Origin of the sequence: Pedococcus sp. 5OH_020, from assembly GCF_027812955.1 — a bacterium.
Lineage (GTDB): Bacteria > Actinomycetota > Actinomycetes > Actinomycetales > Dermatophilaceae > Pedococcus.
On sequence record NZ_JAPYZV010000016.1, the window covers coordinates 1 to 48,932 of the forward strand.

Annotated in this window: 39 protein-coding genes and 3 pseudogenes; 28 read left to right on the forward strand and 14 right to left on the reverse strand. The window is 69.4% G+C overall.

Translation table 11 applies throughout. The features are described from left to right. Positions 1-357: pseudogene (locus tag PHA84_RS19890) on the reverse strand (hypothetical protein); the annotation flags it as partial. Continuing rightward, positions 354-704 (reverse strand): winged helix-turn-helix domain-containing protein, encoded by a 351-nt coding sequence (locus PHA84_RS19895; RefSeq protein WP_442952948.1) that lies wholly within the window; start codon positions 702-704, stop codon positions 354-356. The pseudogene PHA84_RS19890 and the gene PHA84_RS19895, both read right to left, overlap by 4 nt. A gap of 147 nt (positions 705-851) precedes the next feature. Between PHA84_RS19895 and PHA84_RS19900 the strand changes: the two genes are divergently transcribed. Then, a complete protein-coding gene (locus tag PHA84_RS19900; RefSeq protein WP_270889923.1) occupies positions 852-1,091 on the forward strand; it encodes a hypothetical protein in 240 nt (79 codons plus the stop codon). Next, positions 1,081-1,578: a recombinase family protein gene (locus PHA84_RS19905; protein WP_442952949.1), complete on the forward strand. Its 498-nt coding sequence runs from the start codon at positions 1,081-1,083 to the stop codon at positions 1,576-1,578. The genes PHA84_RS19900 and PHA84_RS19905 overlap by 11 nt, the downstream gene beginning before the upstream one ends. 582 nt (positions 1,579-2,160) lie before the next feature. On the opposite strand, the gene PHA84_RS19910 is transcribed toward PHA84_RS19905, so the two are convergent. Together PHA84_RS19910 and PHA84_RS19915 are read right to left on the reverse strand one after the other, a co-directional pair. Next, entirely contained in the window at positions 2,161-2,811 is a 651-nt protein-coding gene (locus PHA84_RS19910; protein WP_270889885.1) for a class I SAM-dependent methyltransferase, read from the reverse strand. Positions 2,812-3,233: 422 nt separating this feature from the next. Beyond that, complete coding sequence (locus tag PHA84_RS19915) at positions 3,234-3,533, reverse strand: hypothetical protein (RefSeq protein ID WP_270889886.1); 300 nt, start codon at positions 3,531-3,533, stop codon at positions 3,234-3,236. Positions 3,534-3,982: 449 nt separating this feature from the next. Here PHA84_RS19915 and PHA84_RS19920 point away from each other — a divergent pair, with 449 nt between their 5' ends. Continuing rightward, positions 3,983-4,615, forward strand: a complete 633-nt coding sequence (locus tag PHA84_RS19920) for a hypothetical protein (RefSeq protein WP_270889887.1) — start codon at positions 3,983-3,985, stop codon at positions 4,613-4,615. A gap of 358 nt (positions 4,616-4,973) precedes the next feature. Here the strand turns inward: PHA84_RS19920 and PHA84_RS19925 are convergent, their stop codons facing one another. Further along, the gene (locus tag PHA84_RS19925) at positions 4,974-8,012 is read right to left on the reverse strand and encodes an AfsR/SARP family transcriptional regulator (protein ID WP_270889888.1); all 3,039 of its coding nucleotides are present in this window, start codon (positions 8,010-8,012) and stop codon (positions 4,974-4,976) included. 261 nt (positions 8,013-8,273) lie between these two features. Between PHA84_RS19925 and PHA84_RS19930 the strand changes: the two genes are divergently transcribed. Then, positions 8,274-8,867, forward strand: a complete 594-nt coding sequence (locus PHA84_RS19930; RefSeq protein WP_270889889.1) for a recombinase family protein — start codon at positions 8,274-8,276, stop codon at positions 8,865-8,867. Between the two features lie 82 nt (positions 8,868-8,949). Here the strand turns inward: PHA84_RS19930 and PHA84_RS19935 are convergent, their stop codons facing one another. Continuing rightward, entirely contained in the window at positions 8,950-9,453 is a 504-nt protein-coding gene (locus PHA84_RS19935) for a hypothetical protein (RefSeq protein ID WP_270889890.1), read from the reverse strand. A 564-nt stretch (positions 9,454-10,017) separates the two neighbouring features. Here PHA84_RS19935 and PHA84_RS19940 point away from each other — a divergent pair. Beyond that, positions 10,018-12,804, forward strand: a complete 2,787-nt coding sequence (locus PHA84_RS19940; protein ID WP_270889891.1) for a S8 family serine peptidase — start codon at positions 10,018-10,020, stop codon at positions 12,802-12,804. A 511-nt stretch (positions 12,805-13,315) separates the two neighbouring features. Here the strand turns inward: PHA84_RS19940 and PHA84_RS19945 are convergent. The 5 genes and pseudogenes from PHA84_RS19945 to PHA84_RS20905 form a co-directional block, all read right to left on the reverse strand. Next, positions 13,316-13,885, reverse strand: a complete 570-nt coding sequence (locus PHA84_RS19945; protein ID WP_270889892.1) for a toprim domain-containing protein — start codon at positions 13,883-13,885, stop codon at positions 13,316-13,318. A 514-nt stretch (positions 13,886-14,399) separates the two neighbouring features. Beyond that, entirely contained in the window at positions 14,400-15,965 is a 1,566-nt protein-coding gene (locus tag PHA84_RS19950; RefSeq protein ID WP_270889893.1) for a hypothetical protein, read from the reverse strand. Between the two features lie 345 nt (positions 15,966-16,310). After that, positions 16,311-16,706 carry a hypothetical protein gene (locus PHA84_RS19955; protein WP_270889894.1) on the reverse strand — a complete coding sequence of 132 codons (396 nt, stop codon included), beginning with the start codon at positions 16,704-16,706 and terminating at the stop codon, positions 16,311-16,313. Positions 16,707-16,762: 56 nt separating this feature from the next. Continuing rightward, positions 16,763-18,178: a recombinase family protein gene (locus PHA84_RS19960; protein WP_270889895.1), complete on the reverse strand. Its 1,416-nt coding sequence runs from the start codon at positions 18,176-18,178 to the stop codon at positions 16,763-16,765. A gap of 146 nt (positions 18,179-18,324) precedes the next feature. Then, positions 18,325-19,164: pseudogene (locus PHA84_RS20905) on the reverse strand (DUF222 domain-containing protein); the annotation flags it as partial. Between PHA84_RS20905 and PHA84_RS19970 the strand changes: the two are divergent. After that, on the forward strand, positions 19,066-19,272 hold the full coding sequence (locus tag PHA84_RS19970; RefSeq protein WP_270889897.1) for a hypothetical protein: 207 nt from the start codon (positions 19,066-19,068) through the stop codon (positions 19,270-19,272). The pseudogene PHA84_RS20905 and the gene PHA84_RS19970 sit on opposite strands and share 99 nt — an antisense overlap. A 311-nt stretch (positions 19,273-19,583) precedes the next feature. Here PHA84_RS19970 and PHA84_RS19975 read toward each other — a convergent pair whose 3' ends face one another. Together PHA84_RS19975 and PHA84_RS19980 are read right to left on the reverse strand one after the other, a co-directional pair. Then, positions 19,584-20,984 (reverse strand): aspartate aminotransferase family protein, encoded by a 1,401-nt coding sequence (locus PHA84_RS19975; protein ID WP_270889898.1) that lies wholly within the window; start codon positions 20,982-20,984, stop codon positions 19,584-19,586. After that, positions 20,981-21,454 (reverse strand): Lrp/AsnC family transcriptional regulator, encoded by a 474-nt coding sequence (locus PHA84_RS19980; RefSeq protein ID WP_270889899.1) that lies wholly within the window; start codon positions 21,452-21,454, stop codon positions 20,981-20,983. Before PHA84_RS19980 ends, PHA84_RS19975 begins: the two co-directional genes overlap by 4 nt. Positions 21,455-21,642: 188 nt before the next feature. On the opposite strand from PHA84_RS19980, the gene PHA84_RS19985 reads away from it, so the two are divergent. From PHA84_RS19985 to PHA84_RS20090, 22 genes and pseudogenes are all read left to right on the forward strand, one after another. After that, a complete protein-coding gene (locus PHA84_RS19985) occupies positions 21,643-23,100 on the forward strand; it encodes a gamma-aminobutyraldehyde dehydrogenase (RefSeq protein ID WP_270889900.1) in 1,458 nt (485 codons plus the stop codon). 32 nt (positions 23,101-23,132) lie between these two features. Next, on the forward strand, positions 23,133-24,356 hold the full coding sequence (locus PHA84_RS19990) for an ABC transporter substrate-binding protein (RefSeq protein ID WP_270889901.1): 1,224 nt from the start codon (positions 23,133-23,135) through the stop codon (positions 24,354-24,356). Continuing rightward, the gene (locus PHA84_RS19995) at positions 24,356-25,504 is read left to right on the forward strand and encodes an ABC transporter ATP-binding protein (protein ID WP_270889902.1); all 1,149 of its coding nucleotides are present in this window, start codon (positions 24,356-24,358) and stop codon (positions 25,502-25,504) included. Before PHA84_RS19990 ends, PHA84_RS19995 begins: the two co-directional genes overlap by 1 nt. After that, positions 25,501-26,418, forward strand: coding sequence for an ABC transporter permease (locus PHA84_RS20000; RefSeq protein WP_270889903.1), 918 nt, complete (start codon positions 25,501-25,503; stop codon positions 26,416-26,418). Before PHA84_RS19995 ends, PHA84_RS20000 begins: the two co-directional genes overlap by 4 nt. Before the next feature lie 125 nt (positions 26,419-26,543). After that, the gene (locus PHA84_RS20005; RefSeq protein ID WP_270889919.1) at positions 26,544-27,317 is read left to right on the forward strand and encodes an ABC transporter permease; all 774 of its coding nucleotides are present in this window, start codon (positions 26,544-26,546) and stop codon (positions 27,315-27,317) included. An 8-nt stretch (positions 27,318-27,325) separates the two neighbouring features. Next, positions 27,326-28,602, forward strand: a pseudogene (locus PHA84_RS20010) (saccharopine dehydrogenase family protein). A gap of 34 nt (positions 28,603-28,636) precedes the next feature. Next, entirely contained in the window at positions 28,637-29,833 is a 1,197-nt protein-coding gene (speB, locus tag PHA84_RS20015; protein WP_270889904.1) for an agmatinase, read from the forward strand. After that, positions 29,833-31,293 carry an NAD-dependent succinate-semialdehyde dehydrogenase gene (locus PHA84_RS20020; protein ID WP_270889905.1) on the forward strand — a complete coding sequence of 487 codons (1,461 nt, stop codon included), beginning with the start codon at positions 29,833-29,835 and terminating at the stop codon, positions 31,291-31,293. The genes speB and PHA84_RS20020 overlap by 1 nt, the downstream gene beginning before the upstream one ends. 83 nt (positions 31,294-31,376) lie before the next feature. Further along, a complete protein-coding gene (locus PHA84_RS20025) occupies positions 31,377-32,459 on the forward strand; it encodes a DnaB-like helicase C-terminal domain-containing protein (protein WP_270889906.1) in 1,083 nt (360 codons plus the stop codon). Positions 32,460-32,511: 52 nt separating this feature from the next. Continuing rightward, positions 32,512-33,759, forward strand: a complete 1,248-nt coding sequence (gene dxr, locus PHA84_RS20030; RefSeq protein WP_270889907.1) for a 1-deoxy-D-xylulose-5-phosphate reductoisomerase — start codon at positions 32,512-32,514, stop codon at positions 33,757-33,759. Next, the gene (locus PHA84_RS20035; RefSeq protein WP_270889908.1) at positions 33,759-35,120 is read left to right on the forward strand and encodes a M50 family metallopeptidase; all 1,362 of its coding nucleotides are present in this window, start codon (positions 33,759-33,761) and stop codon (positions 35,118-35,120) included. The genes dxr and PHA84_RS20035 overlap by 1 nt, the downstream gene beginning before the upstream one ends. A 46-nt stretch (positions 35,121-35,166) precedes the next feature. Then, on the forward strand, positions 35,167-36,324 hold the full coding sequence (gene ispG / locus PHA84_RS20040) for a flavodoxin-dependent (E)-4-hydroxy-3-methylbut-2-enyl-diphosphate synthase (RefSeq protein WP_270889909.1): 1,158 nt from the start codon (positions 35,167-35,169) through the stop codon (positions 36,322-36,324). A 204-nt stretch (positions 36,325-36,528) separates the two neighbouring features. Beyond that, a complete protein-coding gene (locus PHA84_RS20045) occupies positions 36,529-37,374 on the forward strand; it encodes a GNAT family N-acetyltransferase (protein WP_270889910.1) in 846 nt (281 codons plus the stop codon). An 86-nt stretch (positions 37,375-37,460) separates the two neighbouring features. Then, complete coding sequence (locus PHA84_RS20050; RefSeq protein WP_270889920.1) at positions 37,461-39,236, forward strand: proline--tRNA ligase; 1,776 nt, start codon at positions 37,461-37,463, stop codon at positions 39,234-39,236. Continuing rightward, the gene (locus PHA84_RS20055; protein WP_270889911.1) at positions 39,233-40,003 is read left to right on the forward strand and encodes an HAD family hydrolase; all 771 of its coding nucleotides are present in this window, start codon (positions 39,233-39,235) and stop codon (positions 40,001-40,003) included. The genes PHA84_RS20050 and PHA84_RS20055 overlap by 4 nt, the downstream gene beginning before the upstream one ends. Continuing rightward, positions 40,000-40,782, forward strand: coding sequence for a TSUP family transporter (locus PHA84_RS20060; protein WP_270889921.1), 783 nt, complete (start codon positions 40,000-40,002; stop codon positions 40,780-40,782). The genes PHA84_RS20055 and PHA84_RS20060 overlap by 4 nt, the downstream gene beginning before the upstream one ends. 89 nt (positions 40,783-40,871) lie before the next feature. Further along, positions 40,872-42,371 (forward strand): DNA polymerase domain-containing protein, encoded by a 1,500-nt coding sequence (ligD, locus tag PHA84_RS20065; RefSeq protein WP_270889912.1) that lies wholly within the window; start codon positions 40,872-40,874, stop codon positions 42,369-42,371. A 38-nt stretch (positions 42,372-42,409) separates the two neighbouring features. Next, the gene (locus tag PHA84_RS20070; RefSeq protein ID WP_270889913.1) at positions 42,410-43,078 is read left to right on the forward strand and encodes a nucleoside/nucleotide kinase family protein; all 669 of its coding nucleotides are present in this window, start codon (positions 42,410-42,412) and stop codon (positions 43,076-43,078) included. Positions 43,079-43,155: 77 nt separating this feature from the next. Further along, complete coding sequence (locus tag PHA84_RS20075) at positions 43,156-44,580, forward strand: ferredoxin reductase family protein (RefSeq protein ID WP_270889922.1); 1,425 nt, start codon at positions 43,156-43,158, stop codon at positions 44,578-44,580. Between the two features lie 10 nt (positions 44,581-44,590). After that, complete coding sequence (locus PHA84_RS20080) at positions 44,591-45,145, forward strand: FMN-binding protein (protein WP_270889914.1); 555 nt, start codon at positions 44,591-44,593, stop codon at positions 45,143-45,145. After that, on the forward strand, positions 45,142-45,924 hold the full coding sequence (locus PHA84_RS20085; RefSeq protein ID WP_270889915.1) for an FAD:protein FMN transferase: 783 nt from the start codon (positions 45,142-45,144) through the stop codon (positions 45,922-45,924). Before PHA84_RS20080 ends, PHA84_RS20085 begins: the two co-directional genes overlap by 4 nt. A gap of 12 nt (positions 45,925-45,936) precedes the next feature. Beyond that, positions 45,937-46,551, forward strand: coding sequence for a histone deacetylase (locus tag PHA84_RS20090; protein WP_270889916.1), 615 nt, complete (start codon positions 45,937-45,939; stop codon positions 46,549-46,551). Here PHA84_RS20090 and PHA84_RS20095 read toward each other — a convergent pair. Beyond that, entirely contained in the window at positions 46,540-48,546 is a 2,007-nt protein-coding gene (locus tag PHA84_RS20095; RefSeq protein ID WP_270889917.1) for a thioredoxin domain-containing protein, read from the reverse strand. The genes PHA84_RS20090 and PHA84_RS20095 overlap by 12 nt on opposite strands. Positions 48,547-48,932 lie beyond the last annotated feature (386 nt).

Sequence of the window (48,932 nt, forward strand, 5' to 3'; positions counted from 1 at the left end):
CGTGCTGGACGCCGTGGCCGCGGACAAGACCCACCGCGGCCACGCGGTCATCGAACAGGTCCACGCCGACCTGAAGAGAGTCACCGCCAGGGCCAGGAGCACCGATGCGGTGAGCGCGACTCCCAGTGCGATGAGCAGGGCGGATCCGAACGCCTCCTCGACGCGGGCGGCCTCGCTCGAGGTGTGCCCGATGCCGGCCTGCCGGAGGTGGTCGTGGAAGATGCCTGGTCCCACGGCGGAGGCGACCAGCCATGTCGTTGCCGCACCCGCGACGAGCACGAGTGCCTGGGCTACCAGTAGCCGCGGCGCCAAGCCCGCCGTGCGGGGGCGATGCGCCCCGGTGAGGGCCGGTGTCATTCGCCGGTGCCCATCCGGTAGCCGATGCCTCGTACCGTCCGGATGAACCGGGCGGCTCCTGCGTCGTCGCCGAGCTTGCGCCGAAGATGGCCGATGTGGACGTCGACGAGGTGTTCGTCTCCGACCCAGGTCTGGCCCCACACCTGGTCGATCAGCTGGCGGCGGCTGAACGCCATCCGCGGCCGTTCGGACAGGACGGCGAGCACGTCAAACTCGGTACGGGTCAGCGGCACCGGCTCGCCATCAAGCCACGCGTCCCTGCCGACAGGGTCGAGCGCCAGCGGCCCGAAGGCTCGCAGCTCGGGACTTTCTGGCGTGCCGCCCAGGGGTCGGGGTCGGCGCAGCATGGCTCGGAGCCGGGCCACCAGCTCGCGAGGGCTGAAGGGCTTGGTCATGTAGTCGTCGGCGCCGACCGAGAGCCCGATGAGGGTGTCGACCTCGTCGGTTCTCGCGGTCAGCATGACCACGTACGCGTCGGAGAAGGCCGCCAGAACTTGGGCTGGGCGGTCGGCTACAACGTGATCGCCCTGCCGATTGCGGCCGGCGTGTTCGAGCCCTCGCTCGGGATCGTGCTCCGGCCGGAGATCGCGGCACTGTCGATGTCGGGCTCGAGCGTGATCGTCGCCGTCAACGCGTTGATGCTCAAGCGGCTGCGGTTGCCCGCACGGCCGCCCGCCCCGGAGAGCACCAGCGTCCCGGAGCGGGAACCAGCACCAGCTGGGCATCACGGCTGATCGCCGCTGCGCCCGCATCTTCGTCGACCAGGCGTCGGGCAGGCTCGAGCAGCGCCCAGCTCTTGATGCTCTCCTGGCACACATGCGGCCGCGGGACACCGTCGTCGTGTGGCGGCTGGACCGGCTGGGGCGAAGCCTGCGGCACCTCGTCGACACCGTGCAAAAGCTGGAGGTTCAAGGCGTCGCCCTGCGCAGCCTCACCGAGAACATGGACACCTCCACTCCGGGCGGGCGGCTGATCTTCCATGTCTTTGGCGCACTCGCGGAGTTCGAGCGCGACCTGATCCGGGAACGGACCACGGCTGGCCTGGCCGCCGCCAGGGCCCGGGGCCGGACGGGCGGTCGCCCCACAGTCTGGACCAGCGAGAAGCTCGCGGCCGCACGAACCATGTACGAAAGCGGTCAGCACGACGGGGCGACCATCGCTCGAGTGGTCGGCGTCAGCCGTGCCTCCCTCTACAGAGCCCTCAGCAAGCCGACAACCTAGACCAGCGTCTTCCCCTCGCCGACGAGGGGACAGGGGCACCGCCGGCCTTGCGCTCCGCGAGACCGCGAGCTCGTCAGGCAGTCTCGGAACGGGCCTTGCCTTGACCTGCCCAATCTCCACGAACCTGACCATGCCGCTTCGCGGCGACCGCGGTGTCGGGGGTCAGGCGAGACCTTGTGGGTAGCTGTAGGTCCTTTGCCCGGTGACCAGCCGCTGCCGCCCAGCGTCTACGCAATCGACGGCTCGCTTGCAGGTGATGCTTACTACAGCCCCTGCAAGACGACCTCGAGCACGATCGTCACCGTCTCGCCGGCCCAGTTCAAGGTGACCGGCCGCGTCTGGCTGTCCAACGGGGTCGGACGGACATCCTTCGGCTTCAACGCCATCTCCGACGTCACCGGCCTCGGTCAGATCCAGATCCGCACGAATACCCAGGGTGACTTCCACGGCAACGTGATCGAGACCTTGACGGGAAAGGCACAACGGGGCACTAGACCCGGACGGACATGCCAGATCCCCGGCAGACCAACGGTTGGCGCCCGCAAGCCACCGCGGCACGCCCCGGCCCGCCTCCGTTCGCAGTCAGGCGGACGTTCGCTCCAGACCGGCAACGCGCCACACGAGGCCCTGGTGGGCGTACACCGGGCTCAGGCCGTACGCGCCCAGTACGGCAAGCATCTGCCCCGGCGGATGCGCGAAGGTCCTGAACGTTTTGCCGCTGACCCGAAATGCCGTGTTCTGCGCGGCCAGCACGAGTCGGCTGGCGGCGTTGCGCGGGGGGTGGCTGAACACCAGCAGGCGCCTCGCGTGGTCGGCGGCGGCACCGAGCAGCCTCTCGAAGTCCGGGTAGCAGCACACCACCCGGTGCATCACGACGACGTCGGCTGGCTCGACCTGCCCCGGGGTGGCCGCAATGTCCAGGATGCGTCGTGTGATGCGGTCGCCCACGCCGGCCTCGGACGAGAGCTCGTTGGCGGCCGCGTCGTACGCGGCGACGAGCTCTAGGTTCGTGGCGCGCGCAGCCCCGCGGCGCAGGAGCTCAAGGTGAAGCTCGCCAACCCCGCCACCGATCTCGAGGACGCTGGCGCCCATGATGTCGCGAGCGACAAGGAAGTCCACTATCCGCTGCTCGGTGCCGCCAAGGCCGCGCTTGCGGTACCGCGACGCCACGCGCCGGGCGAACCGGTTCCCGAACACGCCGTCGCACCCGCGCGGGTCGCAGCACCCTGCCATTCCTGGAGTATGCACCCGCGCCGTGGCCGTTTCGCTGCCGTTCGGGGGCGGGGCACCCCGGTACGTCGCCCGGCGCACGGGGTGTCCGGCGGTGACAGGCCAATCGCGCCGTGTAGTCCTCTACACGTCAAGGCCCCCCGGGGACGGTGGATCGGCGTGAGCAGTTCGGAATGTCCCCGACCAACGCACCGCCCGACGTTGTCCCGCCTGCCCAGGCCTCCTTCTGCGGGCCGTGGCGCGGGCAGGGCCACCGCGAACGGGTTCGGGATGCGGACTCAATCGTGATGTTCGCTGTGGCCGGTTCCGGCGCCGGCCGTTGGTGGCGCCCCGCCCATCATCGTCGGCATCGGGATACCCCGGTGCGCACGAACCGGACCAGCAGGACTGCGGTCAGGGCCAGGAAGGCCAGGTTGAGCCGGGGCTTAGTTCCAGGCGAACCCTGCCTCGATAACGGTGGCGCTGCGGCGGAGCTGCCCGCTGACCTGCGGTGCGACGCCGTCGTAATTGCGCTGTCCGACCGAGACGTGGTCAAAGGCAAACACGGCGGCAAGGGCGCCGTCGACCATCTTGAAGCCGAGCTGGACAATGGGTCCATCTGGGCCGTCGATGAAGGTCGTGGAGAGCGTCCAATACCCCTGCTCAGGAAGCGGGCCGTCCGTCTCATAGGTCAGCGTGGCCGCGGCGTCTCTTACCTGGGCCGTAGCGCCCGTGAGCGTCGTCATGGCTCGACCCTCTCACGGAGCGGCTGTCAAGCCCTCAGACCCAGCCCGACCCAGGTACAAACTCCGTGTGCCGCCGCGTCGCCATGTGCGCGAGGGGGAGGGCTGGATCGTTGGAGCCCGGGTCCGGGCTCGAGGCATGGGTCGGCCCAGGGGGCTGACAATATGAGCGGCTCGGGCGGCTTGGTTCCGGCCGGTGAGCAGATGATCGGAAGCCTAGAGGGAGGCGAAGCTCCCGGGGGGCCTGGCGGCGCAGCAGATCCCATGGCCGCTTCAGCAGTCCTAAAGCGGGATTACAGCCCTTCTCGGGACGGTAGGTGGTGATCCGACCCAGTCGGACTCCGAGGAGAAGGGCAAGGGAAATGAGGCACACGCACACACGCCGTACCATCCGGGGCGCGCCCGCGGGAGTGGCCACCACGTCACTGTCGGCGGCGGGAGGGAGGAAGTCGATGAAGCGAGCAAGGCGGGTGGCCGCATCAGCAACCACCATCGCCATGGCGCTGGCCCTGCTGATGTACGCGGCGATCCCGGCCAGTGCGACACCGATCTACGTCGGCCCGCCGAACTGGCTCGTCGTCAACGCCTCTCTCACGTGCCCAGCCAGCGCGGGAGGCACCTCGGTCCGAGTGGACCTGCCCATCATCGAGGCGCAGAACAAGGCCATCGTCACGGACGGGGTGCAGGACTGGGCGATGTTCGAGTGGTTCGCGGACTACCACAACGGCTACGGGTGGCAACACGTCGCATACGAGCATCAGTTGAAGAACGGCGACACCTACCGGGGCAACCCCTACGGACTCGAGTGGACGGACTCGGTGACTGGCTACTCCGCGGGGTCCTTCTACCGGTCCTTCCCGCCGGGCACCGAGGTCGCCGTGAAAATGTTCTTCGCCAGCGGGTACGTCATGTCACAGACCCACGACTGGACATACATCACCTGGGCACACACCGCGTGGTGGCTGCCCACGCTGTACTGGGACTGGCACTGCACGGTGCCCAAGTACAGCACCAACACCGTCGGCGGGTCCTGCCTGGGTGGCGTGTGCTCGGCAGTCCCTGCGGGTCGGCTGTTCGGTCAGTGACCGGTGCCACCGCACGCCCCGGACAAGAGCGGCAGAACTCCCGGGGCGGGCGGTGCTCCGCGGCGAGGTCCGCTTCTCTTGCGGCGCCCCGAGGGGGGTCGGTCGAGGTCCACTCGGGCGGGACGGACTGGCCGCACCAGGGGGCTTCATTGCCGCCGCGTGGCCGTCCATGTGGTGCTGCGCATCGACGTGCGCAGGCCGTAGCAGCCGCCGCCGACAGCGGTAGCGTGAGGCGTTAGGGGCGCTCCAGCGCGGTTCCGAAACCTTTGAGGGGCCGGCGCCGGCAACGCTGAGGTCCACGCCCTCGCCAGCGAGGTGGTGAACTGCGGCCGCCAATGAGGTCGGCTCAGGTACGATGTCACGCTGGCTCGTGCGGCGTGCGCGCCGAATTGCCGCCGCTGGCCTGCGTCCGAATGGGATGGTCACGGAGTGCCATTGCGACAGCATCGGCGAGAGTGCGGGGGATGCTCATCCCAGTGCCCTGGGCGTCCTGGTCGCCGCCCGACAGGTCCCGCAGGAACGTGTGCCAAATCCGCTGATTCGACGGTGTCAGGGCGCGCTCATCAGTGTCGCCGACCGACTGCCATGCGCGGTAGAGTGCGGCCGCGATGGGCATGTTGCCTCGGCTTCGCTCCACGGCCGCGAGCCGCAGCAGACTCTCCACCTGCATCTCGTGGTCGCCGATCTTCCTGGCCAGTGCAATGGACTCACGAAGACTGGCTGCTGCTGATTCAGGCATGCTTCCGGTGAGCAGCATCGCTGCGCCGAGGTTTCCCAGCGCCCATGCCTGGTTCTCGGGATCGTCGAGACGTGCAGCAACGGCGTATGCCCGACGGGCCCATGGCTCAGCCTTAGCCAGGACCGTGGGGTCGTATGAGGCCAGTGCGAGCTCGCTTCCCATTGACAACACGTATCCCTCGAGGGACAGGTTCCCGATTCGGCGCGTGGTGTTGAGGCTGTCTTCGACGACGGCAACAATGTCGCCGCTCGTCTCCGGGCCGTCACCCCACAGACTTATGAAGATCGGCAGTTCCTCGGAGTCGCTCTCTTGAGCAGCGCTGCGGGCACGTTCCAGCTCTTGGCTTCTGGCCCTAGCATCGCCTCGACGTTCTGCCGCATCGGCCAGGTACAGGTGGACGATCGCTTCCACCATCGGATCCGGATGCGAGGAGTCGGCCGAGACCAGGGGGAGGGCCTGCTGCAGCTGTTCCATGGCTAGGGCATGGTCGCCTCGGCCGGTTGCGCTGCGGCTAGACCAGACACGGAGTTCGGCCCGTCTAACCGGGTCTACTAACGCCGCGTCCGTCACCAGCGGCGCGGCCAACGTCTCAAACTCGGCGCCGGATCCGGTGCTGATCAGATAGAGCGACATGCTGCAGAGAAGGGTGGCGGCACGCTCATTGTCCCCGATCCGCGACAACGCGCCGAGGGCCGCACGCGCGTTCCCGACCTCCGTGGCGAACAGCCTCGATTCGGCCTCGTCACGCGGGGGTCTGGTCGGTCGTGCAAGATCGGTTCTGAGCAGCCTGTAGTAGTAGTCCGCATGAGCCAGCTCAGCAGCTGCGCGAAACCCCAGCGCACCCAGGAGCTCGCCAGCGTACTCGCGAATCGTTTCAAGCAGGGTGATACGGCGGTTCTTACCTTCATCGACTCCCACAAGAAGATTCTTCGCGACAAGGGAGTCCGCCAAGGAGAGGACGTCAAGCTCGGGGCTGATCGCTCGCGCGACCGCTTCGAGCGAGTCGATTCCGGCGCCGGCATGGAATACCGAGGCGATGGCCAGCAGCAGTCGCTCCTGGTCGGTGATAAGACTAACGCTCCACTCCAAGCATGCCCGCAGGGACCGCTGCCTATCGGGGGCGTCGCGCACGCCGACAGTCAGCAGACTCAGCCGCTGACCCAACCGCTCGAGGATGCTCACCGGGTCTAGCACGTTGGTTCGGGCAGCGGCCAGCTCGATCGCCAAAGGCAGCCCGTCGAGTCGCTCACAGATGCCCACTATCGCTGGTCTGTGCTGGTCCGCGCCGTAGTCGCGGCCTGCCGCCGCGGCACGGTTGAGAAACAAGGCGACTGCGGGGGCTGGTTCCGCGCTGTCAGGCTCTGGCACAGTCGGCAGCGGGTCCACCCGGTACACGTGTTCGCCCCGGATACGCAGCGACTCCCGACTGGTGACGAGGATCTGCATGCTGGTGCCCGAGTGAGTCAGCACCGAGGCCAGCGCAGGTGCCGCCAGGATGACATGCTCAAAGTTGTCCAAAACCAGCAGGACGTCGCGCCGGCGCAGAGCGGCTCCGACGCGCAGCGCGAGATCGTCCTCTCCCGACAGCCTCAACTGCAGCGCGGCAGCGATCGCAGGCAGGACCAACTCAGGGCTGCGGATCTCATCGAGGGCCACATAGACCACATCTCGGCGCTGGGATGCCCGACTGGCCAGCTCAACGGCCAGCCTCGTTTTTCCGACACCACCGGGCCCAATCAACGTCACCAGCTGAACCGCATGCCCCTGCAGCAGCGCTTCAATCCGATGGAGGTCGGCTGCCCGCCCGATAAGCTCATCAACGTTCCGGGGGAGAGTGTTCCGTCCCGCCAGAGGGGACGGACCAACGGCCACCGGGTCGCTGTGGGTGAGGGCTTCGGCATGTGCCGCCCGCAACTGACCTCCGGGGGGCGCGAAGGAGGGGTCCTGCGTGAGGACTGCGATCTGCGCCTCTCGAAGCGCCGGACCCGGATCGAGTCCGAGTTCATGCGCGAGGGTTTTCCGTACCCGGTCATAGACGGCCAGTGAATCGGCCTGACGGCCGGCGCCGACCAGGGCGCGCATCAGCTCGACTGCCGCGGCTTCGTCTAGCGGGTGGTCGGCAACCAGAGCGCTGGCTTGGTCGACCGCGGCCGCGAAGTGCCCAAGGTCGTTGGCGACGGCGGCCGAGAGGGTCTGGGCCTTCAACACCAGCGCCTCGAGCGAAGCGCGAGCTGGCTCTAGGAAGGGGCAGTCTGGCAGGTCGGCCAGCGGCTCCCCGCGGTGCAGCGCCAGCGCCTGTCCGACGAGCTCCGCAGCTGCGTGATGGTTGCCGGCACTACGAGACCCCTGGGCCTGCGCGAGCAGCCGACGGAACACCTCGCTGTCCACCCCGTCAGGGTCGGCGACAAGCCGGTACCCACGCCCACTGGTCACGATTGACTCTGCGCCTAGGGTGCGGCGCAAGGCAGAGACATACTGCTGCACAAGGTTCACGGCCTGGCTCGGTGGCGCGGCCCACAATGACTCGGTGAGCCGGTTGACGTGCGCGCCATGGTTGCGGGCAACGGCCAGGCGTGCCAGGACAGCGCGCTGCATCGGGGCCGACACCGCCATGGTCCGGCCGCTGCTGGTGACCTCGACGGGGCCGAGCAGACCCACGCTTACCACGCCTCAGACAGTAGGCGGCGCATGAGCAGCGGTCCATGGCCCGGTCGGACCCCTCACGCCACACAAGTGGACATCATCTCCGGACAACCCACATCAGCGCCGTCCCCCGGCGATGTCGGAAGCCTGGTCGCGTCATTCTCGTGTGCTGTCCATCTGAGGTAGACCCCATCCACACATCACGCCACAGGGCTCCGGACGTCCGTCTGGGGCACTTCTTCCGTTCGTTGGACACATCTGCAAGGAGGTATAGACATGCCCGGACAAGTCATCGGCTACGTGCGCGTCTCCACCATGGACCAGAACCCAGAACGCCAGATCAACGCCATCCGAGCCGCAGTCGGGGTTGACGCTGACCGCTGGTTCACCGACCAGGCTTCCGGTAGCAGCGCGGCCCGTCCCGCCCTGGCCGCCATGTTGGACCACGTCCGAGATCAGGACGTCATCGTCATTGCCTCCATGGACCGCCTCGCGCGATCGGTGGTCGACCTCGACCAGCTCGTCACCCGACTCACGGACCGCGGCGTCACTGTCCGCTTCCTGAAGGAGGGCCTCACCTTTCAGACTTCCGGGCAGGCGGATCCGCTGGCTGTCTTCCAGCTCCAGATCATGGGCGCCTTCGCCCAGCTCGAGCGCGCGCTGATCCGTGACCGACAGCGGGAGGGCATCGAGGCCGCCAAGGCCCGCGGCGTGTACCACGGCCGGTCTCGTCGGCTCACCGCAGAGCAGGTAACCTTGGCACGAGCGGACATCGACGCCGGGGTGCCGAAGACCGTGATTGCCCGGCGCCTGGGGGTAGCTCGGCAGACTCTGTACGACGCTCTGGGCGGCACGACCCATGCCACTTGATCTGAGGGTCAGGGCGGTGTGTGCCAGCCCCTGCGTCCCCTCATCCCGCGATATCCCGACATGCCGATGTGGGTGCTCTTGGTCAGGCGTGGGCCTCCAGCGCTGCGCGCACTTGCTGGGCTATCTGGGCGTCGACCGCTAGACGCAATGACGCTGTGTCCGCGAGCTTGAGGTCGATGACACGAAGAACGCCCGGCTTGAGCCCATCACTGGCTCTGCTTGGGGTAACTGACTCGATTCTGGATGCCCTGATCGAGATGACCTCCGGCTGGCCCTGGTGCTGCCAGTAGGGATAGATCAGCAGCTCGGAGTCCTTGATCAGGCAACGGACCTGACGCCACCGGGATGGTCGCGACCCGTTCTTCCTTTCGATACTGCCCGTGAAGCCGACCCCTTGCGCTGGGTCGTGCAGTCGCTGGGACTGCCCGATTGCAACTACCTCAGGATCTTGAAGACGCCGGACGAGCGGAACCAGGAAGACGCCTGCCAAGGCCAAGCTAACCGGTGCCTTCGCCATCGCGGGGACAAGAGCCGTGGCCAGAAGGATGGCCACGACGGCGGCCCAGATCTTCTTGCTCGTGACCATCCGCCTGAGGAGGCGGCCAGCCGAGCGCGAAGGGAGGACAAGAGGCTCCTGTGTCGTGCCGGTCATTGATCCGCCTATGGATGAGCGGCGGGTGAATCCGCCGGGCCGTCCGACCATGATGGCCCAACCTGGAGCCTCGACGGACTTGAATGCCAAGGACAGGCGGAACCCTCAAATCGCCGGACGGCCATGAGGGCGGCGGCTGAGGGCGCGGGCGGTGCTGCGGATGGACGACTTTCTCCGAAACGGCAACGTTTGCCCCGGTGTGAGGGTAGAACTGCCTGACCCGTGGTTGTCCTGCCCGGGTAGGTCCCGCCAGTGCCCGCGGGGAAGGGCAAGTGCGGTTGTTGAGGGGGTTTCATGGATTTGCTGCGCGGTCGAACTGTGTTGTCTGTTGTCGTCCTTGTTGGGCTGGTGGTTCCGTCGGCCTCCGCGGCCTTTGCCACCGATGTCCACAACGGCCCGGCGCAGCTAAAGCAGGATCGGCTGCAGCAGTTGCACCAGCAGGCCGGTAAGCGCCCCAGCGGTGACAGCCGTGGATCAGCCGGCGGCGGGTTGGGTCGTTTGGCGGTCGAGCGCGACACCGGCAAGGTTGTGCTGTCGGTGAAGGTCCGCGGCGGCCAAGTGGCGGCGTCCCTTGTCGACGTGGCTCGGGCGGCGAAGTCTCAGGGGGGTCGGCAGCGCCGGACGGTGCGCCAGTTGGGCACCGTGTCGGTGGAGGTGCCTAAGGCGGCCGCGGAGAACCTCGCGGCGCGGCTGCGGCACCGCCTCGACGTCGCGCGAGTCGACATCGTGGGACGCAAGCAGCTGACGTTCGTCCCGAACGACGAGCTGTACCCCGCCACCGCGCCGTACCTGGACGCCGTGGGTGCGCCGAGTGCCTGGGACGTTCACCGTGGCGACGCCGGAGTCCGTATCGCCGTGGTTGACAGTGGCGTCGACGTTGACCACCCGGACCTTGCTGGTCGGGTCAGCGACGTCTACAACGCGGTCGACGGTGGCACGGACGTCAGCGATGCGATCGGCCACGGCACGTTCGTGTCCGGTGTCGCCGCCGCCAGCGGCGACAACGCCATCGGCGTCGCCGGCGCCTCCTTCGGCTCCAGCGTGATGGCGGTGAAGGTGGCCGACTCCGCCGGGCAGATCTGGTCCGACGCGGAGGCCGCCGGCATCGTCTGGGCGGCCGACCACGGCGCGAACGTGGTCAACCTCAGCCTCGGCAGCGCCACCCCCGACCAGGTCGAGTCCGACGCGGTCGCCTACGCCGTCGGCAAGGGCGTGCTGGTCGTCGCCGCTGCCGGCAACGACGGCACCACGACCCCCAACTTCCCGGCGGCCTACCCGCAGGTGGTGGCGGTCGGGGCAACCGACGCCGTTGGCCAGCGGGCGGCGTTCTCCCAGTACGGATCCTGGGTCAGCGTCGGCGCGCCGGGCACCGGCATCACCAGCACCTCACCCGCCGCCGGAAGCAGCTTCTTCCAGCCCGGCTACGACAAGTCTGACGGCACGTCCTTCTCCACCCCGCTGGTGGCCGGCGAGGCGGCGCTGCTGTGGTCGCTGCGCCCGGGCGTCAGCGCTTCTGACGTCCGCGCGGCCATCGTCCGGTCCGCGCACGGCTACACCGGCCTGGGGCTGGGCGCCGGCCAGGTGGACTTCCGGGCCGCCATGGCCGCACTGCGTCCCGACTCCGTCCCGGCCCTGACCGCGCCCGGCGACGGCGCCCAGGTAGCGGGCCCGGTCACGCTCTCGGCCGCCTCATCCGCCGCCAAGGTGCAGTTCAGCATCGACGGCACGTCGTTGGGCGCACCGGTCGCCACCAGCGGCGGGACGGCCACTGCCCTCTGGTCCACCTGGGGCCTGCCCAACGGCACGCACACCATCGGGGCCGTCGACTGCAGCGACCGGGACCTGTGCAACACCACCGCGACCCAGGTCAGCGTGACCCTGTCCAACGCGGCACCCGTCGTCACCTCGCCAAAACCGGCGCAGACCCTGTCGGGCAGCGCCACCTTCAACGCCACCGCACCCGGCGGCGCGGTGGCCTTCCTCATCGACGGTGTCCGCCGCGGCCTGGACGCCACCGCCCCCTACGCGCTGACGTATCCCGTCAGCGCCCTGAGCGACGGCACCCACACGGTCCAGGCCGTCAGCTGCTCCACCGCGGGGGCCTGCGGTGGACCGGCCTCGGCCGCCGTGTCCTTCAAGAACCTGTCGTTGCACCCCAAGTTCACCGCGGTCAGCCCCGGCGTCTTCAGCCCGAACGGCGACGGCCGCTACGACACGTCCAAGGCCACCTACTACCTGCCCGACACCGAGTCCGTGCGCTACCAGGTCCGCAACGCGGCGGGGACGGTGGTGCGCGGTCCGTCCAGCCTGGGCACCCTCGCCGCCGGCAGCCACAGCTTCGTCTGGAACGGCCTACTCAACGGCGGCAGCCGGGCGCCCAGCGGGGCGTACAAGCTCGAGCTGATCACCACTCGCGCCACGACCGCCGGGACGCTGCGCGGCTCGGCCGTGACCGGCGTGCGCGTCGACCTGGCCGCGCCGACCATGTCCAGCATCACCGGCAACGGCACCAGCTTCTACCCCTACCCCGACGGCTACCGGGACAGCTTCTCTCCGGCGTTCACCCTCAACGAGAGCGCAACCGTGACCATGACGGTCCGCACCGGCGGCGGGAGCCTCGTGCGCACCGTCACCGGCACGCGCTCCGCGGCGCGGACCTCGATCACGTGGAACGGCCGCAACAACGCCGGATCCCTGGTCGGCGGGGGAACCTATTACTGGGTCCTGACCGCCCAGGATGCCGCCGGCAACCGACGCAACAGCGCCAAGTACTCCGTCATCGTCAGCAGCAAGCGACTGGTCACCAAGACCGCGACACTGACCAAGAACGGGTCCCAGTTCGCCTTCGCCGGCGGCAGCGACACGTACTGTTCCGACGCGGACCCCTTGGCGTCGGACTTCTACCCATACGGGGTGTGGCTGGTGAACGTCTGTGACCCCTACTACGACGGCTCGCAGATCGCCGGCGCCGGGTACCGCTTCACCCTGCCCACCGCCTTCAGCTACAGCTCGCTGCGGGTCGATAGCTACGGCAACTCCCTGACCACCTCCCACCTCGGTGCCGGCTTCACCCGGTGGGGAACCGACAACTTCACCTTCACCCACGAGATCAGCACCGGCAGCAGCAACGCCTGGCGCACCATCGGCTCCGTGTCGCCCACCGGCGTCGTCAGCTCCACCCGTCAGGTGGAGACCACCATCTACGTCCCCAACTACTACAGCGACGGCAACGACTACGACATCGGCAAGGTGCGCCTCGTCGTCACCTACAAGGTCCTCGCCTGACGCGCGACACCGCGCTCACCGCTTTGAGGCTTCAGTGACCGACGCGACCGACCGACCCGGGTCGAAAGTGGCGTGGCTGAGGACGGTCAATGTCCAGCGATCGCCGCCTCGTGCCGCCGCCACACCCTGGCCTCGAAGCGGGCCCTTAGGCGTGTGGTCTGCTTGTCGGTGAGCAGGTCAGCGCCGGTGTGTAGTGTCCGCCGGCCGGCGCGTTCGCCGGGTCCGCCCAGCTCGAGGGCCACGTGGTCCATCGGTTGGCGGAGCTCACGGTACCAGCCGCGGCCTTGAGGCACCGGCGTCGTCTGCAGTACGACCGTCTGGGGCGCAGTCGCTCGGTGGTGTGTCGAGGACGTTCGTTCTGCGGCGCGTTGCAAGTTCTACGTTGCCAGCAACGCGAGTCAGGCCTCCGGCTGGCGCCTGCGGCCTCGAGCTGCCAGTAAGGATTGGACCTGAAGGGCAAGCGCCCACCGCCAGGGTTCGCGATCTCATTCTCGTGCCGCTGCGCGACGGATCATGGGTAGGTAGCGTCTGGTCGGCAGGTGAGGCTCGGGGGTTGCTTGATGACGCCGGCAGACTGGGGCGCCGCGAGATGGACCAGCTCCGATAGTCTCGCTGCCCCATAGAGCTTCAACATGTCGCGGGCATCCTCAGACTTGCCGCCGGGAACGACCGTGCCCACGGCAGTGCCGAGGTTGTGGAGGTGTTCGATGATCCGCTCAGCGCATCGCTGCCCGGGTTCGTCGTTGTCCGGGATGACGACGACCTTCGCGCGCCGAAGGACGCGCGCGATCCGATCTAGGTTGGGGTGGCTGGCACCGCCGGCCCATGTGGTGGCGTAGATGCCATGCGCCATGAGGGCGTCGACGCAGGACTCTGACTCCACCAGGACAACGACGTCGCCGGCCGCGGCCCCCATCTTCACCTGTCGCTCCTCGTAGAGCGGGAGATCAGCAAGCGCCGCCCCGCCCAGCCCGGGGATCCAAGCTCCGGCGCGATCGCGGCGCTCCCAGACCAAGCTCTTCTCCAGCGTGACCGGGTGGCGCGACCTCACCAATCGGAAGTCCCCGTAGTCGTGGGCCACCTCAAAGCGGTAACCCTCCAAGTGTCGCTGCCCTCGGCCCCAGCCGTGTCCTGTCGTCAGGGATGGAAAGTCGGGAGCAACGCCCAGGCTGCGCTGGTGCTGTGCGGGGGTGAGGTGGCTGCGGCGATACAGGTGCGCCTCGCTGATGCGGAGCGCGGCGAGGACCTCCTGGGTGGTGCACCCGGCGTGGCAGTGCACCAGCACCTTGCTCCCTGAACCCTCGCCGACGGCAAGACTCGGGGAGCTGTCCAGGTGGGCCGGGCACTGCCGCGGCCCACGACGGCCGCTGGGCTGGCTGCCCAGAAGATCCAGCAGCTCGTGGACCCACACAAGCGCGGACGACGCGGACGACTGTTTCGGCATCATCTTCTTCTTTCTCCCTTCCTCTCTTCTTCTCTTCTGTTGCCAAGAAGAGAAGTGCTGGATCTGTCGTCCGCGTCGTCCGCCCTCGACCTGCCTGTTGGGGCGGGGGCATGAGCTTCACGTGTGGGACGCGTGAAACTCATGGCTCGCACTAGGGAACACGCCTGATGGTGATCTCCCGATCGCGGCCCTTGCCGGACCGGCTGAACTCGATCTCAATGCCGTGGACCTCCCGCAGCGCTTGGGCGATCTCGCCCAGGCGCCGGCTGAGCACACCGGGCGTCGTTGGCCACGACGACTGGCGCCGGGGGCCGGACCCCTCCGTGAGATCGGTCAGCATGCGGTGCAGGCGGGTTGGGGTACGCGTGCCGACGAGCTCGTCGATGTGGGTCAGGATGGCAGCGGCCACCGGGTCGCTCTCGAGAACCTCCTCGGTCAGTTCGTGGCTTGCCTGCTGGAGCGCCGACGCCCCGCGTGTGGCCAGGATCTGGTCCACCGCGCCGAGCACGATTGCGAAGTCGGTCAACCTGTGCCTCACGGGCAGGGCTGACTTCTCGGGGTAGAGCCGCAGCACCTGCACCAGGAGATCGAGCAGGAACCGGGTCAGGGCCGGTGCGGCCTGGTTCTGGCGGCGCAATAGCTCAGACTCGGGCACGCGCGTCCCAGCGGACAGGGCCGCCAGGCGGATGGGGACAACCCTGGTGGCCAGGTCAGTGCGGAACAAGCCTGGCTCCACGCTGGTCAGCCACACCGGCGCGCGCACCTCGGTGATGTGTGCCTCATCGTCGGTGTAAAGCTTGCGGGTGGTCAGCTCGCCGCCCGTGGCCACCCGGCACAGCAGATCGCTGTCCTTGGTGCTGACGTGCCCGGTGTTGTCGAAGAACAACAGACGAGAGGTGCTCGCCGTGGCCTTCCAGTCCCCGATGCTGGCGGGCAAGGGGCCACCACGGGCCCGCGTCGCAGGGTCCACGAGTTGGGCCAGGAACCGGGCCGTGGTTGTCTTCCCCGAGCCTGGCGGCCCGGTGAAGAGCAGGATCGGCTGAGCCGCCCCGGTGAGCCAAACCGTCAGCAGGACCGCGAGAATTACCGACGCCTCGTCAGCGCCACCGAGTGGGACCATGTCCTGGAACAGCTTGAAGGCGTCGCCCTGTTCGATGGGCTCGGAGCTGACTTGTAGGTGGCCGGAGGTCGAGGGACGGCGGAACAGGACTCCAGAGGAGGCGGATGTGGGTCCCCATCCCCAACCTTCAGGGCCTACCTCCAGAAGCCTGCAGTCCGGGCCGGCCGGATCGAGGACAACTCGTCCCTCATCCGCCGACCATGCCGAGCGCACGGCCACGGCCGTGGGCTCCTGCATCGCCGCCATCATCGACAGGTACTCCGTGGCCTCCCGACGTTCACGCTCCGGGACGAGCCGCAGGTACTCGGCCATGTGCTTCACCGCCATCCGGGCCACGAGCCCGGTGCGGCCCGTGATCGGCAGGGCGATGCGCGGCTCCATGCTGTCGACCCCGTAGGGCTCACCACCGGACGCAAGCCCGACCTCGGCATGACTGAGGACGTACTCGATGAAGGATGCCTTCGTTGAGGCCGGCGCCTCCTCGGTCCCCGGCGTGACGGACGCAGTCCAGTCAGACGCGGGGACTACCGTGGAGTCTGTCTTCTTGGTCGGAGACTCGGGCGGCGCCTTTCTGGGGCGCCGCTCGCTTGCGCTCATCGCGTGCTCCCACCCTGCAGGAGGGCCGCGAGCCGATCGCGCTGTTCGTTGGTCAGGGGCGGCGCTTCGTCCACGACCTGCCTGACACGTGCTTCCCAGCGCTCACGGCGGAAGGACGCAGCCGCGTCAAGGGTGTCGGGATCGTCCGGACGGTGACGGATCAGGGCGGCCACACGGGCGCGCTGAGTGCGTGATGCAGGGTCCATGGGAACCTCTCAAGGGCATGAAGAAAGAACATGCCCTCCGCTGAGAGGACTGGATCACACCGGGCTAAAGCCGCCGGTGCCCGACTGGACTGCTATGACGCTAGCACCGACCTCGCACAGGTCCGGTGGCGACACGCCCCTAAAGGTGGATCCGACGGACCAGTGCCCGCGCTCCCTGCTGGTACAGGTGGGACAGTGCTGCGGTGACCCTTTCAGCCCTGAGCACGGGTGCATTGCCACACCTTGGGCAGGTCATTTTGTACCTCTGGCGGATCGCACCAGACCCGTCGGGGAGCTCTTGGATCGTCACGTTCTGGTTCTCCCCCTTGTTGAAGAGCTGGTTCGGATCAAAGGTAGCGTCATGGGTCTCGACCGCCCACGCACCTAAGATCGTCTCCACGCCCTCCCGCTGGCACGGGCGGCAGGCCACTTCGATGGCGACAAAGTGCATGAACGTGTCGGAGGGCAGCGAGTGACCGTGCTCGTCCCGACGATCTGCCTGATCCACGGCAATGCGGTTTCCTCGAACACCCATCGCTTCCCTCTCCTTAGATCCCGCCGACGACGGACGACCTTACGTGATCTGCGTGCTCATGGCTGCGGCCACTCCACGGCGACGCGGTCGTACGCCCCGGCGGCGTGGCGGCCGGATGCGTTCGCACGGTTGAGGGTGATGGCCATGCCCAGGACCTTGACGACCTCCCGCCGCTGCGCGACCTGCAGAGTGCGCCACCGGTCGGCGATGACGTCAGCTCCCAGCAGGTCGACCAGGGCGGCTGGCGCCCCGGCTCGTTGCACCTTACGCTCCTCGACCTCGATGTCGGCCAGCAGATTGGTCTCGATGTGGGCCAGGGAGGCGGGCGACGCTTTGCCGTTGGCGGCGGCGTCACGCCACTCGGCCAGCCGTTCGCGCAGTTCGCCGATCTTGGCTCGGGCAGCCACGGCCTGTTCGTCGTCGGCCACGGTCAGCCTTGCCAGCAGCTCGCCGTCATCGAGCCGGGCCAGCACGACGCCTTCAATGAGCGCGTCAAGCCATGCGACGCCGGCCTGCACGTGCCCGCCCGCGCAGAAGTACGACGGGACTGCGCGACCGCGGGGCGCGGCCTGCAGCTGCTCGTCGCAGACCCCGCATCGCGCGATGTACGAGAGCAGGTACTTGTTCCGTCCCGGCTTGGTCTTGCGGCGTGCCGGATCCTCCAGCAGCCTCTTTGCGGCGTAGAACTCCGCTGCGTCTACGAGCGCGGGCCACGTTCCCTCGTAGCTCTCGCCGGCGTAGAGCCGCAATCCCGCGTAACTGGGGTTCAACGCGATCCGGCGCACGTGCTGCCGCGACCACTGCCGCGCCGCAGGTGGTCGGACGCCGCGCGCGTTGAGGTCCCTGCTTACCGCGATCACCGGCTCGGCCCGCCCCACCCGGCCGATGATCTCGCGGACGACCGCGGCCGTCTCCGGGTCGGGCTCCTGCCCAACGAACGCCTTGGTGGCCGGGTCGTAGCTGCGGACGTAGCCGTACGGGACGCGGCCATGGGGACGGCCGGCCTTCGCGTTCGCGGCCATCGCGCGGGTGATCCGCTGGGACTGCTTCTCCGACTCATACGCGCTATCGACGCCGTCGTCGGCCAGGGTCCGCCAGTCCCTCGGATTGCCCGGGTCGTAAGTGCGGCCGTGAGAAGTGACGTGCAACAGCACCTTCTGGCGGCGACACACGTCCAGCAGCGCCGCCCACGTGACCAGGTCCCGCGACCCGCGCGAGGGCTCCCACAAGACCAGAACGTCGAACATCCCCGAATCCAGGTCTGACACCAGCCGGGTCCAGTCCGCCCGCCGCTTGGTCGTGAACCGCGACGCGGAGACGTCGTTGTCGGCGTACACCGCCGCCACCGCCCACCCGTTGTTCGCGCACGCCCGACGTGACTCCGCCTCCTGTTCGCTGACTGACCGGCCCTCGGCTCGGTCCTGACTGACCCGCGCGTACACCGCAGCCCGTGCCCGCCGCTCGCTTTCCATGCCGCCCAATGTACAGGCAAAGGCACAGAATGATGTGCGTCGCACCACGAGCCAGGCACCGTGCAGCGAGGAAAGCTGCACGTGCCGTCTCGGATCCACAGCGCCTGGGCCTGCGCTGCGGTGAAGATGCGGGTTCGACGCCCCCAGTCGAGCACCTCGCCCTTGGTGCCTAGGACCACTGGCACGATGCCGGCCTCGCAGGCCAGCCGGCGTACGGTCTCCGGACCGATGAGGGCGCCCGCGCTGGTCGTCGCCACCACCGTGCCCGCGCCCGTACGGTGCAGGAGGTCGTCGAGCTGCATGGTCACGAACAGCTGAGCCTTGGTCGTGGCCGGCACGCCGTCGGCCGCGGCCACCCCGCGGCGGACGACCTCAACGAGGGCATCGACTCGACGTTGGCCGGACGGCCGCCTGTCCGGCAGCCCGTCTGCGGGCCGGGGCGCGGACAACGCCTGGACGGCCGCCTCGATCAGCGCTTTCGTCTCGCCGTCGACGACGACGTGGTAGTCGAACAGCCCGCCGCCGTCGGCGCGCGGCTGTGACAGGGACATGCGTTCCTTGAGCTTGTCCTCCTCGACCTGGAACTCACCGTCATGCCCATACCGCGCGACGAGCTGCCTGCGGACGCGACGGATCTCCGGCGCCCCACCGCTCTCACCCAGGGACACCAGCAGATCCATCGCAGCCTCGTGCGCCCCCGGGTGCAGTCGGTGCCGAAGCCGCTCCCACTCCGCAACGACGCAAGCGGCGTTGGAGACCGGCACCCGGGCCTCCAGCACGGCTGTCTGGAGCGCGGCATAGGCCGGGTCCTGGCAGGCGTTGACCGTCGTCACGATCTGGACGGACCCGCCAGCGTGCAGTGACGGTGCCCACTCGAGCAGCCACTGGTGCGCGGAGGCGGCGGTGCCGCCGGCGTCCCCGCGTTCGACGGCCTCGGAGAGCACGGCGACTCTCGCTGCGCTGGCGCGCTGGCCGAGCTCGTCCACCAGGGCCATCAGCTCGCCCAGCGCGGCGCCGTGACACTGCCACAGCTCAGTGCGGAGTCCTTCGAGAGCAGAGCAGGCCGCGTGCAGCGCCTCGCGGCGCTCGCTTAACGACGGCCCCCCTGCCATACGAGCAAACCTAGTGGGGGGCACTGACAGCGGCGGCCGAGCACCGACGTGACGCGGCAGCGCCGGATCCACTGTGCCGCAACACTATTCCCGGGGACCCAGGCAGGCCCGGCGGCGCCTCCTGTGGACCAGCGCCGGCCCTCTGGGCGCCTGTGGACCACCGTTGCCAGATCGGGCGTGCAGTGGACGGGGCCCCCGTCAAGAGCCTTGCAGCAGAGAGCCCGGATGCCGTGGGCACGGCATCCGGGCTCTTCCGACACGACCGGATCGGGACACCTGCCCGACCCCTGTCGTCAGAGGTGCTTCTCGGCGTCCTTGAGCACCGAGCGCAGCCGCGACTCGATGTCGTCGAACTCGGCCGGCCCCACGATCAGCGGAGGAGCCAGCTGGATCACCGGGTCGCCACGGTCGTCGGCCCGGCAGTAGATCCCCGCGTCGAACAGCGCCTTCGAGAGGTAGCCACGCAGCAGCCGTTCGGACTCGGCGTCGTTGAACGTCTCACGCGTGTCCTTGTCCTTGACGAGCTCGATGCCGTAGAAGTACCCGGCCCCACGCACGTCACCGACGATGGGCAGGTCGAGCAGCTTCTCGAGCGTCGCGCGGAAGGCCGGGGCGTGCTCCTTGACATGGTCGTTCAGGCCTTCGCGCTCGAAGACGTCCAGGTTCGCCATGGCCACTGCCGACGACACGGGGTGTCCTCCGAACGTGTACCCGTGCGGGAAGCTGGTGGTGCCCTGCTTGAACGGCTCGAACAGCCGCTCGCTGGCGATCATGGCGCCGATGGGGGAGTAGCCCGACGTCATGCCCTTGGCGCAGGTGATGATGTCCGGCTGGTAGCCGAAGTCGTCGCAGGCGAACATCGACCCGATCCGGCCGAAGGCGCAGATCACCTCGTCGGACACGAGCAGGACGTCGTACTCGTCGCAGATCTCCCGGACGCGCTCGAAGTAGCCGGGCGGGGGCGGAAAACACCCGCCGGAGTTCTGCACCGGCTCGAGGAACACCGCGGCCACCGTGTCAGGGCCCTCGAACTCGATCGCCTCGGCGATGCGGTCGGCGGCCCAGCGCCCGAAGGCCTTCTCGTCGTCGCGCAGGTGCTCCGGTGCGCGGTAGAGGTTGGTGTTGGGCACCTTGAACGCGCCGGGCACGAGCGGCTCGAACATCTCCTTCGCGGCGGGGATCCCCGTGATCGAAAGGGCGCCCTGCGGAGTCCCGTGGTAGGCGACCGAGCGGCTGATCACCTTGTGCTTCGTGGGCTTTCCGCGGAGCTTGAAGTACTGCTTGGCCAGCTTCCACGCGGTCTCGACGGCCTCGCCGCCGCCCGTGGTGAAGAAGACGCGGTTGAGGTCGCCGGGTGCGCCCGCCGCGAGCCGTTCGGCCAGCTCGATGGCCCGGGGGTGGGCATAGGACCACAGCGGGAAGAACGCCAGCTCCTTGGCCTGCTTGGCAGCGGCCTCGGCCAGCTCCGCGCGGCCGTGTCCCACCTGGACGACGAACAGCCCGGCGAGGCCGTCGATGTACTCCTTGCCCCGGTCGTCGTAGATCTTGTAGCCCTCACCGCGCACGATGACGGGAACCTGACCGCCCTGCTCGTACGTGGAGTGGCGAGTGAAGTGCATCCAGAGGTGGTCACGGGCGGCGTCGGCGTACGCCGAGCCGCCAGGTGTCGTGACGGGCGTGGGAGTTGTGGTCATCTCGTTCCCCAGTTGTAGTGCTGCTTGTTGAGTTTCAGGTAGACAAACGTCTCCGTGGTCTGCACCCCCGGAAGGGTCCGGATCCGCTTGGTGAGCAGTTCGAGAAGCTCGTCGTCGTCCTCGCAGACCACCTCGGCGAGCAGGTCGAAGCTGCCGGCCGTGGTGACGACGTAGTCGACCTCGCGCATCTCGGTCAGGGCTTCCCCGACCGGCGTGAGGTCGCCGTCCACTCGGATCCCGATCATCGCCTGCCGGTGGAACCCGACCTGGAGGGGATCGGTCACCGCGACGATCTGCATCACCCCGGAGTCGAGCAGGCGCTGCACCCGTTGCCGCACGGCAGCCTCCGAGAGGCCGACGCGCTTCGCGATGGTGGCGTAGGACTGCCTGCCGTCCTCCTGGAGCTGCTCGATGATCGCCTTCGACACGTCGTCGAGGCGCCCATCGGCGGTGCTGGAAGCGCGGGTCACGCCGCCATGGTGGCCTTTGCTGACGTTTGGCGCAAGTCCCCAAGCCACGGAATCAGTCGCGAACAGGGAGTTCTTCAGCAGTTTTCGTCAATCACGGCGCCCAGACCTATTGAAATCCATCATGAGCGGGCTAGAGTGCCTGGCATCGGAATCCGTACCCCCCTTCGAACCATCCTGGGAGACTCACCGTGACTGCCACGTCCGCAGCCCCTCGTGTCCTGCGCAACTTCATCGACGGGGAGTATGTCGAGGCGCAGACCGACGACTTCTCCGACATCGTCAGCCCGGTCACCGCTCAGGTGGTCGCCAAGGCCCCCGTGTCCGGCGAGGCAGACGTCGACGCCGCGTATGCCGCCGCCGCCAAGGCCTTCGCAGAGTGGGGCCAGACGACGCCCAGTGAGCGTCAGCAGGCGCTGCTGAAGTTCGCCGACGCCATCGAGGCACGCGCCGACGACTTCGTGAAGCTCGAGGCCGAGAACACCGGCAAGCCGTACGCCCTCACGGCCAGTGAGGAGCTTCCCCCGATGGTCGACCAGCTGCGCTTCTTCGCAGGTGCGGCCCGGGTGCTCGAAGGGCGCGCCGCGGGCGAGTACCTGAAGGGGCACACGAGCTGGATCCGGCGGGAGCCGATCGGCGTCGTGGGCCAGGTGACGCCGTGGAACTACCCGATGATGATGGCGGTCTGGAAGATCGGTCCGGCTCTGGCTGCGGGTAACAGCATCGTCCTGAAGCCCTCGGACACCACGCCCGAGACCACGCTCCTGCTGGCGGAGATCGCCTCCGAGTTCCTTCCGGCCGGCACCTTCAACGTGGTCACCGGCGACCGGGAGACCGGTCGTGCAGTCGTCGAGCACAGGACTCCCGCGCTGGTCGCCATCACGGGCTCGGTGCGGGCCGGCATCCAGGTCGCGCAGAGCGCCAGCAGGGACGTGAAGCGGGTCCACCTCGAGCTCGGCGGCAAGGCGCCGGTCGTGGTGTTCGACGACGCGGACATCGAGGCAGCGGTCGAAGGTATCGCCACAGCCGGATACTTCAACGCCGGCCAGGACTGTACGGCGGCAACCCGGGTTCTGGCCGCACCTCGGATCCACGACGACTTCGTCTCCGCCCTCGGTGACTACGCCAAGAGCTCCGCGAAGGTCGGGCTGCCCGACGACGGGGACGCCCTCCTCGGGCCGGTCAACAACCGTGGGCAGCTCGAGCGGGTCGAGGGCTTCCTGTCGCGACTGCCCGACCACGCCTCCATCGCGGCCGGCGGGCACCGGGTCACCGGTCTCGGCGACGGCTTCTTCCTCGAGCCGACCGTGCTGTCGGGGCTCATCCAGGACGACGAGGTGATCCAGGACGAGATCTTCGGGCCGGTCATCACGGTGCAGCAGTTCACCGACGAACAGGAGGCCATCCGCTGGGCCAACGGCGTGGACTACGGCCTTGCCTCCAGTGTGTGGACCAGGGACTTCGGCCGGGCGATGCGAGTGTCCAAGGCTCTGGACTTCGGCTGCGTATGGATCAACACCCACATCCCGATCGTGGCGGAGATGCCGCACGGCGGGTTCAAGAAGTCCGGCTATGGCAAGGACCTGTCGATGTACGGCTTCGAGGACTACACCCGCATCAAGCACGTCATGGCGAACATCGAGAGCTGAACCACCCCATCCCTTCGAGCGACAGGTGCCTCGTGACCAGTAAACCCCCTCCCGCTGACCCGATGCTGCGGCGGCTGGCGCAGCTCACGATCTCGCGGCGCGGGTTGCTCGGCGCTGCCGGACTGGGCGCCGCAGCAACGGGTCTGGCGGCGTGCGCGCCCCCGCTGCCCCCAGCGGGTGGCCCCGCCGCGGTCAAGCTGCCGACCGACCGGTCGGACACCGAGAAGGTCGTCCGGTGGGCCAACTGGACGGCATACCTCGACTACGACGAGGGCACCAAGAAGTACCCGACCCTGGAGGCCTTCATCGCCAAGACGGGCATCAAGGCGAGCTACACCGAGGACATCGAGGACAACGACTCGTACGTCAACAAGGTCGCTCCCCAGCTCCGGGCGAAGCAGGACATCGACCGCGACATCTTCACGCTGACCGACTGGATGGCCGCTCGGGTCATCCGCGACGGCATGGTGCAGCCGCTCGACATCATCCACATGCCCAACGTGGGAGCGATGCTCGAGCCGCTGAAGGACGTCTCGTTCGACCCGGGGCGCACCCACTCCATCACCTGGCAGAGCGGCTTCGCCGGAATCGGATACAACAAGGCGAAGGTCGGCCGCGACCTGAAGTCGCTGGACGACCTGTGGGCCGACGACCTCAAGGGCCGCGTCGTGGTCCTCAGCGAGTTCCGCGACACCGCCGCGCTGATCATGCAGCAGCAGGGCGTCGACATCTCCAACCCCTTCACGAAGGTGCAGATCGAGAAGGCGTTCGCCGAGGTTGACAAGCGGATCAGCGACGGCCACATCCGCCGGGTCAAGGGCAACAGCTATCTGGAGGACCTCAAGTCGGGCAACGCGCTGGCCGGGATCGTGTGGAGCGGCGACCTGTTCATCCTCCGGGCGGAGACCGAGAACCCCGACTGGCAGTTCGTCATCCCCGAGTCCGGAGGCACCCTCTGGAGCGACAACATGATGGTGCCGATCACCTCCACGCACCGCAAGAACGCCATGGCGCTGATGAACTACTACTACGACCCGGCCGTGGCAGCCAAGGTCGCCGCCTACGTGAACTACATCTGCCCGGTCCAGGGCGCTCAGCGCGAGATGGAGAAGATCGACCCGGAGCTCGCCAAGAGCCCGTTCATCTTCCCCAGCGCCGACTACATCAAGCAACACAACATCCAGGGGTTCCGAGCGCTCTCCCCGGCCGAGGACGCCGAGTACAGCGCCGCGTGGGCAAAGGTGGTGGGCAACTGATGGCACTCTTCTCCACCGGCTCGTCCGGGTTCCGCAGAGCACAGGGTGACCTGCACCTCGAGGCGGTGACCAAGGAGTTCGCAGCCTTCACGGCCGTCGACGACCTGAGCCTCACCGTGCCGCGCGGGTCCTTCTTCGCTCTCCTGGGCCCGTCCGGCTGTGGCAAGACGACCACGCTGCGGATGGTCGCCGGCCTCGAGCAGCCGACTCGCGGACGGGTGCTCATCGGCGACACCGACCTGACCGGGTCACGGCCGTACGAGAGGCCGGTCAACACGGTGTTCCAGAGCTACGCGCTCTTCCCGCACCTCACCATCCGCGACAACGTCGCGTTCGGTCCCAAGCGGCGCGGCGACGCCGACGCCGCCCGGTCGGCCGAGGACGCGCTGGAGCTGGTCCAGATGTCTGCCATGGCGGGGCGAAAGCCCGCTCAGCTCTCGGGCGGCCAGCAGCAGCGGGTGGCCCTGGCCCGCGCTCTGGTGAACCGCCCGGAGGTCCTGCTGCTCGACGAGCCGCTCGGCGCCCTGGACCTCAAGCTGCGCCGTCAGATGCAGGTGGAGCTCAAGCGGATCCAGACGGAGGTGGGACTCACCTTCATCCATGTCACGCACGACCAGGAGGAGGCCATGACCATGGCCGACACCGTCGCCGTGATGAACGCCGGCCGGATCGAGCAGATGGGCCACCCCGAGGAGCTGTACGACCTGCCCCGTACGTCGTTCGTGGCCAACTTCGTCGGGCAGTCCAACCTCGGCACCGGACGCATCACGGGAGCGGACGGTCACGACCTCGTGGTGGAGGTGGCCGGGACCACGGTGCGCATCCCTCGCGACCGGTCGGCGGTCACCAGCGGTCCCATCATGTTCGGAGTGCGTCCCGAGAAGGTCCGCATCTCCACCGAGCAGCCCGCCGGAGCTGGGAACGACGTCAAGGCGACCGTCATGGACGTGTCCTTCACCGGGGTGGCGACACAGTTCCTCGTCACCGTGCCCAGCGGGGCGGTGTGGGGCGTCTACGAGCAGAACCTCGACGTCGAGCGCAACACCATCCGGCCAGGAGACGCCGTCTGGCTGGGCTGGGACTCCGGGCACGCCTTCGGCGTGGAGGCCGACGAGGCGTCGGCGGAGGAAGCGAGGGTGGCGTCGTGACCGCGCTCGCGCATACGGCTGGGGCCGGAACGCATGCGGGCGGGCCGGCTCCTGGCCAGGGTCGCCGACGTGGTGGGATCGCGGCGTACCTCCTGCTGCTGCCCGGCGCGCTCTGGTTGGTGCTCTTCTTCCTACTGCCCCTGATCCAGCTCTTCGCCGTCTCGCTGCAGAGCGGTTTTCCGGGGTACCCGGGCTACTACTACCGGGATGTCAACGCCGGCAACTACCTCACCGCCATCACGCAGTTCGCCGGACACTTCGGTCGCTCGCTCCTCTACGCCGGGCTCGCGACGTTCTTCGCCTTCGTCCTCGCCTACCCGCTCGCCTACGCGATGGCGTTCAAGGCCGGGCGCTGGCGCAACGTCATGATGATCGCCGTCATCGCACCGTTCTTCACCTCGTTCATCCTGCGCACGATCGCCTGGCGTCAGATCCTCGCGGACGAAGGGCCGGTGGCTCGCGTCCTCAACACCCTGCACCTGCTTCCCGGGGGCCGGATCACCGAAACCTGGGTGGCCGTGGTCGCTGGGCTGACGTACAACTTCCTTCCCTTCATGGTCCTGCCGATCTACGCGTCGCTGGAGCGGGCGGATCCCAAGGTCATCGAGGCCGGGGGAGACCTCTACGCCAACGGGTTCACCACCTTCCGGACCGTGACCCTGCCGGTCAGCCTCCCGGGCGTGATCGCGGGGACCCTGCTCACCTTCATCCCGGCGGCCGGCGACTACGTCAACGCCGAGCTGCTTGGTTCCGACCGAAGCACGAAGATGGTGGGCAACGTCATCGAGAGCCAGTTCTTCAGGGTGCTCGGTGGGTTCCCCGTCGCGGCGGCCCTGAGCTTCACGCTCATGGCCCTCATCCTCGCCATGGTGTTCGTCTATGTTCGCCGCTTCGGCACGGAGGAGCTGCTGTGACCGGCTTGAGCACGGCGACCGCCCGCCCCGCCCCTACGCCCGCGACCGGCGCGAGCCGGCCGCCAGCGGGTCGCGGTCCCTCCGTCCCCCGCCGCGTTCGCACCTGGCTCACCACGCATGTCGCGATGATCACGGCGCTGACCGTGCTGCTGTACCTCTTCGTGCCGGTCGCCTACACCTTCGCCTTCTCCTTCAACGACTATCGCAAGTCGAACATCGTCTGGAACGGTGCGGCGGGGCCGACCTTGAAGCACTGGCGAGACCCCTGCGGTGCGCCGGGAGTCTGCGACGCGCTCGTCGTGTCGTTGCAGGTGGGCGCGATAGCCACCGTCGTGGCGACGGTCCTGGGCACCATGCTGGCTTTCGCGCTGGTACGACACCGGTTCCCGGGTCGCGGGGTGAGCAACGTACTGGTGTTCATCCCCATGGCCACGCCGGAGATCGTGCTGGGCGCGAGCCTGCTGACGATCTTCGTGCAGGGCTTCTCCAGGTTCGGTCTGAGGCTCGGCTTCTGGACGATCGTCATCGCGCACATCATGTTCTGCATCAGCTTCGTCGTCGTCACGGTCAAGGCACGCCTGCAGAGCCTGGACCCCCGCTTGGAGGAAGCGGCACAGGACCTGTACGCCGGTCCGGGCGGGACCTTCTGGCGGGTCACCTTCCCCTTGGTCCTGCCCGGGATCGTCTCCGCCGCGCTACTTGCGTTCTCCCTGTCGTTCGACGACTTCATCATCACCAACTTCGTCTCCGGTGACGAGACGACGTTCCCGAAGTTCGTGTATGTGTCCTACCTGCGCGGGATCCCCGCGCAGGCCAACGTCATCGGCTTCTCGATGTTCGTCATCGCTGTGCTGCTGGTAGTCGCCGGGCAGCTCGTCGGCAACGCCCGCAAAAGATAGGAATCCCCATGCGGATCCTCCTGATCGGCGCCGGCGGCGTCGGTGACGCGGCCGCGCGCATCGCCGTGGAACGCGACTTCTTCGAGGCGCTCGTGGTCGCGGACTACGACCTGGCACGGGCGCGGGCCACAGTGGCCGCGGCCACGGCGCGCAGGCCTGGCGAGGCCCGGCTGGTCGCCGCACAGGTCGACGCGGGCGACGAGGCAGCGGTCACCGCACTCGCCGTGGAGCACCGGGCGACGCACGTGTTCAACGCGGTGGACCCGCGGTTCGTGATGCCCGTCTTCCGAGGGGCCCTGGCCGCCGGGGCCGGCTACCTCGACATGGCCATGAGCCTCTCCCGACGGCACCCCGACGAGCCCTACGCCAAGCCCTACGTGAAGCTCGGCGACGAACAGCTGGCGATGTCCGGGGAGTGGGAGCGCGCGAACCAGCTGGCGCTGCTCGGAGTCGGTGTCGAGCCGGGTCTGTCGGACGTCTTCGCCCGGTACGCCGTGGACCACCTGTTCTCCGAGGTGGACGAGCTGGCGACGCGGGACGGGGCCAACCTCACGGTCCACGACGCCGACGGGAACGAGACGTTCGCCCCGGGGTTCTCGATGTGGACGATCATCGAGGAGTGCCTCAACCCGCCCGTGGTGTGGGAGAAGGACCGCGCCGACGCAGCGGGCGCAGACGTGGAGGCCGGGTTCTACACGCTTCCGCCCTTCAGCGAGCCGGAGGTGTTCGACTTTCCCGAGGGCATCGGACCGGTGGAGTGCGTCCATGTGGAGCATGAGGAGGTGCTCCTCATGCCGAGGTGGCTGGACGCGAAGCGCGTCACGTTCAAGTACGGCCTGGGCGAGGACCTCATCACCATCCTCAAGACGCTGCACACCCTGGGACTGGACGGGACGGACCCGGTGACCGTGAAGGGCGTCGAGGTGTCTCCCAGGGACGTGGTGGCGGCGGTGTTGCCCGACCCTGCGAGCATCGGCCCGCGGATGAAGGGCAAGACGTGCGCGGGCGTCCTGGTGACCGGCAAGGGCAGGGACGGCACCCGCGTCGCACGTACCTCTACCACGTGGCGGACAACGAGGAGACGATGCGCGAGTACGGCGCTCAGTGCGTCGTGTGGCAGACGGCGCTCAACCCGGTCGTCGCTCTCGAGCTCATCGCCAACGGGAGCTGGAAGGCAACGGGGGTGCTCGGCCCGGAGGCGTTCGACGCCGTGCCGTTCCTCGACCTGCTGGCAGCGCCGAAGCCGCAGGGCTATGGCTCGCCCTGGCGCATGGAAGACCGCTGAGGGTGCCGACCCCCCTCAGGAATAGGGTCGCTGCATGACGCGTTACGGCCAGCAGTATGGGCCCGACTTCACCTTCCTCGGTGTGGACCGGTGCGACCTGGACGACGAGTCCACGTTCGCCGGCGCCGACGTCGTCATCCTCGGCGCACCGTTCGACGGCGGGACGTCGCACCGTCCCGGGACCCGCTTCGGACCGCAGGCGATCCGGATGACCGACTACCTGCCCCACGACGGCTCCAGGCCCTCGCTGGCGCTGCGTACGGACGGTCTGGCCGAGCTGCGCGTCCTCGACGCGGGGGACGTCGAGATGTACTCCGGCGACATCGAGCGGTCCTTGCCGATCCTGGAGGCGTCGGTGGAGAAGGTGGCCCGGGTGGGCGCCATCCCGGTCGTCCTCGGCGGTGACCACTCGATCGCGTTCCCGGACGCCAAGGGCGTGGCCAACGCCCTCGGTCACGGACGCGTGTCGATGATCCACTTCGACGCTCACGCGGACACCGGCGACATCGAGTTCGGCTCGCTGTGGGGACACGGACAGCCGATGCGGCGCCTCATCGAGTCCGGTGCCCTGCGCGGCGACCGGTTCCTCCAGGTGGGGCTTCGCGGCTACTGGCCACCCCCCGAGACGCTGGACTGGATGGCCGGCCAGCAGATGCGCTCCTTCGAGATGACGGAGATCGTCCATCGGGGTCTGCAGGAGTGCCTGAGCGAGGCGTTCGCGATCGCCACCGACGAGTGTGACGGCGTGTTCCTCTCGGTGGACATCGACGTATGCGACCCGGGGCACGCGCCCGGGACCGGCACCCCGGAGCCGGGCGGTCTCTCGGCACGTGAGCTGCTCGACTCGGTCCGCCGGATCTGCCTCGAGCTTCCCGTCGTGGGGGTGGACGTCGTGGAGGTGAGCCCGCCGTACGACCACGCAGACATCACCGCCGCCCTGGCGAACCGCGTCGTGCTCGAGGCTCTCTCCGCGATCGCACGCCGACGGCGCGACGCGCGGGAGGGCACCACCTGGGACCCGGCGCAGCCGCTCCTGGCTGGCCGGGTCCCCGAGCCGACGCAGCCGTTCGGCGGCACGCACCACCACACCGGGCTGGCCCACGACCAGCACCATGACCAGCGACATCACGAGCACGACAGCGCTCACCAGCACGACAGCGTTGACCAGCACCACAGCGTTGACCAGCACCACAGCGTTGACCAGCACCACAGCGACGGAGGCACCCCCTGATGACCATCACCCAGAAGTCCCTCATCGACTCGGTCCCCAAGGGCCTGCTCATCGCCGGCCAGTGGCGTCCGGCCGCCGACGGAGCGACGCTCGACGTCGAGGATCCCTCGACGGGAGGCGTTCTCGCACAGGTGGCCGACGCCGGCCCGGCGGACGGCAAGGCAGCTCTGGACGCCGCTGTCGCAGCCCAGGAGGACTGGGCCAGGACCGCGCCGCGGGAGCGTGGCGAGATCCTCCGCGCCGCGTTCGAGCGGATCACCGCGCAGGCCGAGGAGCTGGCCACCCTCATGACGCTCGAGATGGGGAAGACCCTTGCCGAGTCTCGCGGCGAGGTGATCTACGGCGCCGAGTTCTTCCGGTGGTTCTCGGAGGAGGCCGTGCGTATCCACGGACGGTGGTCGACCGCTCCCAACGGGGCCACCCGGCTGCTCACCATGAAGAAGCCCGTGGGCCCGACGCTGATGATCACGCCGTGGAACTTCCCGCTGGCCATGGGCACCCGCAAGATCGGACCCGCCATCGCCGCCGGTTGCACCATGGTGATGAAGCCGGCGAGCCAGACGCCGCTGACGATGCTGGCCCTGGCCGAGCTGCTGCGTGAGGTCGGCCTGCCGGCCGGCGTCCTCAACGTCGTGACGACGTCCAGCACCGGCGAGGTGATGGAGCCGCTGGTCCGGGACCCACGGCTGCGCAAGCTGACGTTCACGGGCTCCACGGGGGTCGGCCGCAAGCTCGTGGAGCAGTCGGCGGAGCAGCTCCTGCGGGTGTCCATGGAGCTGGGTGGGAACGCTCCGTTCATCGTCTTCGAGGACGCCGACCTCGACCGGGCCGTCGAGGGCGCCATGCTCGCCAAGATGCGCAACATCGGCGAGGCCTGCACGGCGGCTAACCGCTTCTTCGTCCACGAGAGCGTGGCCGACGACTTCGCGACGAAGTTCGCCGAGCGGATGCGCGGGCTCACGCTCGGCAAGGGGACGAAGAAGGGCGTCGACGTCGGCCCGCTCATCGACGCCAAGGCCCGCGACGGTGTCAGCGAGCTGGTGCAGGACGCCCGTGACAAGGGCGCCACCGTGGTCACCGGGGGCTCGGCGGTTCCCGGCCGCGGCTACTTCTTCGAGCCGACGGTGCTCACCGACGTCCCGATGGACGCCAGGATGATGACGGAGGAGATCTTCGGCCCCGTGGCGCCGATCGCCACCTTCGCCACCGAGGAGGAGGCGGTCCGCCGCGCGAACAGCACGGAGTACGGCCTCGCCTCCTACGTCTTCACCAACGACCTGAGCCGCGTCATCCGCGTCAGCGAGGCGCTGGAGTACGGGATGATCGGCGTCAACCAGGGGATCATCTCCAACCCGGCCGCGCCGTTCGGCGGGGTCAAGGCCTCGGGCTTCGGACGTGAGGGCGGGTTCGAGGGCATCGAGGAGTACCTGGAGACGACGTACGTCGGAATTGCCCCCTAGCGTCCGAACTCGGGGATCGGCCATTCGGGCGGTCTTGGGCCGGATCAGGTCACGAACTGCTCACGGTCGGGTTCAATCGCCGCATGGCGAGCTTGGAGTCCGTTGCCCCCGCGTCCTGGCCCTCGCAGGCCCAGTCGACCAGCGACGAGCCGGCTACCGGACGCAGGGGCAGTCGGCTGCACTCGCTGAGCGAGGTGCTGGAGGAGACCGACGAGCAGCTCCGCCTCGGTCGGACTGCCGGGGCGCGCGTGTTCCCCTCGGGTTTCGGCGCTCTCGACATGGCACTCTCCGGCGGGTTCCGCTCGGGTGAGCTGGTCCTGCTGGGCGGTCCGCAGGGTCTCGGAAAGACGGCGATGGCGCTGCAGATGATGCGCAACGCCGTGGCGGCCCGCCGCGCGGCGGTCCTCTTCTCCTTCGAGCACGACTCGCACAGCGTCCTCGAGCGCCTGATCGCCGTGGAGGCAGCCGCCATCGCCGGGACGGAGGCGGTGAACCTCACCAAGATCCGGCAGGGGTTCGAGGCCAGGCACAGCAAGGCGCACTCGCTGAGCGAGCGGTTCTCGGGGACCGTCGGAGGCGCCGAGGCCGTGGCGGCGCTGGCCGGCTACGGCGACCGCCTCCACCTGCACACCTCCAGCGGTGCCAAGACGACGCTCGAGGAGATCCACCGGACGGTGCGCGCGCTGATCGAGCGCGACGGCACCCCGCCGCTCGTGGTGGTCGACTACCTGCAGAAGGTGCCGGTCTCGCAGCCGACCGCCGGCGAGGACGATCGGGTCACGGTGGTCGTCGAGGGGCTGAAGGACCTCGCCCTGGAGTGCGAGGTGCCCGTGCTGGCCATCGTGGCCGCTGAGAAGGGCAGCCTTGCACCCGGCACGCGGATGCGGGTCCACGACCTGCGGGGCTCCTCCGCCCTGGCGTACGAGGCCGACGTGGTGCTCATCCTCAACGACAAGTACGACGTGGTCGCCAAGCACCATCTCGTGTACAACCTCGGGAACGCCGAGCGTTACCGCCAGTGGGTCGTCATGTCCATCGAGAAGAACCGCAGCGGCGCCGACCACTTGGAGCTGGAGTTCCAGAAGCGGTTCGACCAGGGACGCTTCGAGCCCGAGGGCCGGATCGTCCAGGAGCAGCTCGTGGAGGAGCGCGTCTTCCGCGAATGACCGACGCGCCCCGTCGGCCGCCTTCACGGCACAGGCGTCATGGGAGAATGAGGTGGTGAGCTCACCGCGTACCGTCGCCGTCCTGGGGTCGACCGGCTCGATCGGCACCCAGGCTCTGGACGTCGTGGCGCGCAACCCCGATCATCTGCGGGTCGTCGCGCTGAGTGCCGGCTCGAACGTCGACCTGCTCGCGGAACAGGCGGTGCGCTTCGAGGTCGAGCTCGTCGCGGTCGGGTCCGGGACGCACGAGGGCGTCGCGGAGGCGGTCAGCGCCTACGCGAGCCGCGCGGGGCGCCCGACCTACCGGCCTCAGGTCGTCGTCGGACCGGAAGCCTCCGTGGCTGCCGCCGGCTGTGGGGCCGACGTGGTGCTCAACGGGATCACTGGCGCCATCGGGCTCCGACCGACGCTGGCTGCGCTGGCCCAGGGCTCGACGCTCGCCCTCGCCAACAAGGAGTCGCTGATCGTCGGGGGCCCGGTCGTCAAGGCGGCGGCGGCCCCGGGCCAGATCGTGCCGGTGGACTCGGAGCACTCAGCCATCGCCCAGTGTCTGCGAGCCGGGGCCCCACAGGAGGTCAGGCGCCTCGTCCTCACCGCCAGCGGAGGTCCGTTCCGCGGCCGCAGCCGGGAGTCACTGCGTGCGGTGGGCCCCGCCGACGCGCTTGCGCACCCGAACTTCTCCATGGGGCGCGTGGTCACCACGAACTCCGCGACGCTGGTCAACAAGGGTCTGGAGGTCATCGAGGCGCATCTGCTGTTCGACCTGCCGTTCGAGCGCATCGACGTCGTGGTGCACCCCCAGCAGCTGGTCCACTCGATGGTGGAGTTCGTGGACGGGTCGACCATCGCCCAGGCCGGGCCGCCCAGGATGCTGGTGCCGATCGCGCTGGGACTGTCGTGGCCGCGGCGGCTGGCCGACGTGGACGCCGGTGTCGACTGGAGCCGTGCACAGGAGTGGCAGTTCGAGCCGCTGGACGACGAGACGTTTCCCGCAGTGCGGCTCGCACGCGAGGTCGGCAGCGCCGGCAGGACCTTCCCGGCCGTCTACAACGCGGCGAACGAGGTGGCGGTCGACGCCTTCCACGAGGGGCGCATCGGCTTCCTGGACATCGTGGACACGGTCGCCCGCGTCGTGCACGAGCACGCGTCCGGATCCCTCGCGGGGATGGAGCCGTCCGGGATCGAATCGGCGGCCCTGACCGTTGAGGACGTGATGCGGGCCGACTCGTGGGCTCGTCACGAGGCACGGAAGGTGCTGGGTCTGCCCACGGAACTCTTCCCTCAGGGGGTGCTGCGCTGATGGTGAGATACCTGCTCGGCGTGCTCTTCGTCGTGCTCGGCGTCGGGCTGTCGATCGGCCTGCACGAGATCGGCCACCTTGTGCCGGCCAAGAGGTTCGGCGTCAAGGTGACGCAGTACATGGTCGGCTTCGGCCCGACGCTGTGGTCACGCCGGCGTGGGGAGACCGAGTACGGCATCAAAGCCATCCCGCTCGGCGGCTACATCCGGATGATCGGGATGTTTCCGCCGCGTCCCGGGGACAAGCCGGGGACCTTGCGGGTCTCGAGCACGGGCCGGTTCTCCCAGCTTGCGGACGAGGCGCGACAGCTCAGCCTGGAGGAGATCCGGCCCGGCGACGAGCGCCGCGTGTTCTACCGGCTCTCCGTGCCGAAGAAGGTCGTCGTCATGATGGGCGGCCCCTTGATGAACCTCCTCATCGCGGTGGTGCTGCTCAGTGGCATCGTGACGCTCTACGGCGTCGCGACTCCGGGGAAGGGCGCGAAGGTGGCCTCGGTCAGCGAGTGTGTCGTGCCGGCCAAGCAGGCCGCGGCCAAGACCACCTGTGCGCCGACCGACCCCAAGACGCCGGCATACATGGCAGGCCTGCGCCCCGGCGACCTTCTCCTCTCCGTCGCGGGGCAGCCGGTCACCCGCACCACGGACGTGGGCCGGCTGGTCCGGCCGCGGGTGGGGGAGAGGACCACGATCGTCGTACGTCGTGACGGCGTGGACAAGACCCTCGTGGCGACGCCGATCCGCAACACCGTCCAGCAGGTCGGTCCCAACGGGACGCCTCTGGTCGACCAGGACGGCCAGCCGGTCGTGGTCACCGCGGGGTTCCTCGGCATCAGCTCCGCCGCTCCGGTGTCCTACCAGCGGCAGCCGCTGTCGGTCGTGCCGTCCGTCGTGGGGCAGGGGCTGGAGCAGACCGCCGGCGTCATCCTGCACATCCCCCAGAAGATGACCGGGGTCGTCAAGGCGGCGTTCGGCTCTGGAGCACGGGACCCCAACGGCCCGGTCTCCGTCGTCGGCGTGGGCCGGATGGCCGGCGAGGCAAGCGCGGGCAAGGTGGCGTGGATCGGCGGGCCTGACGGCATCAACCCCTTCGTCTTCCTGCTCAGCCTCATCGCCTCGCTCAACCTGGCCCTGTTCGTGTTCAACCTCATCCCGCTCCTGCCGCTGGACGGCGGCCACGTCGCAGGGGCGCTGTGGGAGGGCCTGAAGCGCAACGGTGCGCGCATCCTGGGCCGCCGGGACCCGGGCCACGTCGACGTCGCCAAGGCGCTGCCCGTCGCCTACGCCGTGTCGTCCGTCCTCATCGTGATGTCGGTCCTGCTGATCTACGCCGACATCGTCAAGCCGATCAGCCTCGGTGGCTGACTCACCCGAAACCGGCTTCTGTCCACCTCTGGGAGATACTTCGTCCATGACCGTCTCACTTGGTATGCCGTCCGCGCCTGCCCCCGTCCTGGCACCCCGTCGCCGGACCCGCAAGATCAAGGTCGGCAAGGTGGAGGTCGGCGGGGACGCGCCCATCTCGGTCCAGTCGATGTGCACCACCCCCACCACGGACGTCAACGCGACGCTCCAGCAGATCGCAGAGCTCACGGCCGCGGGGTGCGACATCGTCCGGGTGGCCTGCCCGAGCCAGGACGACGCGGACGCGCTGCCTGCGATCGCGCGCAAGTCGCAGATCCCCGTGATCGCGGACATCCACTTCCAGCCCAAGTACGTCTTCGCCGCCATCGACGCGGGCTGCGCCGCGGTCCGGGTCAACCCGGGCAACATCCGGAAGTTCGACGACCAGGTCAAGCAGATCGCCCAGGCCGCCAAGGACGCGGGCGTATCGCTGCGGATCGGCGTGAACGCGGGGTCCCTCGACCCCCGGCTGCTCCAGAAGTACGGGAAGGCCACCCCAGAGGCGCTCGTGGAGTCGGCGGTGTGGGAGGCGTCGCTCTTCGAGGAGCACGACTTCCATGACTTCAAGATCTCGGTGAAGCACAACGACCCGGTCGTCATGGTCCGGGCCTACGAGCTGCTCGCCGAGCGAGGCGACTGGCCGCTGCACCTCGGGGTGACCGAGGCCGGTCCGGCGTTCCAGGGCACCATCAAGTCCGCCACGGCGTTCGGCGCGCTGCTCTCCAAGGGCATCGGCGACACCATCCGGGTGTCGCTCTCAGCGCCTCCCGTGGAGGAGGTGAAGGTCGGCAACCAGATCCTGCAGTCCCTGAACCTCAGGCCACGCAAGCTGGAGATCGTGTCGTGCCCATCGTGCGGCCGCGCTCAGGTCGACGTCTACACGCTCGCCGACGAGGTGACCGCAGGGCTCGAGGGCATGGAGGTGCCGCTGCGAGTGGCCGTCATGGGCTGCGTCGTCAACGGCCCGGGAGAAGCGCGCGAGGCCGACCTCGGGGTCGCGTCGGGCAACGGGAAAGGCCAGATCTTCGTCAAGGGCGAGGTCGTCAAGACGGTGCCCGAGTCTCAGATCGTCGAAACCCTCATCGAAGAGGCGATGCGGATCGCCGAGGAGATGGGCGAGAACCAGACCGTCGGCGCTGGAGCGCCCACCGTCACCGTCAGCTGAGGGCAGGACCGACAGCAGCACCGAGAACGAGGATCATCGCCAGACAACCGGGGGCTCCACCGAGCGGCCGGATCCGCACTTTTCGTCCGTCGTGGGACCCGGTCTACCCGTTGACGTGCGCGTTCACACCACCCGGTGACGGCCGGCCGCGCGGGGGCCCGCGTTTCGCGTCGCGCTACGGCGAGCACGCCCTAGGCTGACCTCGTGCTCCGCACTCGTAACCCGGTCCACGCGCTGTCGCCATCGGATCGCGATGCCGCGCTGGAGCTGTGCGCGCGGAACCTGCCCGCGAACGTCTTCGTGGCTGCTCGGCTGCTGGAAGGGGCGTTGAGCAGCCAGCCCGGCAGCGTCCTGGGACACAAGGTGGACGGGCTGCTGGAGTCGCTGTGCTGGTCCAGCGCCAACCTCGTGCCCGTGGAGGCCGACGAGGAGAGCCTCGTCTTCTTCGCCGACCGGGCCCGCCGGTGGCGCCGGCACTGCGCATCCGTCCTCGGGCCGGCAGACCAGGTGACCGAGCTGTGGCGCCATCTCGAGTCCGCCTGGGGTCCGGCCCGAGCGGTGCGGAGCAACCAGCCCCTGATGAGCACCATGGACCCCCCCTCGGCCCTGGGGGTCGAGCTGGACCCCCGTGTCCGGCCCGCCACGCTGGCCGAGGTCGACCTGGTGATGCCCGCGGCGGCGCACATGTTCGAGGGGGAGATCGGTTATCCGCCCTACTCCGGGTCGGGCGCGGCGTACCGCTCCGCTTTGCTGGCGCTGATCGACCGAGGCCACACCTTCGTCGCGATCGAGGACGGCGCCGTGATCTTCAAGGCGGATGTCGGCTCCGTGGCGCTCGGCTGCGCGCAGCTTCAGGGGGTATGGCTCGCGCCGCACCTTCGCGGCCGGGGACTGTCCGTCCCGCTGATGGCCGCGGTCGTGGAGCAGGTGATGGCCACCCGGGCGCGGTGGGTCACCCTCTACGTCAACGACTTCAACACCAGCGCGCGCGCCACGTACGCCCGGGTCGGCTTCGAGGATGTCGGGACCTTCTCCACAGTCCTGCTGTAGCAGCCGTCGTGGAGCAACTGGGGTGAGAGGCACCGCCGCGCCCGGATATCCTCTGCAGGTTGTCCCACCATCCTGAGGAGAGCCCTGTGGCCCTGCGCATGTCGACCCTGTTCCTGCGGACCCTTCGCGAGGACCCGGCCGATGCCGAGGTGCCGAGCCACCGGCTGCTCGTCCGCGCCGGCTATATCCGGCGGGTCAGCCCCGGCATCTACACGTGGCTGCCTCTGGGGCTGAAGGTCCTGCGCAAGGTCGAGACGATCGTCCGCGAGGAGATGGACGCGATCGGCGCCCAGGAGCTGCTGTTCCCGGCACTGCTGCCCAAGGAGCCGTTCGAGGCCTCCGGGCGCTGGCGCGAGTACGGGGACAACATCTTCCGCCTCAAGGACCGCAAGGACGCCGACTACCTCCTGGGGCCCACGCACGAGGAGATGTTCACCCTCGCCGTCAAGGACCTGTACTCCTCGTACAAGGACCTGCCCCTGGCGATCTACCAGATCCAGACCAAGTACCGGGACGAGTCGCGGCCCCGCGCCGGCGTCCTGCGTGGCCGCGAGTTCATCATGAAGGACTCGTACTCCTTCGACATCGACGAGGCGGGGCTGGACAAGTCCTACCAGCTCCATCGCGACGCCTACATCCGCATCTTCGACCGCCTGGGGTTCCACTACGTGATCGTCCAGGCCATGGCCGGTGCCATGGGTGGCAGCAAGAGCGAGGAGTTCCTTGCCACCGCGGAGAACGGCGAGGACACGTACGTCCACTGCGCGAGCTGCGGGTACGCCGCCAACGTCGAGGCGGTGCGGGTGCCCGTCCCCGACCCCCTGCCGTACGCCGACGTGCCTGCCGCCCACGCGGAGGCGACGCCGGACACTCCCACGATCGACACCCTTGTCGCGCACCTCGACGAGCACTTCCCTCGCCAGGACCGTCCGTGGGCGGCGTCCGACACGCTCAAGAACGTCATCGTCATGCTGGTCCACCCGGACGGCACGCGCGAGCCGCTGGCCATCGGGGTGCCGGGCGACCGCGACATCGACGAGAAGCGTCTGGGCGCACAGGTCGAGCCTGCCGCCGTGGAAGCCTTCCAGGAGAAGGACTTCGCAGCGAACCCCGCCCTTGTCAAGGGCTACATCGGTCCAGGCGCACTGGGATCCGACGGCTCGTCGGGGATCCGGTACCTCCTGGACCCCAGAGTCGTCGAGGGCACCCGATGGGTGACTGGGGCGAACGAGCCGGGCAAGCACGTGCTCGACCTCGTCGCGGGGCGCGACTTCACCGCTGACGGCACCATCGAGGCGGCCGACGTGCGCCCCGGGGACCTGTGCCCGAGCTGCGGTCACGCGCTGGAGGCGGCCCGGGGCATCGAGATGGGGCACATCTTCCAGCTCGGCACGAAGTACGCCGAGGCTCTCGACCTGAAGGTGCTCGACCAGAACGGCACGCTGCAGACCGTCATCATGGGCTCGTACGGGGTCGGCGTCTCCCGCGCAGTCGCCTGCATCGCCGAGGGCAACCACGACGAGCTGGGCCTGGTCTGGCCGCGCGAGGTCAGCCCGGCGGACGTCCACCTGGTCGCCACGGGCAAGGACCAGGAGGTCTTCGACCGCTCCGAGGAGATCGTGAGAGCCCTGGAGGCAGAGGGCGTCACAGTGCTCTTCGACGACCGGAGGGGGGTCAGCCCCGGCGTGAAGTTCAAGGACTCCGAGCTCATCGGCGTGCCCACCATCGTCGTGGTGGGCCGGGGGCTGGCCGAGGGCACCGTGGAGATCAAGGACCGCGCTACTGGCGAGCGCAGCGCGGTGCCGGTGGACGACGTGGTGGCGCGGGTGCGCGAGGCCCTTCGGCCGGGGTTCGCGGGGTGAGTGCGCCCTCCCGCCGCCCACCGGAGGCCGTGATCTTCGACTGGGGCGGCACGCTGACGCCGTGGCACACGGTGGACCTCCCAGAGCAGTGGCGGGTCTTCGCCCGCGAGGTCCACGGCGTGCCCGTGGACGCGCGCGACATGCCCGTCGAGGACCTCGCAGAGGCGGACTCGCTGGCGGTCCGGATCCACGAGGCCGAGGAACGGGCCTGGAGCCGCGGACGGCAGACACACGAGAGTGCGTCGCTCGGGGCGATCCTCGAGGAGGCCGGGGTCGACCCTGCCCACGACCGGCACCACCTGGCGCTCGCGGCATACCGCAGGTACTGGGAGCCGCACACGCGCACCGACGCGCAGGTGCGCCCGCTGTGGCAGGGACTGCACGACCGCGGCCTGAAGGTCGGCCTGCTCTCCAACACCATCTGGAGCAGGGCCTACCACCGAGAGCTGCTGCAGCGCGACGGCGTCCTGGACCTGCTGGACGCCGACGTCTACTCCTCCGAGATCCACTGCGTGAAGCCGCATCCAGAGGCCTTCCTGGCCGCGTGCGCGGCCGTCGGCGTCGACCCGGAGGCGGCGGTGTACGTCGGCGACCGGCCCTTCGAGGACGTGCACGGGCCGCAGCAGGTGGGGATGCGGGCCATCTGGGTGCCGCACAGCGACATCCCCACAGACCAGAAGGTGGCCGTCGAGGTGACTCCCGACGGCGAGGCGAACGAGCTGCTGGACATCCTCGCCATCGTGGACGGGTGGCTCGCCGGGCGATGACGGACCCCTCGACGGGCCTGGTCGCCCTCATGGCCGCGGCAGCCTTCGGTGCGGGCTGGGTGGACGCTGTCGTCGGGGGAGGTGGGCTGGTCCAGCTCCCGGCGCTGCTGCTCGGCTTCCCGGGCGCCACGCCCGCACAGCTGTTGGCGACGAACAAGGTCGCCTCCATCTTCGGGACCGCGACGAGCTCGGTGACGTACTGGCGTCGGGTACGACCGGACCTGCGCACCGCCTTGCCGATGGCCGCCGTCGCCTACCTCGGCGCTGTCGGCGGTGCCCTGCTGGGGCTGCACATCCCGAAGTCGGCGTTCAACCCCGTCATCCTCGTCATGCTCGTCGTCGTCGGGGCCTACACGGTGGCTCGGCCGTCGATGGGCCGGGAGACGGCGTTGCGGTTCGACGGCCACCGGCACACCCTGACGGCGATGGCGACAGGGTTCTGCATCGGCGTCTACGACGGTGCCCTGGGCCCGGGGACGGGGTCCTTCCTCGTCTTCGCGCTCGTCGGCCTGATGGGGTACGCGTTCCTCGAGGCCAGCGCGAAGGCCAAGATCGCGAACTTCGCGACCAACCTGGGCGCCCTGACGGTCTTCGTGCCGGGCGGTCACGTGATGTGGAAGATCGGCGCGGTCATGGCGGCTGCCAACATCGTCGGCGGGTACGCCGGGGCGCGAACGGCGGTCGCCCGCGGAAGCCGTTTCGTGCGAGCGGTGTTCGTCGTCGTCCTGGTGGCCTTCATCGTGCGGATCGGCGGCTCCGTCGTGGGGGTCTGGCGCTAGCCCGTCGTTCCCGCGCTCCAGGAGGGCCTTCTGGCTGCGGGCGTCCGCGCGTGAGCGATGACCGTGTAAGCGGCCGGCCGGCTGGGCACGTGGCGGATGTGAGCGAGCGCCGGTTCGTCGTCCAGCACCACCGCGCGAGCAGTGACCACTACGACCTGAGGTTCGAGGTCGACGGGGTGCTCGTGAGCTGGGCCGTGCCCAAGGGACCGACGCTCGACCCGCAGGTGCGTCGTAGCGCCTTCAAGGTCCCCGACCACCCACTGGAGTACCTGGACTTCGAGGGGGTCATCCCGTCGGCGCAGTACGGCGCCGGCGACGTCGTCGTCTGGGACCGCGGCACCTGGCGGCCGCACCGCACGGACGACCCGGCTGCGGCGATCGCGGGCGGTAGCCTGCACGCCGACGTCCAGGGCGAGAAGCTGCGCGGCCGTTTCGTGCTGGTGCGTCGGGGTGGTGAGGACGGCAACGCCTGGCTGCTCCTGCACAAGCACGACGCCGATGCCGTTCCCGGATGGCGACCGGAGGACCACCCCTTGTCGGTGCTCTCGGGCCGCAGCAGCGACCAGGTCCGGGCCGACCCCGACCGTGAGTGGCACTCCGACCTGCCCGCCTCCGAGGCCAGCATCCCCCTGCGGTGGCCCGAGGTCGCCCAGGACGACCTCGACGCCCTCGACGCGCTGGGCGGAGGCGGCACCTGGGAGGTCTTCGGTCGACGGCTCAAGGTCACCAACCTCGACAAGGAGCTGTTCCCTGCGAACGCCGAGCGTCCCGCGGCCACCAAACGTGACCTGCTGCGCTATACCGCCCAGGTGGCACCCACGGTCGTCCCCTACCTCGCCGGCAGGGCGCTCAACATGCACCGCTACCCCGACGGGGTGGGACGGAAGGGGTTCTGGCACAAGGAGGTTCCGGACCACGCGCCCGACTGGCTCGACCGGTGGGACAACCCCGACGCCGACCCCGGCGAGACGCAGACCTACGTCGTGGCCAACGAGCCGGCCAGCGTCGTGTGGGCCGCGAACTTCGGCGCACTGGAGTGGCATCCCTGGACGTCGAGGACCGGCCGCCCGGACCGCCCGACCTACGCCCTCGTCGACATCGACCCCGGCGAGCGGACCAGCTGGGACGACATCCTCGTGCTGGCGAGGCTGCATCGGACGGCGTTCGAGCACCTCGGCCTGGTCGCCCGACCCAAGGTGACCGGTCGCCGAGGAGTCCAGATATGGGTGCCTGTCGTGGTCGGCCCGGGGTTCGAGGAGACCCGGAGCTGGGTGGAGATCCTGTCCCGAACCGTCGGCGCCGCCGTGCCCGAGCTCGTCAGCTGGAGGTGGCAGGTGTCGGACCGCAAGGGGCTGGCGCGCCTGGACTACACCCAGAACGCCGTGAACAAGACGCTCGTCGCGCCGTACAGCCCCCGCGCCGCGGCCGGCGCACCTGTGTCCATGCCCATCGACTGGGACGAGCTGGACGACCCCGAGCTGCGGCCCGACCGGTGGACCATCCGGACCGCCGTGCCGCGGCTTCGCGAGCGCGGCGACCTGTTCCGGCGGGTGCTCGACAGCCCTCAGCGGCTGCCCCGTCTGAGCTGACGACGGCCCGGCGAGCTGCCCTGTGCCAGAGTTGCCGCGTGACGACGGCTGACGGGGACGACCTCGAGCTGCTGCTGGACCGGCTCTCGACGCTTGCGGCGGCGTCGGTGGGCGACCGTCGCCGGGTGCTGGGCGTCGCGGGCCCACCGGGCGCCGGCAAGACGACTCTGGTCCTTCGGGTGCTGGCCGCTGCGGCCGGGGACGGGCGGCTCGCGGGCCGGGTGGCTCACGTGCCCATGGACGGCTTCCACCTCCCAGGGCCCGAGCTGCGCAGGCTGGGACGGGAGACCCGCAAGGGCGCCCCCGACACCTTCGACACGAGCGCCTACGCCGCCACGCTGCAGGCGGCCCGCGACCTGCCGCGCAGGCGCCTGCTGGCACCGAGCTTCGACCACGCGGTGGGCGAGCCAGAGCCCGAGGCCATCGAGGTGCCTGCGGAGTCTGACCTCGTGGTGACGGAGGGCAACTACCTCCTGCTCGACGACCCGGCCTGGCTACCGGTGCGACGACAGCTCGACGAGGTCTGGTTCTGCGCGCTGGCGGACGACGTACGTCGGGGCAGGCTGGTGGCACGGCACGTCGACGCCGGGCGCCCGGCCCGGGACGCGGCGGCCTGGGTGGCCCGCTCCGACGAGGCGAACGCCCGACTCGTGGCGTCGACGGCCGGCGCGGCGCACCTCGTGCTCGTCGACGGCCGCGTCGTCTGAGGTCCACCTACTGACCGGCGTCATGGCTGGTCCACAGCAGACGCCCAGGAAGCGCCCGCAGAGTTTCCTTCGTGACCATGACAGAGCTCTCCGCAAGCCCCGCGACGCCGACCGGCGCGGTCCCGACGGCCGCCTCGCTCGACCTGGGGCGACCCGTGCCGCGCTGGTGGCGCGACGCGTCCGTGAGCTCGTTCTGGATTCTGCTCCTCTGGGTCGCGGCGTTGTGGGTCCTGAACGGCGGCGTCCAGGACCTCGGTTCCCTCGCCGGAGCCCTGACCAGCCTCGGACGGCTGACCGGGCTGGTCGCCTCTGCCCTGCTGCTCGTACAGGTGTCCCTGATGGCGCGCGTGCCCTGGTTCGAGCAGGCCTGGGGCCAGGACGCGCTGGCAAGGACCCACCGGCTCGTCGGGTTCACGTCGTTCACGCTGCTCTGGGCGCACATCCTCCTCATCACCCTCGGGTATGCCGCCGGGACCTCGTTGGGTCTGTGGGGGACCGTCGTGGACTTCGTCCTCCACTATCCCGGCATGCTCCTGGCCGTCGCCGCCACCGTGGCGCTGTGCCTGGTCGTCGTGACCTCGGTGAAGAAGGCGCGCCGGCGCCTGCGCTACGAGTCCTGGCACCTCATCCACCTGTACGGCTACCTCGGTGCCGGCTTGGCCCTGCCACACCAGCTGTGGACCGGCCAGGAGTTCCTCGCCTCGACCCTCTCCACGGTGACGTGGTGGACCCTGTACGCAGCCTGCGCGGCCTCCGTCCTCGTATTCCGTCTGGGGCTCCCGCTGGTCCGCTCCCTGGGTAGCCCGCTGCGGGTCATCGCCGTCCAGCAGGAAGCACCGAACGTCAGCTCCGTGGTGGTCGGTGGGCCGGGGGTGGCCCGGCTCCAGGTCCGGCCGGGGCAGTTCTTCCAGTGGCGCTTTCTCGATGGCCCCGGGTGGAGCAGGGCACACCCGTACTCGCTCTCGGCTGCACCCAACGGCCGCACCCTGAGGATCACGGTCGCGCACGTAGGGGACGCCACGACGCGCCTGCCGCACCTGCGGCCAGGGACCCGGGTCCTGGTCGAGGGGCCGTACGGCAGGCTGCATCCGGGAGTGCGCACCCAGCGCAAGGTGCTGCTCCTGGGCGCCGGGATCGGGATCACGCCGATCCGCGCCCTGCTCGAGGGCCTGCAGCAACAGCCCGGCGACGTCGTCGTCGTGCATCGGGCGCGCAGCAGCCACGAGCTGGTCCTCGGCGCAGAGCTGCACCGGCTCGCGGCGGAACGCGGCGCTCGCTACGTCACCGTCGAGGGCCACCGCATCCCCGGGCGCGACACCTGGCTGCCTCAGGCCGCCGCCCACCTGACCGACGAGGCAGCCCTCGCCCAGCTCGTGCCCGATGTCGCCGAACGTGACGTGTTCCTCTGCGGCGCCCCGGCCTGGATGGAGGCGGCGCGCCGGGCGGCTCTCGCCTGCGGCGTCCCCTCCGACCACCTCCATCTCGAACGCTTCGTCTACTAGGAGAGAACCCATGCGACGCATCACCTTGTGGGCCCTGTCCACCCTCACCACCCTGGTCCTGCTCTTCAGCTACCACACGTCCACGTCCAGCAAGGCCTCCACGATCGCCGCCCCCGTCGTCGCGCAGGCGCCGGCCTCTGGCTCCGGGTCGGCCTCGGGTGACGGGTCGAGTGCGACGCCGTCGCCCACGCCTTCAACCGGGTCGGCGTCCAGCGGGTCGTCGTCCAGCGGGTCGTCGTCCAGCGGGTCGTCGTCCAGCGGGTCGTCGCCCAGCGGGTCGTCCTCGAAGGCCACCACGTACGACGGCGACGCAGTCTCGACGCGGTACGGCGACGTTCAGGTGCAGATCACCGTGAAGAGCGGCAAGGTCGCTGCGGTCCAGGTGATCCAGGTCCCGTGGAACGACCAGCGGGACCAGGAGATCAACTCCTACGCCGTGCCGATCCTCAACTCCGAGGCCGTCGCCGCCCAGAGCGCCAACATCGACATGGTCTCCGGGGCGACGTTCACCTCCGACGGGTACATCCAGTCGCTGCAGTCGGCCATCGACCGGGCACACCTGTGAGCGCCGCACCCGTTGCGCCTCCCGGCCCCGGGGCCACTGCGGACCAGGGGCCGCTCCGCGAGCTGTCGCGCCGGGCCTTCGTGGAACACGTGATGGGTCTGCCGGTCTCGGTCCACGTCCGGGGCGACGTCGAGGGCCCTGAGGTGCGTACGGCGGTGAGCCAGGTGTTCGGGTTGCTTCGCCGGGCCGACTCCGTCTTCAGCACCTGGCGGCACGACAGCGACCTGATGAAGGTGCGCCGAGGTGAGCTGAGCACCGAGGCCGCGCATCCTTGGCTCGCCGAGGTAGAGGCGCTCTGCGTCGCGGCCGCCGCCCGCACGGGCGGTCTGTTCACGGCTGACTACGCGCCCGAGACGGGACACGACCCGACTGGTCTGGTCAAGGGGTGGGCAGTCGAGAAGGCTGCGGCGCATCTCAGCCACGTCCCGCGGATCTCGTTCTGCGTCAACGCAGGCGGTGACCTGGTCGCCGGGGCGGGGCAGGGCGCGGCCCCGACCACCTGGCACGTCGGCATAGAGGACCCCGAGCACCCCGGCAGCGTCCGAGCCACCGTGCCGCTGAGCCGCGGCGGTCTGGCGACCTCCGGCGCGGCCGCGCGTGGCGCGCACATCGTGGACCCTCGGACCGCGATGGCGCTGGATCGGCCGGGATCGGCGTCGGTGTGGGGCCCCACCCTGCTCTGGTCCGACGTCTGGGCGACCGCCCTCTTCGTCGATCCCGAGCTCGGCCGCAGGGCCCTGGAGAAGACGGACCCGGCGTATCGCTGCCTGGTCCTCTGACAGGCTGGGAGGGTGCACGTCTGGTACGCGAGCTACGGCAGCAACCTGCGACGCGACCGCTTCCTGTGCTACCTGCAGGGCGGACGGCCGCCCGGGGCCGCGCGCACCTACCCCGGCGCTCGGGACACGACCCTCCCGCAGGGCGACCAGCCCTTCCGGCTCCCCGGCTCGGTCTTCTTCGGGTGGAGCTCCCCGACCTGGGGAGGGGGGATCGCCTTCTACGACGCGCACGGGCACGGCGTCGTGCTGGCTCGCGCGTACCTCGTCACGTGGCAGCAGTTCGCCGACGTCGCGGCGCAGGAGATGCACCGTGAGCCGGGCCGGGACCTCGACCTGCGTCACGTCCTGGCTCATGCCCGTCACGAGCTGGGACCGGGTCGGTACGAGGCACTGCACCGTGTGGGTGACCTCGACGGGCACCCCGTGCTGACCTTCACGACTCCCGACGCGACGGCGCTGCAACGGAACCCGCCGAGTGAGGCCTACCTGGCGATGATCGGTGCGGGACTACGGGAGACCCACGGGCTGACCGACGACGAGGCGGCGAGCTACCTCCTGGCATGCCCCGGGATGACCCCCGCCTGGGACGAGCCGAGGGTGCTCGCCGTCCTGGGGTCAGTGGGCTGAGGGTCGAGCAGCGCGCAGGGGCTCACCGAGCAGAGCCTCCAGCGCGGCCGGCTCGCTCACGGGCGCATCGCACACGAAGCCATGACAGACGTACGCTGCGGCGTGCCCTCCCAGAAGGGGGCGCAGGGCGAGCAGCGGGACGTCGGGCTCGTCCGGGGAGCCGTGCGCCAGGACCAGCCCCGGAGAGCTGGACCGGCGGGCGACGCGCAGCAGGGCTGCGGCAGCCTCGTCGTGGCCGACGACAGCCACCTGGAGCGGACCGGCAAGCGCTGCCTCGGCGACAGCCAGGGTCCAGCCGGCGAACCGCGGGTCCTGACCGGCGAGGTGGCCGGCTGCGGCCAAGGCCTGCTCTGCGGCGCTGCGGTGCTCCGGCGACCCGGTGAGGGCTGCATACGTGAGGAGGGCGCCGGCCAGGGCTGACTGACCCGAAGGCTCCGCGTTGTCCCCGGCGTTCCGCGGCCGCGTGAAGAGCGCCTCGGCATCGTCCGCAGTGTCGTAGAACCCTCCGTCCTCGGCGCGGAAGTGGCCCAGGGTCGTCTCCAGGAGACCAGCACAGGCGGTGAGCCAGTGGGCCGCGCCGGTGGCCTGGTGCAGGGCGAGCAGTCCTTCGGCCAGGTTGCCGTAGTCGTCCGCGACCCCTTGCGCTGCGCCTACCCTGCCGTCGCGGGAAGCGCGGCGTAGCCGGCCGTCGACCAGATGCGCGTCCAAGAGGAGGCGGGCACAGGACTGTGCGGCCTCCAGCAGTCGCGGCTCGTCGAACAGCACTGCTGCGTCGGCCAGTCCGGCAATGGCCAGGCCGTTCCAGGACGTCACGACCTTGTCGTCCCTGGCCGGCTGTGGGCGCTGTGCCCGGGCCGCGAGCAGCCGGCTGCGGGCGTCGGCCCACCAGGCGGGGTCGAGCGGGTCCTCCGGCAGCTGCAGGGTGGAGCTGCCGTGCTCGAAGGTCCCCGTGGCGGTCACCCGCAGGAGCTCGGCCGCGTGACGGCCGTCGTGGTCGCCCAACACCTCGCTGAGCTGGTCAGGGGTCCAGGCGTAGGTGAGCCCCTCCACCCCGGCCGCGTCCGCGTCCAGCGCCGACGCGAACCCGCCCTGATGCGTACCCAGGTCGCGCAGCAGGAAGTCTGCGGTCTCCAGGGCCACGCGCCGGGCGAGCGGGCTCCCGGTTGCCCGGTGCAGGTGCGTGTACACCCGCAGGAGCTGCGCGTTGTCGTAGAGCATCTTCTCGAAGTGCGGCACGACCCACGACGCGTCCACGGAGTAGCGCGCGAAACCCCCGGCGAGCTGGTCGTAGATCCCTCCCCGGGCCATCGCCTCGCAGGTCGCCTCCACCATGGCCAGGGCACTGTCCGTCCCGGTCCGCGCATGGTGGCGCAGGAGGAACTCCAGCACCATCGAGGGCGGGAACTTGGGTGCGTGCCCGAAGCCGCCGGCGCGGTGGTCGAACTGTCGAGCGAGCTGCTCCACGGCGCGTGCGAGTGCAGTGCCGTCCAGCGCTTGTCCGTGCGCCGGAGCCGACAGCTCCCGCAGCCGTCCGGAGATGTGGGTCCCGCTCTCCAGAACGCGGTCCCGCTGGGTGGTCCAGGCGTCCTTCACCCCCGCGAGGAGCTGGAGGAACTGCGCCTTGGGGTAGTAGGTCCCGGCGAAGAACGGGTCACCGTCCGGGGTGAGGAAGCACGTCATAGGCCACCCACCGTGGCCCGTCAGCGCCGTGGTCGCCGACATGTAGATCGCGTCGATGTCCGGGCGCTCCTCGCGGTCCACCTTCACGGCGACGAAGTCGGCGTTCACTGCCGCTGCCACGGTCTCGTCCTCGAACGACTCGTGCGCCATCACGTGGCACCAGTGGCAGGCGGCGTATCCGACGCTCAGCAACACCGGGACGTCCCGGGAACGGGCCTCTGCGAACGCCTCCGCTCCCCACTCCTGCCAGTCGACGGGGTTGTCCTTGTGCTGCAGCAGGTATGGGGAAGTCGAGTCCGCCAGACGGTTGGGCATAGGTCCAACTCTCCCTTACGGGCCCGGTGACAGCGAATGCTGGGACCGCCGCCCCCGGGCGGCTGGCGCGCACGGCGTTGTGCGGCGGCGGAACGGACTCGCGCGCGTAACCACATGACTGCACAGCGGCGTCGCACGCCAGCCACGTGGCACCAGTGGCAGGCGGCTCAACCGACGCGCAACAGGAGCGGCCCGTCCCCGGCCGCACCCCGGCGATTGCCTCCGCGGCCGACGGTGCCTCCGGCCTCTGCCTCACATCGTGGCCGGTCGTCCGTTTGGTGGAGCGGCTCACCGGCGCGCCCGCCTAGCTGTACCCGGCCGGCACGTTGGTTACAGGCGGCTGATCGGGGGTTTGCCGCCGAGTGCGCTGTGGCGGCGTTCAGTGT

What these genes read in the sequence shown, in the direction of transcription:
- PHA84_RS19895 (WP_442952948.1), bottom strand. Translation starts at nt 704, where the DNA reads ATGCTGCGCCGACCCCGACCCCTGGGCGGCACGCCAGAAAGTCCCGAG.
- PHA84_RS19910 (WP_270889885.1), bottom strand. Translation starts at nt 2,811, where the DNA reads ATGGCAGGGTGCTGCGACCCGCGCGGGTGCGACGGCGTGTTCGGGAAC.
- PHA84_RS19915 (WP_270889886.1), bottom strand. Translation starts at nt 3,533, where the DNA reads ATGACGACGCTCACGGGCGCTACGGCCCAGGTAAGAGACGCCGCGGCC.
- PHA84_RS19920 (WP_270889887.1), top strand. Translation starts at nt 3,983, where the DNA reads ATGAAGCGAGCAAGGCGGGTGGCCGCATCAGCAACCACCATCGCCATG.
- PHA84_RS19930 (WP_270889889.1), top strand. Translation starts at nt 8,274, where the DNA reads ATGCCCGGACAAGTCATCGGCTACGTGCGCGTCTCCACCATGGACCAG.
- PHA84_RS19935 (WP_270889890.1), bottom strand. Translation starts at nt 9,453, where the DNA reads ATGGTCACGAGCAAGAAGATCTGGGCCGCCGTCGTGGCCATCCTTCTG.
- PHA84_RS19950 (WP_270889893.1), bottom strand. Translation starts at nt 15,965, where the DNA reads ATGAGCGCAAGCGAGCGGCGCCCCAGAAAGGCGCCGCCCGAGTCTCCG.
- PHA84_RS19955 (WP_270889894.1), bottom strand. Translation starts at nt 16,706, where the DNA reads ATGGGTGTTCGAGGAAACCGCATTGCCGTGGATCAGGCAGATCGTCGG.
- PHA84_RS19960 (WP_270889895.1), bottom strand. Translation starts at nt 18,178, where the DNA reads ATGGAAAGCGAGCGGCGGGCACGGGCTGCGGTGTACGCGCGGGTCAGT.
- PHA84_RS19975 (WP_270889898.1), bottom strand. Translation starts at nt 20,984, where the DNA reads ATGACCACAACTCCCACGCCCGTCACGACACCTGGCGGCTCGGCGTAC.
- PHA84_RS19995 (WP_270889902.1), top strand. Translation starts at nt 24,356, where the DNA reads ATGGCACTCTTCTCCACCGGCTCGTCCGGGTTCCGCAGAGCACAGGGT.
- PHA84_RS20005 (WP_270889919.1), top strand. Translation starts at nt 26,544, where the DNA reads ATGATCACGGCGCTGACCGTGCTGCTGTACCTCTTCGTGCCGGTCGCC.
- speB (WP_270889904.1), top strand. Translation starts at nt 28,637, where the DNA reads ATGACGCGTTACGGCCAGCAGTATGGGCCCGACTTCACCTTCCTCGGT.
- PHA84_RS20020 (WP_270889905.1), top strand. Translation starts at nt 29,833, where the DNA reads ATGACCATCACCCAGAAGTCCCTCATCGACTCGGTCCCCAAGGGCCTG.
- PHA84_RS20025 (WP_270889906.1), top strand. Translation starts at nt 31,377, where the DNA reads ATGGCGAGCTTGGAGTCCGTTGCCCCCGCGTCCTGGCCCTCGCAGGCC.
- PHA84_RS20035 (WP_270889908.1), top strand. Translation starts at nt 33,759, where the DNA reads ATGGTGAGATACCTGCTCGGCGTGCTCTTCGTCGTGCTCGGCGTCGGG.
- ispG (WP_270889909.1), top strand. Translation starts at nt 35,167, where the DNA reads ATGACCGTCTCACTTGGTATGCCGTCCGCGCCTGCCCCCGTCCTGGCA.
- PHA84_RS20060 (WP_270889921.1), top strand. Translation starts at nt 40,000, where the DNA reads ATGACGGACCCCTCGACGGGCCTGGTCGCCCTCATGGCCGCGGCAGCC.
- PHA84_RS20075 (WP_270889922.1), top strand. Translation starts at nt 43,156, where the DNA reads ATGACAGAGCTCTCCGCAAGCCCCGCGACGCCGACCGGCGCGGTCCCG.
- PHA84_RS20080 (WP_270889914.1), top strand. Translation starts at nt 44,591, where the DNA reads ATGCGACGCATCACCTTGTGGGCCCTGTCCACCCTCACCACCCTGGTC.
- PHA84_RS20095 (WP_270889917.1), bottom strand. Translation starts at nt 48,546, where the DNA reads ATGCCCAACCGTCTGGCGGACTCGACTTCCCCATACCTGCTGCAGCAC.